At 71.6% G+C, this 57,671-nt stretch carries 27 protein-coding genes and 5 pseudogenes (1 of these 32 cut by a window edge); 12 read left to right on the forward strand and 20 right to left on the reverse strand.

What is annotated here, in order from left to right; translation table 11 throughout:
* The 4 genes from HYQ63_RS43450 to HYQ63_RS43465 form a co-directional block, all read left to right on the forward strand.
* Nucleotides 1-25,376: the 3' portion of a lonely Cys domain-containing protein gene (locus HYQ63_RS43450; protein WP_179939530.1), read on the forward strand. The gene continues 24,748 nt to the left of window position 1, outside the view; the window shows 25,376 of its 50,124 coding nt (coding positions 24,749-50,124); its start codon lies off the left edge, out of view; it ends in the stop codon at nt 25,374-25,376.
* A 499-nt stretch (nt 25,377-25,875) separates the two neighbouring features.
* Nucleotides 25,876-26,676, forward strand: coding sequence for a type VII secretion system-associated protein (locus HYQ63_RS43455; RefSeq protein WP_179939531.1), 801 nt, complete (start codon nt 25,876-25,878; stop codon nt 26,674-26,676).
* 349 nt (nt 26,677-27,025) lie between these two features.
* Nucleotides 27,026-30,532 carry a hypothetical protein gene (locus HYQ63_RS43460; RefSeq protein WP_179939532.1) on the forward strand — a complete coding sequence of 1,169 codons (3,507 nt, stop codon included), beginning with the start codon at nt 27,026-27,028 and terminating at the stop codon, nt 30,530-30,532.
* Between the two features lie 27 nt (nt 30,533-30,559).
* A complete protein-coding gene (locus HYQ63_RS43465; protein ID WP_179939533.1) occupies nt 30,560-31,822 on the forward strand; it encodes an RICIN domain-containing protein in 1,263 nt (420 codons plus the stop codon).
* Between the two features lie 96 nt (nt 31,823-31,918).
* On the opposite strand, the gene HYQ63_RS43470 is transcribed toward HYQ63_RS43465, so the two are convergent.
* The 7 genes from HYQ63_RS43470 to HYQ63_RS43500 form a co-directional block, all read right to left on the reverse strand.
* Complete coding sequence (locus HYQ63_RS43470) at nt 31,919-32,731, reverse strand: serine protease (protein ID WP_257232542.1); 813 nt, start codon at nt 32,729-32,731, stop codon at nt 31,919-31,921.
* Between the two features lie 280 nt (nt 32,732-33,011).
* A complete protein-coding gene (locus HYQ63_RS43475) occupies nt 33,012-33,389 on the reverse strand; it encodes a nuclear transport factor 2 family protein (protein WP_257232543.1) in 378 nt (125 codons plus the stop codon).
* Complete coding sequence (locus HYQ63_RS43480; protein WP_179939535.1) at nt 33,386-34,807, reverse strand: NAD(P)/FAD-dependent oxidoreductase; 1,422 nt, start codon at nt 34,805-34,807, stop codon at nt 33,386-33,388. The genes HYQ63_RS43475 and HYQ63_RS43480 overlap by 4 nt, the downstream gene beginning before the upstream one ends.
* 8 nt (nt 34,808-34,815) lie before the next feature.
* Nucleotides 34,816-35,478, reverse strand: a complete 663-nt coding sequence (locus HYQ63_RS43485; RefSeq protein WP_179939536.1) for a hypothetical protein — start codon at nt 35,476-35,478, stop codon at nt 34,816-34,818.
* Nucleotides 35,475-36,362, reverse strand: coding sequence for a 4-hydroxybenzoate octaprenyltransferase (gene ubiA / locus HYQ63_RS43490; protein ID WP_179939537.1), 888 nt, complete (start codon nt 36,360-36,362; stop codon nt 35,475-35,477). Before ubiA ends, HYQ63_RS43485 begins: the two co-directional genes overlap by 4 nt.
* A gap of 203 nt (nt 36,363-36,565) precedes the next feature.
* Nucleotides 36,566-38,068, reverse strand: coding sequence for a class I adenylate-forming enzyme family protein (locus HYQ63_RS43495; RefSeq protein ID WP_179939538.1), 1,503 nt, complete (start codon nt 38,066-38,068; stop codon nt 36,566-36,568).
* A 129-nt stretch (nt 38,069-38,197) separates the two neighbouring features.
* Nucleotides 38,198-39,103, reverse strand: coding sequence for an alpha/beta hydrolase (locus HYQ63_RS43500; protein ID WP_179939539.1), 906 nt, complete (start codon nt 39,101-39,103; stop codon nt 38,198-38,200).
* Nucleotides 39,104-39,192: 89 nt separating this feature from the next.
* Between HYQ63_RS43500 and HYQ63_RS43505 the strand changes: the two genes are divergently transcribed.
* Entirely contained in the window at nt 39,193-40,023 is an 831-nt protein-coding gene (locus HYQ63_RS43505) for a helix-turn-helix domain-containing protein (protein WP_179939540.1), read from the forward strand.
* A 419-nt stretch (nt 40,024-40,442) separates the two neighbouring features.
* Here HYQ63_RS43505 and HYQ63_RS43510 read toward each other — a convergent pair whose 3' ends face one another.
* Complete coding sequence (locus tag HYQ63_RS43510) at nt 40,443-41,174, reverse strand: SDR family NAD(P)-dependent oxidoreductase (protein WP_179939541.1); 732 nt, start codon at nt 41,172-41,174, stop codon at nt 40,443-40,445.
* 88 nt (nt 41,175-41,262) lie between these two features.
* Here HYQ63_RS43510 and HYQ63_RS43515 point away from each other — a divergent pair, with 88 nt between their 5' ends.
* From HYQ63_RS43515 to HYQ63_RS43525, 3 genes and pseudogenes are all read left to right on the forward strand, one after another.
* Nucleotides 41,263-41,859, forward strand: coding sequence for a TetR/AcrR family transcriptional regulator (locus HYQ63_RS43515; protein ID WP_179939542.1), 597 nt, complete (start codon nt 41,263-41,265; stop codon nt 41,857-41,859).
* A 143-nt stretch (nt 41,860-42,002) separates the two neighbouring features.
* Nucleotides 42,003-42,151: pseudogene (locus HYQ63_RS43520) on the forward strand (IS5/IS1182 family transposase); the annotation flags it as partial.
* Between the two features lie 65 nt (nt 42,152-42,216).
* Nucleotides 42,217-42,759, forward strand: a complete 543-nt coding sequence (locus tag HYQ63_RS43525; protein WP_179939543.1) for a hypothetical protein — start codon at nt 42,217-42,219, stop codon at nt 42,757-42,759.
* A gap of 385 nt (nt 42,760-43,144) precedes the next feature.
* Here HYQ63_RS43525 and HYQ63_RS43530 read toward each other — a convergent pair whose 3' ends face one another.
* The 6 genes from HYQ63_RS43530 to HYQ63_RS46250 all read right to left on the reverse strand — a co-directional run bounded on the left by HYQ63_RS43530 (nt 43,145) and on the right by HYQ63_RS46250 (nt 49,021).
* Nucleotides 43,145-43,663 (reverse strand): pyridoxamine 5'-phosphate oxidase family protein, encoded by a 519-nt coding sequence (locus HYQ63_RS43530; RefSeq protein ID WP_060943813.1) that lies wholly within the window; start codon nt 43,661-43,663, stop codon nt 43,145-43,147.
* Nucleotides 43,664-44,436: 773 nt separating this feature from the next.
* Nucleotides 44,437-45,456, reverse strand: coding sequence for an NACHT domain-containing NTPase (locus HYQ63_RS43535; RefSeq protein WP_179939544.1), 1,020 nt, complete (start codon nt 45,454-45,456; stop codon nt 44,437-44,439).
* Nucleotides 45,417-45,905, reverse strand: coding sequence for a hypothetical protein (locus tag HYQ63_RS43540; protein ID WP_179939545.1), 489 nt, complete (start codon nt 45,903-45,905; stop codon nt 45,417-45,419). Before HYQ63_RS43540 ends, HYQ63_RS43535 begins: the two co-directional genes overlap by 40 nt.
* Before the next feature lie 383 nt (nt 45,906-46,288).
* A complete protein-coding gene (locus tag HYQ63_RS43545) occupies nt 46,289-46,567 on the reverse strand; it encodes a hypothetical protein (protein ID WP_179939546.1) in 279 nt (92 codons plus the stop codon).
* A gap of 156 nt (nt 46,568-46,723) precedes the next feature.
* Nucleotides 46,724-48,001, reverse strand: a complete 1,278-nt coding sequence (locus tag HYQ63_RS43550) for a 4-hydroxybenzoate 3-monooxygenase (protein ID WP_257232544.1) — start codon at nt 47,999-48,001, stop codon at nt 46,724-46,726.
* A 654-nt stretch (nt 48,002-48,655) separates the two neighbouring features.
* A complete protein-coding gene (locus tag HYQ63_RS46250) occupies nt 48,656-49,021 on the reverse strand; it encodes a hypothetical protein (protein ID WP_179941153.1) in 366 nt (121 codons plus the stop codon).
* A 476-nt stretch (nt 49,022-49,497) separates the two neighbouring features.
* Between HYQ63_RS46250 and HYQ63_RS43560 the strand changes: the two genes are divergently transcribed.
* Both HYQ63_RS43560 and HYQ63_RS43565 read left to right on the forward strand, forming a co-directional pair.
* Complete coding sequence (locus HYQ63_RS43560) at nt 49,498-49,647, forward strand: hypothetical protein (RefSeq protein ID WP_179939547.1); 150 nt, start codon at nt 49,498-49,500, stop codon at nt 49,645-49,647.
* A 435-nt stretch (nt 49,648-50,082) separates the two neighbouring features.
* Nucleotides 50,083-50,289 (forward strand): annotated as a pseudogene (locus HYQ63_RS43565) (IS5/IS1182 family transposase); the annotation flags it as partial.
* A gap of 74 nt (nt 50,290-50,363) precedes the next feature.
* Here the strand turns inward: HYQ63_RS43565 and HYQ63_RS43570 are convergent.
* Nucleotides 50,364-51,110, reverse strand: a complete 747-nt coding sequence (locus HYQ63_RS43570; RefSeq protein WP_179939549.1) for a phosphotransferase family protein — start codon at nt 51,108-51,110, stop codon at nt 50,364-50,366.
* 262 nt (nt 51,111-51,372) lie between these two features.
* Complete coding sequence (locus tag HYQ63_RS43575; protein ID WP_179939550.1) at nt 51,373-52,278, reverse strand: NADP-dependent oxidoreductase; 906 nt, start codon at nt 52,276-52,278, stop codon at nt 51,373-51,375.
* A gap of 146 nt (nt 52,279-52,424) precedes the next feature.
* On the opposite strand from HYQ63_RS43575, the pseudogene HYQ63_RS46255 reads away from it, so the two are divergent.
* Nucleotides 52,425-52,790: pseudogene (locus tag HYQ63_RS46255) on the forward strand (MerR family transcriptional regulator).
* Between the two features lie 3 nt (nt 52,791-52,793).
* On the opposite strand, the pseudogene HYQ63_RS43585 reads toward HYQ63_RS46255, so the two are convergent.
* From HYQ63_RS43585 to HYQ63_RS43595, 3 genes and pseudogenes are all read right to left on the reverse strand, one after another.
* A pseudogene (locus HYQ63_RS43585) lies at nt 52,794-53,179 on the reverse strand (transposase); the annotation flags it as partial.
* Between the two features lie 211 nt (nt 53,180-53,390).
* Nucleotides 53,391-54,233 carry a MerR family transcriptional regulator gene (locus HYQ63_RS43590; RefSeq protein WP_179931990.1) on the reverse strand — a complete coding sequence of 281 codons (843 nt, stop codon included), beginning with the start codon at nt 54,231-54,233 and terminating at the stop codon, nt 53,391-53,393.
* 218 nt (nt 54,234-54,451) lie between these two features.
* Nucleotides 54,452-54,879, reverse strand: a pseudogene (locus HYQ63_RS43595) (IS5 family transposase); the annotation flags it as partial.
* 400 nt (nt 54,880-55,279) lie between these two features.
* On the opposite strand from HYQ63_RS43595, the gene HYQ63_RS43600 reads away from it, so the two are divergent.
* Nucleotides 55,280-55,894: a dihydrofolate reductase family protein gene (locus HYQ63_RS43600; RefSeq protein WP_179939552.1), complete on the forward strand. Its 615-nt coding sequence runs from the start codon at nt 55,280-55,282 to the stop codon at nt 55,892-55,894.
* A gap of 425 nt (nt 55,895-56,319) precedes the next feature.
* On the opposite strand, the gene HYQ63_RS43605 is transcribed toward HYQ63_RS43600, so the two are convergent.
* Nucleotides 56,320-57,573, reverse strand: coding sequence for a glycosyltransferase (locus HYQ63_RS43605; protein ID WP_179939553.1), 1,254 nt, complete (start codon nt 57,571-57,573; stop codon nt 56,320-56,322).
* Nucleotides 57,574-57,671: the final 98 nt, after the last annotated feature.

The raw sequence follows: 57,671 nt of genomic DNA on the forward strand, positions 1-57,671 counted from the left end.
CCTGGCCGACGCCGCCCGGCTGGGTGCGGGAGCGCCTGATCCGCGCCCATCTGCGGAACTCCCGCCGCTGGAGCCGGGGGACGGCCCTGCTCGCCGCCCAGCTGGTGGCGGAGCACAGGGACCTGCACGTGACCTACGTGCACGAGAACGGCACGATCGACACCTTCGGCACCGCGTCCGCCGACGCGGACAACGCCATCGTCCTGTACGAGCGCGGCGGCGACTTCCTCGCGGCGACGCCCCGCGGCGCCCGTAACCCGCGGGGCCCCTGGGACTTCCGCACCACCGACCCGGCCCCGCAGCCGACCCCGCCGAAGCCCACCCGGCCCGCGCCGCCCCCGCCGGTGGTCGGCCTGCCCCCGACCGGACCGCCCGGCGGCAAGGGCGCGCCGAAGCCCCCGCCCACCGGCCGGGGACGGCGGCGACCCGTCAACGACGGCCTGCCGTTCGGCCTGGACACGCCCCCGCCCAGCACCGGGAGCCGGTCCGGCACCGAGAACCGGTCGCTGGTCCGCCCCGGCGACCTGCGGGACGCCCTGGAGCGGCTGGACACCCTGCGGGCGGACATCCCCGAACTCGCCGACGGCCCGCTGGACATGGACGCGGTCGCCCGCCATGTGCTGCTGCTGGACCCCGACACGCCCGTGACCGGGGCGCACCACGACGAGCTGCTGCGCATCGCCATGGCCCCGGAGACGGCCGCCGCGCCCAGCCTGGCGGTGCTGGCCGGGTTCGGCCTGGCGGAGCGCGGGGTGACCGCTGTCCGGGACTTCGGCCACGACGTGGACGCCTTCGCCGCCCGCGTCCTGCACCTGGCCGCCCCCGACCCGGCCCGGCGCCGGGACCTGGTCCGGCTGGTGGAACGGGCCACCGATGTCGGGATCGACGTGGGCCAGAGCACGCGGCTGGCCACGTTCAACCTGGCGACCCAGGGCCTGTTCACCCCGGAGCGGGTCATCCGGCGCCCCGACGGCTCGAAGGTGGGCCGCGACGGGGACCAGCCCCTCGACCCCCTGGACCTCGAACTGAGCGAGGTCACCCTGGTCGGGGTCGGGCCCGACGGGAAGTTCACCTTCGACACCACCGAAACGGCGCGCTGGGAGCGGCCGGAGGGCCCGGTGCCCTGGGTGGTCCGGGTCACCGGCCCGCTGGGCGAGGGGCTGCTGTCCGGGCGGGTCCCGGCGGAGGACTTCGCCCACCTGCTCCACATCGACCCCGAACGCCCCGCGGGCAGGGAGATCATCCTGCTGCTCCCGCGCACCGACCCCGCCACGGCGGGGCCCGCCGTCGAAGAGCTGCTGGACGCGGCCACGCGGAGCACGGGCGTGAAGGTGTACACCGCGTACGGCGTGGCGGACTTCTTCACCGACAGGGACGGCCGGACCACCGTCGCCCTGGGACCCGACGGGGACGGGCGACAGCGCACCGCCGCCGACTTCGTCTCCGCCGGCCGGAGCGCCGACGACAAGACCGCCACCCGCCCGGCGACCGGCCGCAGGCGGCCCCGCCCGCGGGCCGGGGTCAAGCGGCACGCCCGTGGGTTCGGCGTGGCGCGGCCCCCCGCCAAGCGGCCGCGCAGGGTGCCGCCGCCCACGATGCCCGCGGCTCCGGCGCTGCCGCCGAAGGGGACACCGCCGAAGGGGACGCCGTCGGACGGGTCGACCTCCGAGGCGCCGCCGCCCCGGACGCCGATCACGACGTCCCCGGTGGGCGGCACCACCGGCTGGGCCCGGGGGCGGCCGCTGCCGGTGGCCCGTGACGGCAACTGCCTGCTGCACGCCTTCATGGCGAGCGCCCCGCTGCTTGTCCGCGATGCCCTGCCCGGCCTGGCCGCGGACGCCCGGTCCGCCGCCGACCGGTACGCGTACGCCTGGCTGTCGGACCCCGCGCGGGTCCGCGCCGAACTGGCGCGCGGCCGCGAGCCCGGCCGCTCGGACCACCATGTCCTCGACGCCATGCAGCAATTCATCGCCGACTACCTGACCGCGAACCGGGAGCGGCTGCCGGTCGAGATCGTCCTGCCCTACCGCCGCTCGGTGCCCGGCGGACCGGCCGCCGCGGTGGAGGCGATGGACGAGCTCGCGCTGGTGATCCGGCTGACCGAGCTGCGCGTCCCCGTACCGGACCAGCGCCAGTTCCCGAGCGCGGTGCAACTGCGCGACGAGCTGCGCGACCTGGTCCTCCGGCACACCCCCCTGGACAACCGGGAGCTGTCCGGACTGCGCGCCGCGGTCCTGGATTGGGGCAACCGCTGGAACTCCGACATCGGCGATATCTTCCCCGGCCTGCTGGCTCATGCCTTCGACACCCGGATCGACATCGCCCGGTCCAGCCGGCGGGCCGACGGGCGGACGGTCCAGCGCAGCATGATGCGCGGGATCGGCCCGGAGAGTGCCGTATGGGAGGTCGAGCTCTTCTTCAGCAACCAGGTCGGCCCAACCGGACACCCCGTGAACGAGCACTACGAGGGCAGCACCGCCGCGCCCTGGTTCGCCTCCACCACGGCTCCCGTCGGCGGTACTACCGGCGGACCGTCCACGGACCCCGGCTCCTCCACCGGCGGACCGTCCACGGACCCCGGCCCCACCTACAGCGGGCGCCCCGCACCCGGCGGGTCCGCACCCCGCGGGACGCGCCGGTCCGGCGCGGGCCGGTCGGACCGCTACCGGCCCGGGACGAACCGGTCCGGGGCGCGGTGGGGTTCTCCGGGGCGGCCCGGCAGCGGGCGGCAGCGGCACGACCGCGCCGTCGGCCGCCCCTCCGCGCCCAGGACCCCGGTCCTGTTCACACCCGAGGAACTGGCCGCCCGCACCGAACTCAACCGGCTGCGGAAGACCGACCCCGAGCTGCGCCGCGGCCCGCTGGACATGACCCGGCTCGCCCGCCGCGTGCTGCTGCTCACCCCCGAGGAGCGGGTGACCGGCGAGCGGATCGCCGAGCTGATCCGGCTGGCGTCCTCGCCCGAGGCCCGGAACGCGACGAGCCTGGCGGGTCTGAGCGCGCGGTACCTCGTGGACCGGGGCGTGTTCGACGACCGCTTCCGCATCACCGACACCCAGGGCCGCCCGATGGGGATCAACTGGACCGAGAGCAGGATCCCGGCCGACCTCGATCTGAGCACCACCGCCGTGACGGTCCGCCGGGACGGGGGCAGCACCGTCGTCGACGTCCGGCCGGCGCTGTGGGCCTCCGCGCCGGGCCGCCCCGGCCCGTATCTCCTCGCCACCACCGGCGGGCACCAGTTCCTGGTGCGGGGCCGCGCGGGATTCGAGCGCCATGTGCCGTTCGAGGTGCTCAACGAGCTGATGGACCTCGACCCGGTGCTGACCTCCCTCCCGTGGGACGTCATGGCGGCCCTGATGATCCCCGGCTTCGACCGCGTCCCCGCCAGGTCCCGGATGTTCGCCACCCGGCACCACCGCAATGTGGTGGCCACCAGCGGCTTCCCGGCCGTGATGGAGCTTCCGGACCGGCCGGGTCACCGGGCGTTCGGCCTGATGGACGACGAGGGGCGGCCCCGGGGCGACTTCTTCATGTCCCACCCCGGGCCGGTGCCCGCTGACGCCGGGGCGGACGACTGGGTGCGGGACGCGGATGTCTTCCCCATCGCCGACGCCGAGGGCTGGATGACGGGCTTCGTCTCGGTCGACCTCGGCGCCGACGCCGACGGCGGCCGGGACCGGCTGCTGCACGCCGCACGGCTGCCGGCGGTGACCTCGTTCGTGATCTACAACACCCAGCTCGGTGAGTACGGCGAGAAGCGGGACGTTCCCTGGCCGCCCGGCTGGACGGACTTCACCGGCCTGCACGGCTTCCCGGGCACCGTCGCCTGGGCCACGAGGGACGGGCTCCGGTACAAGGGCAGCCGTGACCACGCCCGCGCCGTGGCCCACTTGTTCGGCCTGGTCCGGCCGTCGCGGCACCGGGACGGGGCGCAGATCATCTGCTTCTCCGCGGTGCGGCCGGGCGTCGGCGGCGTCTTCGCGGGCGGACAGTACGACGGTCCGCTGCCGTTCGTCCCCGACCCGCTCGCCGTGGTCGGCGTCGGGCAGGAGCAGGCCAACGAGACCGGGGCGACGGTGTACGGCCCCCGCCATCGCATCTCCGTGGAGACGATGGCGGACGGCACCACGGTCGTCGTGGCGCACACCAATGCCCGTGGTGAGGGCGCCTTCCTGCTGAAGTTCCGCCCGGAGCCGAAGGGTGTCGCGCTCGACGGCCGGGCCCGGACGGCCGAGCTCCACACCGGCCCCGGCCCCGCGTCCGAGGCGCTGCGCTACCAGGCGCTGCGGCTGGTGCGCGCGCTGCGCGAGTCCTTCGGCGACCCCGACGTGGACGACCGGCCGGACTACCCGGACCTGCTCCGGGGCATCGGCGCGCTGGACCGCATGCGCGAGCGCGATCCGGCCCTCGACCGCGACGGCGTCCGCGAGTTCACCCTGGACCTGCTCCACCGGGTGGTGCGCGCGTTCCGGCCGAGCCGCCCCGGCATGCGGCCCGGTGGGGCCGAGCACATCCAGGAGGTGCTGGCCCGGGCCGACGCCGCGTGGCAGGCCAGGCCCGGGCGTCCCCTCGGCAGTTTCGTCGTGCTGCCCTACCTGGCCACCGCGCTGAACCGGCTGCCCGCGTCGGGCACGCCGGGCGCGGAGGCCATGGCCCGGGAGGTCCTGGGGACCGAGGACGGGCAGCCGGTGGGCGAGGCGGAGCTGTCCAGGCTGCTGTGGACCGAGGTCAAGCTGCTGGAACTGCTGGACACCATCGTCGACGGCGGGGAGTTCGCCGCCGGAATCCTGCACCTCGACCGCCCCGACCCGGCGCGGTTCGACGAGGCGGTCGCGCTGGTGCGCAAGGCACTGGCCGTGGGCCGCCTCTCCCTCCCCGAGGTGGCCGCCTACCACTTGGAGAGCCGGGGGGCCCTGTCGGACCATACGCTCGGGAAGAACCCGGCGGGCCTGACCAACGGCCGGGACATGGTCCACGGCTCCGCCGCGCTCGACGGTGACTTCGAGGCCAGTGTCGTGACCCTGGTGGACTACGCGCCCGACGGGTCGCTCGTCGAGGTCGCCACGGTCCCCGCCCCCTGGTACGCACCGGACCGCCCGGCCCCGTTCCCGTACGTCTTCGACGGCAGCTTCCTGGGCGCGCCGGTGCCGCCGGGGGAGTTCGGCGAACTGGTCTTCCGCGACCGCGAGCTGCACGGCGCGCCCTCGAACGCCGCCATCCTCCTGATCGCGGACGGCGCCCGGCCCCCGGCCGGGGCGCCCCTCGCCGGGTCCCTCCCCGGACAGGGTGCCCGGAACTCCGCCCGCGGGGTCTGGGCCACCTACGGCCGGACCGGGATCTACCGCCGGCCGGGGTCCCGGACGTTCACCGTCTACATGGCGCCGGACGCGTCGGGGCGCCGGCCACTGGCGTCCGACTGGGGCCTCATCAGGCCGCGCGACCTCACGCCGCCCACCCCGCGCCCCGCCTTGGCACTGCCGCCCGCGGGCGGCCACGGGCCCACCTACGGGACCGGCGGCCCCACTCCGCAGGCCGTGGAGCCCGCCGACCCCCCGGCCGCGTCGCCCCAGGGCGACGGTCAGCGAGATGACGGCAGCCAGGCCGCCGAGACCGTCGCGCTCGCCTGGGACGAGCACACCCAGGCGCGGGAACTCCTGGCCGAGGCCGTGGAGGCCGCCGCGGCCACCGGCCCGGACGCCGCGGAGCGCGCCGCCGCCGCGGAGCGGCTGGAGGACGCCCTGGCGCGGCTGGAGGACTCCGGCACTCGGCTGTACGACCTCGGCGTCCCGCCGGCCGAGTTGGCCGCCGCCACCGCGCCCGGGAACACCGCCGCCCTCCCGGCCCCGGTCCTGCGCGACGACCTGCGGGGGTGGCTCGCCGCCCAGGTGTCGGCCGAGGACCTGCGCCAGGGCGCGCCGACCCTGGACCCGGCCGAGTTCGTCACCACCGACGACCTGCGCGCCGCCGGTGGCGAACTGTCGCTCGGTCAGGAGATCGAGGCCAAGGTGAACGGCGGCCGGCTCCAGGCGCGAGGCGTGTCCCCGCTGGTCCAGGTGCGGCTGCTGCTGGACCGCCCCGGCCCGGGGCCGGACGGGCTCGACGCGGTCGCGGCCGAGGTGTCGCGGCGGCTGTGGCGGTCGGCGTACGAGGCGTTCGCGGCGGCGGCCACGACGCGCGAGAGCGCGCCCGCGCAGGAAGGCGCGCAAGCGCGGGACGGCGCGGCCCCGGCGGACGGCGCGCGGCCGCAGGACGGCACCGAGCCGCGGGACGACGGCGCGGCGCCGGACCCCGCCCGGGCCTGGGAGCTCGCCGCCTTCCTGGTGCTGCCCGCCCCGGCACATGCGGCGCAGGCCGACGCCCGCTACGCCGGGGACGCGTACCGCGCCGCCGTACGGGACGTCGCCGAGCACCTGCTCGACCACGGGCCCGACGCCCGGTCGGCCGTCGAACTGGCCGACACGCGGTGGCGGGAGCTGGGCCTGCGGCCCCGCTGGACCGAGGCCGCCCCGCCCGCCCCCGAGCCTCGTCCCCGGCCGGTGGTGTCGTCGGCCGCCGCGATGCCCGACCTGGACATGCCGGACCTGGACACCTCGGACGTCGACATGTTCGAGGCCATCGAGGTGTCGGAGTCGTCGTCCGACGAGAGCGTGTTCTCGGAGGGCTCCGCGTCCGACTCCGACACGTCCGTGTACAGCGACTCGTCGGACGAGGACGCCCCCGCTCCCGACCCCGGTCCGAAGCCCGCCTCCCGTACCGCGCTCCCGTCGCAGGCCGAGGTGCGCTTCGCAAAGGCCACGGTCGGGCTGTCCGACGACGAGGTCACGAAACTGCGGGGGCTGGCCCGCCACCTGGCGCTGGCCGGGCTGCGGAACCGGCGGGCCGGGTTGCCGCTGCCGGAGATCCTCATCACCGGTTACGGCAACGACCTGCGGTCCAACGACGAGCTGTTGGCCCGGCAGACCGCGGCCCAGGACCGCGGCAATCGGCGCGCCCGGACCGTGTCCATGACGCTGACGTACGAGCTGGGTCGCGCGCTGAGGGCGCTCCAGCGGAACCGGCCGGACGGTGAGCAACTGTCGTCCGGTCACTTCTCCGTGGGCAGCCGCGGCGTGCCCCTCGTCCCCGCCAACAAGAGGGTCGCGCAGTCCCCCCTGCCGACGCGGATCGACATCTCCACCGCGCCCCGCGCGAAGGCGGCCGAGACCCTGGACGGGCTGCGCCGCCAGGAGAAGCGGCTGCGCCACGGGCCGATGGACGTGTCCTCGCTCGCCCGGAGCATCCTCCACCTGCCCGAGGGCACGGCCGTGGACCAGGCCGTGCGCGACGAGCTGTTCGACCTGGTGCTGGAAGCGGACAAGGCGGGCCGGGCGACCAGCCTGGCGGCGCTGGGCGCGTTCCACGCCCAGCGGCAGGGCGTACTGGACGCCCGCCACCGGTTCAACGGCGCCCAGGGCGACACGGGCCTGAACTGGACGGGTACGGGCTCGGTAGAGGTGGACACCGCCACGGTCGAGCTGGCCGAGAAGAACAGGCAGGGCGTGATCACGCGCCTGCGGGTGGACGATGCCCAGCCGTGGGAGGGGAACGAGTCCGCCTTCGTCGTGGCCGCCAAGGGGGACCGGAACAAGGTCGTGTTGCCGTGGCCGGACAACACCACCCGGGATCTGGGTATCGAGGAGTTCGCCGAGTTGCTGGCGCACGACCCGGTGCTGTCGGGGCTGCCGGAGGACGTGCCGATCGTGCTGGCCGTCCCGCAGGCGGGCTACGGCCTCCGCTACTTGCCGAGGCTTCTCGCGCACCTCACCGGTCGCACGGTGTACGTGCACAGCGGCGATGTACAGGTCGTGGTCCGGCCGGGGCAGTCCGCGAAGATCCGGGTGACCCGCCACAAGGGGAAGCGCCAGGGCGACTGGGTGCCCAACTTCCCCGGCCGGCACCCCGGTTCCTACGACGACGTGCCCCTCTGGTACCACGACGTGGAGACCTCGGCCATCGTCAGCAAGCTGACCAAGAAGGTGACCGGGCAATCCGCGTTCGCTCCCGACGATCTGGCCGACTTCCGTGAGGAATACCTCCGCCGTATCGACCAGATGAAGCGGTTCGCCCACTTCAACCCCGCCACGGGCACCCGTTCCTCCACCTTCTTCACCCCGGCGGACCCGGACGAGGCGGCCCCGGCGGTCTACCAGAGCGCCCACGGGTATCCGGGGGGCATCAGCGTGACGATGGAGAACGGCGATACGCGGAGACTGGACGGTCCCGAGACGGAGAAGTGGGCCCGCGCGCAGCGCGTACTCCTGTCCGCCTTCCCGAAGGGGCACTGGGGCGACCTGGACATCTGTTGGGCGGGCTCGCACCGGGACGGCCGGGTGCCCCAGCGCGACCACGCCGGTTTGGGCTTCCCGGGGCCGTACGTCGCCGACCCGCTGGAGGACGTGCCCGTCGGGCAGCTCTACGCCAACGGCCTGCGGCGCAAGATTCGCTGCAACATCCGGGTCTCCGGGATGGCACACGAGGACGACCCGAACCGCATCTACTTCCGCATGCTGTACACCGATCCCCGGGGGCGGTGGTCCGTGCGTGCGAAGTTCTTCCCCGAGCCCCGGACCGGTGAACTGGTCCGCCGGGCGCGGGCGATCGGTTTCGTCGGCCCGGACGGGAAGGTGTCCAAGCGGGACCGGAAGCGGACGCTGCGGTTGGTGCGGGCGCTGAAGCTGGCGCTGGGCAACGAGGTGGACGACGGCGTACGCATCGAGGAGGAGCCCGGCTACGCCGAGCTGCTGTGCGGGGCGGCCGCGCTGGACCGGATGTGGCACGCGGACGGGCGGTTCGGCGCGGCGGGCCCGTTCACGATGGAGCTGTTCCACCGGATCGTGGCGGCGAAGCTCCCCGCGGGGCGGACGGAGGCGCGCCGGGCGGACTACCACCGGGTGCTCCTGGAAGCGGCGAACGCGGCGGGCGACACGCGTCTGGGCGACTTTGTCACGCTGCCGCCCGCCGTGGACGCGGCGAGTGTTTGGAAGGACGGCCACGCTGACCCGGCGGACTTCGACCGCGTGGTGGCGTCCATGCTGGGTGTCCCGGTCTCCGATGTGAACGACGGCCACCGCATGCGGGCGTTCTGGGCCCGGGTCAAGGCCCATGAGCTGCTGGACCGGCCCGGTCTGGACGTGGACGGGCTCGCCCGGAAGGCCCTGCACCTGGCGGCGGCCGACTCGGTGGGCGACGCGCGCAGGAAGGACCTGTGGAGGCTGGTCGGCATGGCGTTCGCCCGTGGTCGCGACGCCACCGACCCCGATGCCCTGGCCGCGTTCCACCTGGAGACGGCGGGGGTCTTCTCCAACCCGCTGACGAACCCGCTGGTGAGCGGAGACGGTATCGGCCACGACTGGACCGCCGGGACGAAGATCCAGACCCTCGACACCTCACGGATTCTGACGCCGGGCGGAATGGTCCCGGCTCCGTGGTTCGGCAAGGACCCGAAGGACAGGGTCCGGGCGGCGCCCTCTGTGGTCCGTGGCTCCTACATCCCGTCGGAGCCGGGGATCCTGCACCTGCGCTTCGGCAGCAACCCACGGGTCTTCCGGGTGCCGTTCGCGGAGTTCGTCGAGCTGATGGCCTATCACCCCATGCTTGTGGATCGGGACCTCACCAGTGTCCTGGTGCTGGACATCGCCGGTCTCCACGACGACTCCCTGGCGGACACGCTGAAGAAGCGGCTGGGCCGTCCCGTGACGTTCACCCGTGCCACCACGGGAACCGCCCAGCCGGAAGGGCTGCCGCACCCCGTCCTGTCCCTCATGCCCTCGGCGCAGGACCCGCAGCCGACCGCGCAGAGCTGGGGCATCCGGCAACCGGTCGCCCCCGCCACCCTGGAGACCGCCCCGGTCCCGGTTCAGCCCGTGCCCAGCTCAGCCCGGCCCAACCTGACCGTTCCCGAGACGCGCCCGCAGGCGCTTCCTCCGAGCGGGGCACCCGCGGACGGCGGACAGGGCGGGCTGGACCCGGCCGGTGTGGAGGGCGCCGACTCCATCGGCCTGAACACGCTGCCGCCCGCGGCCGTCGTCACGGCGGGAATCCCGGCGACCGCCTCGGCCGTCCTCACAGCCGCCGATCAGAATCCGGACTCGGACCCGGACTCCGACCCGGATTCCGGCTCGGACTCCGACTCTGCCCCCGAGCCGGACCCCGAGTCGGATTCGGAGTCCGACTCCGAGCTCGAGTCGGACTCCGACTCCGACTCCTCCGACGACCCCGACGACGAGACCCCCGCCAACCAGGGGCTCTCCGCCCTCGTCACCCGCTTCGGCCGGGGCCACCGCGGGCTCCAGGGGTCGGTGCACGTCATGCCGTTCCCGGAGGACACCCTCACCTGGCTGCACGCACACCTGAGCCGGACCGTCCGGGCCGAGGCCGCGGCCCAGCTCCAGCCGGGCGAGCTGGAGGCGCAGAACCCGGCGGACACCGCCGCACTGGAGCAGGACATCGCCGCCCAGTACTCCGCCGACGAGGTGCTGGACGCTCTGCCGCACGTGCTGAGTGGCAAGGGAATGTCCCGCACGGTGACCTACCGGGGCCGGAAGTACCAGGTATCGGCGCGGTTGGAGCTCTTCGGCCACCAGCCCGCCCCCACGATGGCCGACGACACGCCCGAGGGCCGCCGGGTACACATCGAGGAGCGCAACCGGACCGCGATTGACACCAGCGACACCAGCAGCACCGGGAACGTCCGGAGCCTGCCGCTCTCCTACGGCCGCACCTGGCTGGTCCACGACTCCAGGAACCCGGCGGTGGCCTCGCAGACGTTCACCCCGAAGCTGACGCTGACCCACAACCAGCAGGTCGTCACCATGACGGTCCCGGAGAACTACACCGCGATGTCCGCGCTCGCGTTCTCCTCGGAGCCCTCGCACGCCTACGACTACGGGATGAGCTGGCAGTTCACGGCCGTACTTGCCCCGAGCGCCACGGCGCCCACGCCGCACACCGAGGACGACTGGAGCGACGCCGAGATCTCGCCCGCCCGGCTCGCCGCGTGGTTCCCCCACTACCTCACCCAGACCATGCCGCCGCGCCCGTACGGCCCGGTGTCCCCGCACGACCTCCCCGCGGACCCGCGGACCCTCACCGACGAGCTGCCGCTGTACCGCATGGACACCATCCACGACCCGTCCGAGCTGCTCGACGTGTTCCTCGCCGCCCCGCAGCTGCGTCCGCATCTGCGCCGTATGTCGGACGAGTCGGCCACCGCGCTCCGGGCGTTCCTGGACGAGAACAACCGGCGCTCGGGCCTGCCGCTGATGCTGGCCGGGGCGTACCCCTCGCCGATCCTCCTGGACAGCGCCGGTGAGCCGCTGGGCTATCTGGAGACCTCGGCGCGGATCAACTCCTTCAGTGCCGACGCGCTGGCCAGGAGCAGCAAGAAGCTGGTCCTGGAGAGCGACCTGCTGCACCTGGTCGGTGCCAAGACGGCGCTGACGGTCTCCAACGCCGAGAAGGCGGAATTCACCGTCACCACCACCTTCCAGGGCGCCCCCAGCCCGGACGGCAACTTCGTCTTCGGCGGCGGCTACAAGCACCAGCGGTCCCGCACCCTCAACTCCGGCGGCACGGCGTACGACTGGTACAGCCTGGTCAGCGAGAACCCGCATCTGCTGACGGACGCGGACATCACGTACACAGCCACCCTCGTGCTCCCCAAGGGCGGCCGGACCGCGCCCTTCACGCTGCCGAGCCCCCAGGGGCAGTCCATGCGGGTGCCGACCCTGGCCGATGTGACCGGCACCCCCGTGGAGCCTGGCCAGGAGCGCCACCTCCCACCGGAGCTGGCATCGCTGCGCGCCCTCGGGGTCAACACCACCCCGCTGAAGATCACCGGCACCGGGCCGCTGTTCGACCAACTGGAGACCCTGCTGCGCACGATGGGGTTCCTGGCACCCTCCACGCCGCAACGCCTGGACTGGCTGCACGACAGCGCGATCCTGATGGCGTGGCTCGCCAACGCCCGCAAGCTCACCATCGCGCGCTCCCAGATCGGTCTGCGCGGGGCGCTCGGCGCGATCATGGACGGTGGCCACCCGCTCTACTTCGACCTGCCCCTGGAACACGGCGTCTGGCGGGTCAGCGCCGACCTGTCCGTGGCGCCGACGACCGGCACGTCCCCCGACCACCGCAAGAACCTGCCGGGCTGGTCGCTGATGAACGCCAACGGCATGGGCGTCGCGGGCAGCGAGTCCAGCAGCTCCAGCCAGTCGCTGTTCGGCAACGTCTCCGCCGAGATCAGCGGCCCGGCCCCGCACCACTGGACGGTGGCGGGCGGCATCCCCTCCAGCGCCTCCGCCACCCGCCAGATCACCGGCGACACCTCCGGGTCCGCCGCCGGGTACAGCCTCGACATGCTCACCTACGCCCAGTCCGGGCTCGGGGTCTTCGACATCCCCGGCACCTTCACCATGAGGGTGTTCTCGGAGAACGGCGATACCCCGCTGGCGACGTTCACCCCGGAGGACGGCATCGTCTCCGTCGCCGTCCCGCTCAGCCGTACCCTCGACGCCCCGGCCGCCCCGCTGGGCCCGGTCACCATCCGCCGGGCGAAGGCCGACGACTTCCGCAAGGCGCGGATGACACCGGGCGCCGACGGCACCCGCCCCCAGGACGTGGTGCTGCTTCCCGGCCAGGCCCATGTCAACCTCGCCATGGGCAGCGGCGCGCTGACCACGGCGTTCCGGCAACTGCTGGGCGGCATCGACCCGGAGGCCGAGGAGCCCGGCGAGCCCGGCGCGCTCGCCCGGATCCTCCAGTGGGCTTCCTCCCACGGCTCCGACCTCATCGGCCAACTGCCCTCGGCCATCACCGCATTCGCCGAACCAGCCCGCTGGCTCATGGACATGACCGTCGGCAAGTCCATGACGGACGCCGAGAGCCCGGTCCAGGAGGCGTTGCGGGCCGCGTCGTCCTCGACCAGCCTGATCTCCCGCTCGCCGCAGATCTTCCGTGGCGGCTACGTCGTCGACGCCGACACCTCGGGCACGCTGGTGGGCACCGAGGTCCAGGGCGAGATCCGCGGCTTCCTGCACAACGCGGTCTACGAGGGAACGGGCCACCCCGGCGACAACCCCGACGCCGCCACCTACGCGGAGAACGACCTCACCAGCACCGACTCCTCCTGGCGCGGCACCACCTCCGGCCGCTCCGAGCAGATCGCCACCAGCCTGACCGGCTCGCACACCGGCGAGCGCCCCGGCAGCGTCTCCGGCAGCGGCGGCCGGAACACCGCGGTGGCGCGGAGCCGGACGGACACCGACGCCGCGTTCACCGACCGGATCACCGCCGAGGCCCACGCCAAGGACCGGTTCCACGGCTTCCGGGTGGACGCCACGTACCTCGTCCTGCTGCGCAAGGGCCACCGCAACGCGGTCGCGAACGCCGTCGGCGTGGGCCCGCACAGCTCGGTGGCGTACGCCGTGACCGTCCCGGGCGGCGTGGTCTTCTGGGTCACCGAAACCCTGGTCCGGCAGGATCCGCAGCTCACGCGGCTGGCCGGTCTCGAACCACTGCACCTGCCCATGGACCGGCTGCTGCCGCGGTACTTCGCCCGTGCCGGAGGCCGCTCCCTGGGCTTCGCCACCGTGCCCGAGGCGCTGCCCACCGGCTCGCTGGACGAGTTCACCGAGGCGATCCGCGACGCCGTCGAGCGCGAGGCGCCCGACTCTCTCACCCCGGGAAGCGGCCGCTTCGTCCGTGGACTCGACGCCCGGATCACGGAGGCCGGAGCCGTGACCGGTATGCGGTCGCTGGCGTCCGCGGGCGCCCGCCACTGGCGGCGCTTCCACTTCCCCTACCGGGGGCGCACCGGCCTGCACCTGGTGGAGGTGTCGCTGAACGCCCGCCCGGCGCCGGGCACCGACCTGGCGGCGCTGAGCGGCGCGCTGCTGGCCTACTCGGGCCTGGAGAACATCAACTCCGCGTCGGCGAGCGCCATCACCTCCACCGCCTCCCGGAGCACCGGGTTCACCCTCACCCTCAGCGGCACGGGCGGCTTCACCCTCACGCCGGGCACGGACCGGACCGGCAGCGCCGCGTCCACGGCCTCCTTCACCTCTGCCGGCACCCGCGGCACCTCCCGCACCATCACCAGGAACCACCAGGAGTGGCCGCGTACCTTCCGGCCCGCCGCGCAGTTCCAGGTGCCGTACGAGTACCGGGTGGAGGTCACCTCGGCCCGGCTGAACGACTCGGCGCTCGGCTTCCTGACCAACCGGGTCGTCTCCATGGGCCAGTTGGTGGAGCGGCTGCTGGACGGCGCCCTGTCGGCGGCCGACACCGCCGGGCTGACCCACTGGATGGACGGGGCCCTCGGCCGCGACACGGCCGTCCGTACGCAGAACACCCCGGCGCCTGCCACCGTGACCCTCCGCTTCCCCGGCAGCGAGGCCCCGCCGCGGCGCGAGGACGGGACACCGGAATTGCCCGCCCCGCCGCCGGTCCTGATCACGCCCCATGTCCACCGGGCCGACCCCCGCCCCGCCGCCACCCCGGCGGGCACTCCGGACCGGGACCCGCTGTCCGGCACCGCGCGCTGGACCCCGAACCAGCCGATCACCGTCTATGACTTCGACGCGACGGACGAACTCGCCGACGCGCTGCGCGAGGTCGACCCGGAGCTGCGCGGCGAGGGCCTGCCGAAGACCTCCACCTCCGCCGAGAACACCATGCGCCGCCTCGGCGACCTCATCCGCCGGGGCAAGATCGAGCTGACACCGGCTCAGGCGTCCCGGTACACCGGCAAGCAGCCCTCCGGCGGCTCCGCGCGGATCGCGCTCGCGCTGTACCGGCCGCAAGTGGAGACCTCCAGCCGGGACGTGCTGTCCCAGGGGCTGCGCACCACCGTGGCCGCCCATGCGACCACCGGCAGCCGGACCATCAGCCCGTCGGTGACCGCACCGGTCAAGGGCGGCCTGACCGACGACAACACCGACACCCTCGCCGGGACCGTCCCGGTGGCGGGGGAGAACACGGCCCTGGGCCAGGCCGCCGGGGGCACCGGTTTCCGCCGCGAAGTCCTCAAGTACGGCACGCCGACCTCGGAGAACACCGAGGGCGAGCCCGACGACAGCGGTGTGCTCGGCTACACCCTCACCGCCCACACCGTCCTGGAGGTCAGCGGCCCGCGGGGCACCCGCTGGGTCACCGGCAACGTGGTGCTGCGCCCCACCCTGGAGGACGTCCTCGGCCTCGGCATCACCCCGGCCCGCCCGTCCCCGGCGGTCTACGACGCCCCGGCCGTCCTCGCCGAGCGGGGCATCGACGACTGGCGGACGCTGCGTCCCGAGGCGTTCGGATTCCAGCTCTCCGAGGGCTTCGACGGCCAGGACGCGCGGCCGCAGGTGTGGCTGGACGCGGGCGAGGTCACGGCCGACGTCCGGCGGACGCTGATCGCCGTGCGCCGTGCGCTGCTGGACGGCACCGCGCCCGACGATGCCCTGGACATCCAGGGCGTCACGCTCCCCGCCGACCTCCGGCTCGCCCTGGAGGGCGCGGCCCGTGCTGCCGACGCCGCACAGCGGCCCGTCGAACTCGTCCTGCGCACGGTCGGCGGCCCGGTCCACCTGCCCTTCACCCCCGGCCCGCTGCACGGCTGGGCCTCCGAGATGCCGGTGCCTTCGATCGGCGTGACCGAGCCGGTGCCGGAGATCGTGGTGACGCCCGCGCGGAACGAGCCCGCGCCGGACCGTACGGCGGCCACCAGGCTGACCACCCCCGTCGTGGCTCGTCCGGTGCTGACCCGCCACCAGCTGGAAGGGGTGACGAACCGTCTGGCGAACATCATTCCGCCCGGGGCGATGTCCGCGCAGCGGTGTCTGCGGCTGGCGGAGGCCCTGCGGGACGCGGTGTTCCCGGGCGGGGTGCGCATCGCGGGCACGGTCGACGACTCGGTGACCCTCGCGGGCCCGGACGCGGCGGCGACGGGCCTGGTGGCCGGGCCGGGCTGGCGTCCGGTGCGATCCTGGCGCGAGGTGGCGCGCGCGGTGGCGGACGCCGGGCCGGGCGCGCTGGCGATCGTGCTGGCGCGGCGCCAGGGCGGCGAGCCGGGGCACGTGTGGGCCGCGTACAACATGGGCGGGCGGAACAACCGTGTGGTGGCGCTGGACCCGTCGGCCCGCGAGGGCCGCCGCGTATCGGCGGCCCCGCCGGACATGGCACCTCTTGAGGCCCAGGCCGTGGTGATCGACCGGGCGGGGCGGGTCCTGGAGAACGCGCTGCCCGGCTTCACGGAGTCGGCCTCCCTGGGCCACGCGCTGGTTGACCGGTCCGTCGAGCGCGAATACGGCGCCCTCGGCCTGGAGGTCGAAGATCGCCACATCCTCGACATCCGGGCCCCGGAAGAGCCCAGGACGCTGGCTGTCGGCCCCGGCGTCCGGTTCGTGACCGAACCCGGTGGGTTCTGGCGCGACCCCGCCACCGGGCAGAGCTATCAGACGAAGCCCGAGGTGGCCCCGGGGGAGTCGGCGCCGGAGTACTGCTTCTTCGGGAGGGTCGTCGCCGACCCGGCGGCCGCTCCCGCCGAGGCGTCGGCGCAGTCCCCGGAGGAGGTGCTGGCGCGGCTCCAGTCGGCCCAGTACAACCAGCTCACCGGTCATCCCGACGGCCTGATACCGCTCATGGACCTCTTGGCGGACTTCGAGGGCTGGGAGGTCACCGATTCCGGCCTGGTGATGAGCGTCACCCCCGGTCTTACGGACCGTGCCCATTCCGGGCGTCTCGTACTCAAGGAGGACGAAGGGGAGAAGCTTCTGGCCAGGGGCCCCGGGATCGACCTCTACACCGACATCGGCGTGTTCTGGCGTGACCCCGCCACCGGGCGTCTCACGGAGTTGGAACCCGAGGTCGCACCGGGGGCACCGCGGCCCGTCCGCGTGCTGCGCTACATCGTCGAGTTCGTCATCGACCCGATGGCCGTGCTCCAGGGAGAGGACAGGCAGCTCCCCGAGAACGCACTGGACCAGCTCGAACTGGCCCGGCGAGCGCTGGACACCACGGACGAGCGCGACGCCGTCATACCGCTCGCGGACCTTCTCGAAGACCTCGAAGGGTGGGAGGTCACCGAAGTCGGCCGGCGGACCCACGTCGCCCCCCACTTGCCGGATCACAACCATCGCGCGTACACCCAGCCCACCCCGGGCATCCCCGCCATCGGTCTCAGGGCGCTCCAGGAGGTCGCCGCGAGGAGGCTGTCGAAGGCGGAATACGGGCGACTGTTCACCGAGGGGAGGGAATTCGGGGCGTTGATCGCCAAGGATTTCCTGCTTGACGTCATGGGCGGCGACCTTCCACCGGACTCCCTCCCGCTCCTTCCGTTCCTCTCGGTCATCCCGGATGTCGACGAGGTCTGGGGATACGAGTGGTTGTCGTTCAACCATGTCGCCGCGACGCCGGTCTCCCTGCTGTTGCCGGGACGGCTGGTCAAGAACCTGCTGCCGGTGGCGGGCCGTCATCCGTTCGACCGCACGCTGCGGGCCCTGCGCCCTCGCACGCGGGAATTCCTCGACGGCCGCTACGACGAGATAGCCCGGGAATTCGCCGAGAGGCTGAGGTCGCTCCTGGAGATCTACCGGAGGGTTTTCGGAGGGGAGATCGCTGCCGGGTTCTTCGACGCCCCGAGCGGTGACGGCCCCGCTCCCCGCGAGCACCTGACCGCCACCTTGACCGGGCGCACGTCCTCCGGGGACACCGTCGGCCAGTACCAGACCATCGGCATGACCGACTACCCCGCGCTGGACACGGACGACGGCCGGCTCGCGGTCGCGCTGCTGCTGAAGGAGCTGCGGCACTTCGGATTCGACGATCGGATGATGACCCGGGAGCAGATACGGCAATCCGTCGCCGAACTGTCGGTGCTGAGCCGGAGGGCCTATGAGCGCGCGCTGAGGCACAGGGCTCCGCTGCCCCTCGACGTGCTGCGCCTTGCCATCACGCGCATCCGGAACAATCCGGTGGTGAGGGCCTTCAGCCCCTTCCTGGGGCTGGCCCAGCTAGGGGTGCCGCAGGCCAATGGCCCGGCCCGGAAGCTGTTGACCTGGTTCGAGTTCCAGACCATCGCGGAGGATCTCGGCTCCTACGCCCTGGGAAGCCCACTGCCGACCGACGCACAGCGCCGGCTGCGGGAGGCGGTCCGCACGGCGGCCGACCTCCTCGCCCAGGTGCCTCCGGGGCAGCAGGCGCGGATCCGGCAAGCCATTGAGGGCGCATGGCGGGCGCTGGGTGTCCTCGCCGATCCGTCCCAGTTGCCCCCGGTGGTGTCCATGGCCCCGGAGGTCGTCGCGGTGGACGGGACCCGGGTGCCGGTGGAGCGGTTGTCGGCGGTGAAGTACCAGGATCCGCAGGGGAAGCCGGTGGCCTTCTCTTCGCGTCCGGCCCGCGACCGGGACGGCCGGGAGAGCTCCTACGGCCTGCTGCCCCAGGTGCGTCAGTTCACGTTCCTGCTCGCGTCCCAGGCGTATCAGGGACCGAGCGGGGTGGTGGTTCCGGAGAGCGACCCGATGGAGCTGCCGTTCGGCAAGGCGTATCTCGTGGACATCGGCGGTGACGGTGCGCTGGCCGAACTCGGGATGCGGGACGGTTCCGGGAAGGTGTTCGACTATGGCCGGGTCGTGGACTTCCTCTATGCCGCCGACCCCGATCTGATCGCCCTGGACGCGGAGACGGCGGTTCTCGTGACGGGTGCGGACGTGGCGGGGCCGCCGCCGTACGATCCGCTGGAGCGGCCGATCGCGGCCGAGGTGCTGGCCAACTGGGCGGGCGAGCTGTGGACCACGGGCAGTGGGCGCCGCCCGGGCATCGTTCCCGGTGACGGGCGTTCCGGACCGCGGTTCCAGCTGGCCGAGGGCGATTGGTGGGTGGGGTTCCGTCCCAAGCCGTCGTCCGCGGAGCTCGCCCGGCTCGCCGAGCGGGTGACGGGCGACCGGAAGCGCGCCGGGGACGTGCTGCGCTGGGTGCGGGCGATCCGCCTGGTCTACGGGCCGATGCTGGAGGACGACACCGCGGCGTTCGAGGCGTTGCTGCACGGATTCCGGGCGCTGGACGAGGCGCGGGCGGTGCGCGGCGACCGGTCCCCGCTGACGTGGCGGGGGCTGCGGCACGAGGTCGGGGCGTACGTCGACGCGACCGGGGCGGAGCCGCTGCCGCTCAATCTTGCGCTGCCGCTCGTCCTGCTCTCGGCAGCCGGTTCGCTCGGGAGGGAGCTGAAGCTGTCCGGGCTCGACCTGAGCCAGCGCTGCGCCCCCGTGCGGGCCTGGGAGCAGGCCACCGCCCCGTACGGTGCGCAGGTGTCCGCCCAGGGCTTCGCGGTGTCCGCCCAGGGCCCCGGCGGCTCGACGGCGCGGGGATTTGTGAGCCCCGGACCCGCCTCCTTCGCCCCCACCGCCTCCACCACCCCGGCACCGCAGAGCGGCGCGGCCGCCGCGCCCACCACCCCGTACGACGCGGAGGCGCACGTCGACCAGATCCTGCGGGGTCTCGTCGGGCAGCAGCCGGCGCCGACGGCCGCGCGGGAGGCGTTGCGGCGGCTGAACGTGCTGCGGGCGGGCGTTCCCACGCTGCGCGGCGGGCCGCTGGACTTTGACGCGCTCGTCCGGCACGTGCTCATGCTGGACCCGGGCACGGCCGTGACCCGGGTGAACCGTGCCGAGCTGATGCGGGTCGCGATGGACCCGACCACGGGGAACGTCCGCAGCCTGGCACAGCTCTCCGCCCACTACCTGAAGCTGAACGGCGCTCTCGCCGCCGAGTTCCGCTGGAGGTCGTCCGACGGCCGCGCCCGGGGCATCGACTGGACCGGCGGACCCCGGCGGGACATCGACGTGGACCACATCTGGGACTACACGACGCAGCCCGACGGCACCGGCACCGGCACCGCCGGCAACAAGCGCACCGCCCCATGGCACCGGGTGGGCGCCCCGGCGCCGTACCTGCTGATGGGCTCCGAATCCGGCGACGGGCGGCAGGTCCGGGTGCGGGGCCGGCAGGGCTTCTCCCGGATGGCGCCGTACGAGGTCGTCATGGAGCTGATGGCCCTCGACGACGAACTGTCCGCACTGCCCTCCGACGTCCCCCTGCTGTCGCTGACCTCCTGGTCGGTCACGTACGGGCTCAAGACGGTGCGCGACGGCTCCGCGCTGCTCGGCCGCGACCTGTGGAACGGCAGCGGGTTCGTGGCCATCGTGCCGCTGCCGAACCAGCCCGGCCTGCACGGCATCGGCCTCGTGGAATCCCCGGGAGCGATGCCCGTGGGCGGCTGGCTGCTCACGGAGCACGGCATGCCGCGCTCCCACGACGACGGGGCCGAGGAATGGGAGCAGAACATCATCACCTTCCCCGTCATCGGCCGCGACCACCGGTCGACGGGGCACCTGTCCGTCAACCTCGCCGACAGGTCCGACGGCAGCTGGGGCAAGACCCGGCTGATGGCCGACCTGCCGACGATGACCCACTACGTCCACTACGACGCGGCGACCGACACCATCAGCGAGCCGATGCCAGTGCCGTGGCTGGAGGACGACCCCGACGCCGACCCGTACTTCGAGGCCAAACACGGCCTCCCCGGCCAGACCCAGTGGGCCGTGACGGGCGGCACGGAGAACACCAGCGGTCCGCGGTCGACCGCACCGCTGAAGCGGCGGCCGAGCCTGCGGATGAAGCCGCCGGGGGAGCCCATTGTGAAGATCGTCTGCCACAACGCGCTGCCCCCGGGCATCGGATACGTCGGCCCCAACGGTCCGCATCCGTTCGTCCCCGACCCGCTGGCCGTCATCTCCGAGGCCCAGCAGACGGCCAACGACGAGCGCCGCTCGGTGTACGGGACCCGGCATATGGTCACCGAACCCCTCCGGACCAGTAAGGGGCTCGTGGTCGGAACGGACACCGATGTCCGGGGCAGGAAGTACGGCCTGGAGCGGGTGCCGCCCGAGCCGACGGAGTCCGAGCTGGACGACCTCGCCCGTCAAGTCGAGCTGCACAAGGGGCCGGGGCCCGCGACGGACGCCGTCCGGGAGCGGATGCGGCGTCTGGTCCGGCTGCTCCGCCGGCAGTTCGGGCCCCGGGTGGAGAAGGCTGCCTCGTACCCCGTCCTGCTGGCGGGCGCCGCCGCGCTGGATGTGATGCTGCGCAACGACCCCGAGCTGACCCGCGTCCCGCTGTTCACCATCGAGCTGCTCCAGCGTGTGGCGCTGGCGGACCACAGGCGGCAGCCAGGCGGCGCCCAGCAGCCGTTCGGCCCGAAGTCCCTGGCGGACGTGCTGCGGCGGGCCGCCGAACGGCGTGCCCAGGACCCGGACATCGCCCTCACCACGTATGTCGGCCTGCCGATGCTCGTCCAGGTCGTGCGGGCCATGCTGCCCCCCGCGCAGTTCGACGCCTTCGCCGCGCAGATCCTGACCCTGCCGGGCCCCGGCCACGTGGGCGACGCGGAGCGGTCGCAGGCCCTGTGGACCGAGGTCAGGGCCCGGGAGCTGCTGGCCACCCTCCGGCGGGCCGGCGGCGAGCAGGCGGTGGACGCGTACGCCGCGAGGGTCCTGCACCTGGATGCCCCCGACCCGGGGAAGCGCCCGAATCTGGACCATCTGCTGCGGGTCGCCCTTGCCGCCGGCCGCGACGCCAACGTGACCAGGGAAGTGGCCACGACCCACCTGGAGTTCCTCGGCGCGTACTCCGACGACACCCTGATCCGGCACACGGACGGCTCGACGCTCGGCCGCGACGTCAGCGGAAGCAAGACCGGCACCGTCGACTTCGACCCGACCACGCTCACCCTGCTCCGGCGCGGGCCCGACGGGAAGCTCGTGGCCGACTCCACGGTCCAGGCACCCTGGTACGACCCGAAGAAGCCGAACGCCCCCCGGCCCATGCTGTACCGGGCGGGCCGCAAGGGCGACCGGGCCGAGGTGGCCGGTGCGGCGGTGCCCGACGAGGACGTCGGCGAGCTGATCTACCGCGATTACACCGCGGGCATCCGGCCCCTGGAGGCCCCCTGCGTCATGCTCATCCCGGGGGCCCGGCCGCGCTCCGGCGAGCCGGTCGAGGCGAGCCTGCCGGGCCAGGGCGCCCTGCTGGCGGGCCGGTCCATGTGGGCCGCGTACGGCACCCCGACGCTCCACACCGACCCGGTGACGGGAAAGACCACGGTCGCCCTGGAGCCGGATGCCTCGGGACGGCCGCTCACCGCGGCCGACTTCGAGGTCGTGCGCACGATCGACGTACGGAAGCCGGGCCAGGGCTTCACACCCGCCTCGTCCGTCACCACCGCGACCGGCACGTTCGTGCCGACGGCGCCGGTGCAGGCCCCGGCCACGCCGGACCCCGCCCCGGCCGGGCCGGCTCCCGCCCTCGGCCCCGTCGCCCCCGTCGTCCTGGCGCCGCAGGACGACACGACGGCCCCGCCTGCGGCTCCGTCCACCACCCCGTACGACGCCGAGGCGCACTTCGGCCAGATCCTGCGGGGTCTCTTCGGGCAGCAGCCGGCGCCGACGGGGGCGCGGGAGGCGTTGCGGCGGCTGAACGCGCTGCGGGCGGGAGTCCCCGCGCTGCGCGGTGGGCCGATGGACCTGGACGCGGTCGCGCGGCATGTGCTCATGCTGGCCGAGAACGCGCCGGTGACCTGGGACGACCGTGGTGATCTGTTGCGGGTGGCGATGGACCCGGCCATGGAGAACGCCCCGAGCCTGAGGCGGCTTTCCGCCTTCTACCTGAAGCTCAAGGGTTCGCTGTCCAACGAGTTCCGCTTCACCTCGGCGAATGGTGTGCGGGGTCTCAACTGGACGGACCTGGACGCGAAGACGCGCAACGTCGACATCGATAGCGCCTATCGGTTCGTCCAACGGCCCGACGGCGCTTTCGCCGTCGTGGGGACGCCGGAGCCCGCCGGGTGGCGATCCGGGCCCCATTCCCCGGCACCGTACCTGGTGATCACCGACGCGAAAATGAGCGTGGTCAAGGTGCTGGGCCGGAACGGTTTCCAGCGCGCGGCGCCGAAGGAGGTCGTGTTCGAGCTGCTGGCCCTCGACGAGGTGCTGAGTGGTCTGCCGGGCGACGTTCACGTGCTGATGGTGATTTCCCACCTGAACGCCCTGAGCCCCGAGCCGGTGCGCATCGGTGCCGAACTGCTCGGCCGGCCGGTGTGGTCCTCGAGCGGGCGGACACTTCTCCTGCCCCTGAGCGTGTTCCCCTGGATGGGGATCGGCCTCGACATGTCCGAGGACCAGGCGTTCCTGGCGGACTGGCTGCTCACCGATCCGGGCATGGCGCGCCGGGACGACGACGGAAGCGAGGAGTGGGAGCAGCGGGTTCTCTCCTTCCCGGTCGTCGGCCCGGACCACCGGTCGATCGGGCACCTGTCCCTCGCCCTCTCCGAGCCGTCCGCATTCTGGCGGAAGAACACACTGATGGCGCTGGACCTGCCGGCGATGACGCACTTCGTCCATCTGGACCCGGCGACCGGTGAGGTCAGTCCGCCGCAGCCGCTGCCGTGGGTGGAGGCGGGGGAGCCCATGCCGTATTTCGAGGTCAAGCACGGAGACCCCGGCGTGACCTATTGGGCTCTGCATGATGGTGAGCGGCTGACCACCAGCGGGTCGCGGACGTCCGGTGCCCTGAAGCGGCGGCGGAGCCTGGACCGGCTGCCCAAGGAACACCCCGTCGCGCGGATCGCGTGCCACAGCGCGGCACTCCCGGGTATCCGGACCACGGGGGTTTACGGCCCACCACCGTTCGTCCCTGATCCGCTGGCGGTTGTTTCCGAAGCCCAGCAACAGGCCAACGACGAGCGCCGTGTGCGGTACGGCTTCCTGAGCTCGACGAGTCCGCGTATCTCACGGCAGAACGGCGACTTCATCGGTGCGTTCACCGATCCCCGGGGCCGTGTCTACCGCCCGGTGGCGGCGGTGCCGGAGCCGGGGCCGGCCGAACTGGACGATCTGGCCCGTGATGCCGGGATGTACACCGGGCCGGGTCCGGTGCCGGAGGAGGTCCGGGACCGGGCGCGACGCCTGGTGCGGCTGCTGCGCCGGGCGACCAACCCCCGGATCGGGACGTCGGCGGAGTTCCCGGAGCTGTGGCGGGGGATCGGCGCGCTGGATGTGATGCTGCGCAACGATCCCGAGCTGGCCGGTGTCCCCCTGTTCACCGTGGACCTGTTCGTGCGCGTGGTGTTGGCCTATCAGGCGCAGCAGCCTGCCGGTTCGCAGCTCACCGGACCGGACGCCGCGACGGCCGTGCTGAAGCGCGCGGGGGAGCGGCGGGCCCAGGAACCGCGGCTGGCACTCACCGACTTCGTCCGGCTGCCGGTCGTCGCGGAGGTGGCGGCCATGGTGGCGCGGCCCGACTTCGACAACCTCACCGTCAGCGCCCTTCAGCTGTCGGGTACGGATCAGGTGGGCGACGCGGAGCGGTCGCGGATGCTGTGGGCCGAGGTCGCGGTCCGGGAACTGCTGTACGGGATCAGGCAGGAGGACCCGCAGAACGCCCAACAGCGAATCGACTCGGCCGGAGCCAGGATGCTCCACCTGAGTGCCCCCGATCCGGCGCGGCGCACGGAAATGTTCCAGCTGCTGCGGCGGGCGGCGGCTTTCGGCCGTGACCTCGGCAATCCGGCGGAAGTGGGCGCCCTCCACCTCCAGACTCGCGGCGCGTTGAAGAACGCCACGCTCATGGCCACCACGGGCGGCGCGGGGATCGGCCGTGACTACGGCGCCCACCGGACCGGGCCCATCGACTTCGACGGCACCAAGGTGACCTTGCTGCGCCGTGCGGCCGACGGGTCGCTCGTGCCCGATTCCACGGTCCAGGCACCCTGGTACTCCCCGAACAAGCCGCACGCCCCGGTGCCCTGGCTGTTCCGGGCCGACCAGCAGGGTGGCCTGGCCGTCATCGATGGCCCGGTGCCGCATGCCGAGGTCGGCGAGCTGTTCTACCGCGACCCGGTGCTGACCCATCACCGCGAGAACGTCCACGTCATCCTGCTCGTGGAGGGGGCCCGGCCCCGTCCCGGTGAGTCCATCGTGGACAGCATGCCGGGCCAGGGAGCCCTGCTGTCGGGCCGGTACACCTGGTCCGCGTTCGGCAAGCCGACGCTCTACACCGATCCGCAGACGGGGAAGACCACGGTCGCCCTGGAGCCGGACGCCTCCGGCCGGCCGCGCCCCATCACCGACCTCGGGCTGGTGCGCCCACGTGACATCCGCGGGAGTTTCGGTGCCCCCGCGCCCGCGCCCAAGGTGCTCACCGTTGCGACGGCCCAGGCTCCCGCGCCCACCGCGCCCCTGGCTCTCGCCGACCGGGCCCGTGCCCGCGGTGCGGACGGGCGGATGACGCATGGCTGGTGAGCTCCGACCCGGCACCCCACGCCGACGCCGCCCACATCACCCCACGGCCGCGGCCACTTCGGCCGCCCCGCACGCACCGGTCCCTGAAGAGAACGGACTGGGGCTCCCCGACGCGCCCTCCGACGACACTCCATCGGCCGAGGCGCACCGTGACGCGCGAGCCGATGCGTGCGGCCCCCGACAGCGATCCGGCGGTGGCCGTAACCTCAAGAACCCCTCAGTTGGTGGACGAGCGGCTGCCCGCGCATGTGATGATGCGGACACCCGATCTTCTCGATCACTTGCCCGGGGACGGGGAACTGGCGTTCCTCAACTCCTCCGCCCCGGTGGCCCAGCTCGTACCGGTGAGCGAGTCGCGGGTGAGCCGCGCGGGATGCGCACGACGCGCCCCGGGAAACGAAGCGGGCACACCGGGCAACCCCGCAGGGGTGTGCCCACATCATCGACTATGCCGAGCAATTCCAGCAGTGAGCCAGCCGGCCCAGTAAGCGAGGACAGCATGAGCGACAACGGCGCTTCCGCCGCGGTCACCCCATCCGAATCGGCCGAGCCGTCGACCGGCTTCGCGGAGTTCGAGCCGGCCGCCGGATCCCCGGAACCCGGGACGTCCGACGACACCGAAGTGCCGGAGCCACCAGAGGAGTTCGTCAAGGCCGCCAAGCTGGCGCCGAACCACTGGCTCTACCTGACCGACCCCGCGTGGCGGGGCGAGGGCCCGCCGCCGGACTGGGCCGTGGTGGGACAGTGGCGCTCCGACGACGACGGCGAGATCGTGGAGTGGCAGGACAACGAGAACTACCAGCCCTCCCCGGAAGCGCTCGGCTGGCCCGAGCCCGAGGACGACGTGGACGCCGCCATCCAGCTCGCCACCACCGGCTACGGCCCGGCCGAGGACGTCACCGCCGCCCTCGCCAAGGCCGAGGTCGCGGTGCTCGTCACGGCCGACGGCGAACCGGTGAGCGCGTCGGCGCCGGACGGCACGGCGGTGGTCCCCATCTACACCTCGCCCCGCTATCTGCACGCGGCCGGACGCCTGGGGTTCGAGCGGGTGCGGGTGCCCGCGTTCCTGGAGCGGCTTCCGGAGGGCCACAGCCTCTGCATCAACAGCTCCGCCCCCGTCAGCATGGTGATGACCACGGACGGCCTGGCGGACATCATGGCCGCCGCGGCCGAGGCCCCCGCGGAGGAGGCCGGGGCGGAGGAGCCCGAGGTCGAGTGGCCGACGACGGTGACCCGCGAGGGCACCGCACAGGGAGCCGATGAACCGGCCCAAGGGCGACAGCCGTTGACCGAGGCGTAAGTGGCCGCCGACCGGACGGCTGCCGGTGGCGACCACGAGGGGAATTGCTAGTTCTGCGGCCCGTGGCTGGACAGGGGCACCTGCTCGCCATATTCACTGCGTACAGTCCAATTCCCTTGGCATCACAGGGCACTTCAACCCCATGGACGACGACCAGGTGACAACGGCATGAGCGAGATCCCCCGCCGGTGCGCTGCTCCGGCCGAGCCGGAGCACGAAGGAGAGACGACGTGACCCGTTCCGGCGGTGGCCGGCCGCGCTGGTTCGGCGGTCGTGGCAAGGCGGGACGCGGTGACCGGCGGTCCACCGCGCCCGCCGCCGCGCCCTCGGGGCGGAGCCGGACGAGGCGATGCTCGCCGAGGAGTACGGCGCGCTGATCCTCCTCCGCTCCGCCCTGGACACCACGATCAGCCAGACGCATGTCGACGAACTGGTCGATCTGCTGGGCTCCGAGGCGGGCATCGCCACCGTCGTGACCGGCGTCGCGCCCGCCTCCGGCGCCCCGGTGGAGGAGTTCTGGCAGCGCCTGGGGGAGGTGTTCGACTCGCTGCGCGAGGCGGGCACCGGCACCGTACGGCTCGTCATGTCCGGCGCGGGGGAGGAGCGGCCGGACCGCCCGTCCGTGGCCCGGCGGGTAGCCGACGCGTGGGAGCTGGAGGTGATCGCCCCGGACGGCGACGTCCAGATGGTCCCCGGCGGATCGCTTTTCGTACAGCCCGATCCGCCGCGCCGCCGGGGCTGGTGGAGTTTCTCCCCGGGCGTGCAGCCGGTCGCTCTCGGCGCCCGTCAGCCCGCCCCCGCCTGGCAGTCCGGGGTCGAGCAGGTGCCGGCGCGCACCGACAGTGGCTGTGTCATCGAACAGATCCCGGCGGGGCTGCTGGCCCGCTCCCCGCACGCGACCGCCCCTCAGCGCGGCGACCTGTGCTACTCGGTGCCCGTGGACCCCCGAGGGCCCACTGTGCTGGTCGGTGTCCCCGAGGGCGGGGACGTCTCGGCCTCCGACGTCGGTGAGGTGTTGTCGGCCCTGCCGCAGGCGCTGTGGTCCAGGATCCGGCTCGCCCCCGGCAGCCCCCGCGACATCCTGCGCACGGGGCAGTTGGCCGCCGAAATGCTCGACACCGAGATCGTGGTCTATACGGGTCTGCCGCTGCTCGCCCCCAGCGCCCCCACGGAGCGCGGTGTGGCCCGAGCCGTACTCGTCGGCGCCGACGGCAACCCGCGGTGGCGGCCCTTCGTGGACGCCGTGGTGTGCGCCCCCGCGACGGAGGACGAACCCGCCCCGAGCCCGCGCCTGCTGCGCTGGAGCCCGCCGTTGCCGGGCCCCGGCAACCTCGAGCATGGCATCGTCCGGCTCTCCGACCGCTGGCAGGCCACGGTGACCCGGGCGGGCCTGTGGATCACCGAACGCGACGGCCAGGCGCCCTCCGCCTCGACCCGTGCGGTGGACGCCGAGGGCCCCGCAATCGAGGTCGGCCGCCCCGGTGAAGAGCTGGACCCGTCGCTCTGGCCCGAACTCACCCGGCTCTTCGAGAGGCTGGGGGCCGATGTGCGCAACCGGGCGCGGCTGTACGTACACGGCACGGCCACGGACGGCGGCCGCGCACTGCGCGCGATCGCGGCGCGGCACGGCGTCCGAACCCTCCGCTTCACCCCCCGCCCGGCCCCGGCCCTCGCCACCCGCCCGACATCGCGCACCGCCCCACCCCCGGTCGCCCACCCCACAACAGGCGCCCGCCCAACCCCTGCCGCCCGTCCGGCCGCCGACGTGCCCTCGCTCCCCGGCTCCCGCCCGGCCGCCGCGCCCGGCTCGACCACCGCGGCCTCCGCAACCGGTCCGACCGCCAAGGCCGCGGCAACGGGCTCGGCCGCCGCCGCAGGCTCAGCGCCCGGCCCTCGCCCGAGCCGCAGCACACCCCCACAGCCCGGCAGGGGCCCAGCCCCGACTCCGGGCTACGGCCCCGCCCGACGCCCCACATCAGGAACCCCATCGGCCCCCGGCACCGGCCCGCAACCCAGTGCACGCCGACCCCCCGCCCCGCACCCGGCAGGCGGTACGCCTCCCCCTTCCGGCCCCGTCCCGTCCGGACACTTACACCCGACCCCCGGCGACCGCCCGGCGCCGGGCAAGCCGTTGCCGCCGCGTGCGGACCTGAGCCCGGGCCCGCGGTTGGGGGCAGGGCCGTGGTCAGCAGGTGGTCCGTCTCCGGTGTCCGGTCGCTCATTTCCGTCGGCTGACGGGTCCTCGGAGCCGGGCCCGCCCCGGCCACCGCGCCCCGGTCCGGAGGGGGCCGCTCCGGCCCCCGAGCCCGGCACGACTCCGTCGCATGGCGACGTACCGTCGGCCCCCGGCGTGTCCCCGGCATCCGGGACGCGCCCGACGGATGGCGAGCGGTCCACAACCGATCCGGTTCCGGCACCCGGCACGTCCGCGGCGCCCCGTACGCGACCGGAATCCGCCCCCTCCGTGACCGGTGGAGGGAAGCCCGCGCCCGGGCGGCCTCCGTCCACCGGTGCGACCCCGGGACCGGGCCCACGGTTCGGGCGCGACTACTGGGCCGCAGCCGGTCCGTTCCCGGTGCCTGACACGTCGTCGGCGTCCGACGCCGCCCCGTCGCCTGACGGGGACGCGGGGTCCGGTGCGGACACCGAGGCCCCTACGTCCCCGGCCGCCGGGGAACGGCACGTGACGCCCGGTCCGCCGCCCGGCGGTGAACCACTGCGGTCCGCCGCGCCCACGCCGACCCCCACGCAGCCGGCACCCGCCGAGAGGGCCGGGGCGGAGGAGGCCGTGTACGTGCCGCCGCCCCCTCCGGCGCGGCCGCCGATGATGAGCGTGTCCTCGGGCTCGGGGGATCCGGACGAGAAGCGGCCCGAGCCCGCGGAGACGGAGCCCGCCACCGCCCCAGAGGAGACCGTCGAACCGGCCGAACCCCAACAGCCCGCCGAGCCCGAGCTCGCCGAGTCCAACCCGGGCCCGGACCCGGAGCCGGACCTGGACTCGGAGCCGGAGCCGGAGCCGGTACTGGTCCCGACGCCACCGGTGCGGCGGGTGGCGGCTCCGTTGCCGCCGGTGCCGTTTCAGCCCGGACACGTCAGCACCGAGGCCGAACGCACCGCGTTCCGGGCGCTCGCGGAGAGGGTGTGGGACCGGCACGGGACCGCCGTGGGCCGTATGCTCACCCGGTTGCCCGCACTGCGCGGGCAAGAGCAGGATGCGGCGCGCGCCGATCTGATCGCGCTGCATCTGTATCTGCACACCTCCGAAGGCGCGTTGAGCCACGACGAGTTGGCCCGTGCGCTCCGCCACGGCGACAAGCCGCTGCTGCCGTACGCCGCCTGCCTCGCCTCGGGGCTGCGTCGGCTGCCGTCGTACCGCGGTGTGGCGTTCCGCGGCGCCGGGGCGGAGGACATCGACGACGGGTTGGCACCCGGGGACCTGCTGCGGGATCCGGCGCCGGTGTGCGCGCTGCCGCTCGCGGCCGGCGCGCCGCGACCGCGCGGTGCGCAGTACGCCATCTCCTCGGTCACCGGGCGCCGGGTGCGCCAGCTGACCGACCGGCCCGGGGCGGGTGCCGCCCGGGACGAGGTGGTGTTCCCGCCGGGCACCCTGATGCGGGTGCTCGATGTACGTGAGGAGGGCGACGCGCCGCTGATCCTGCTGCGCGAGGTCCCTCTCACCACGCCGAACGCACAGCCCGAGCCCGGCGCCGCGGAGCTTGATGCCGCGGACCGCGCGGCGCTCGACCGGATGGACGAGGTGCTGCGCGGCCACGCGGTGGCGCCGGGCCCGTTCAGCTGGCCCGAGTTGTGCGACGGCCCGCTCGGACAGACCGCGAACCGGCCGGTGTCCGACTGAACCAGGCACTACCGAAACGGAGACTTGATGCCACAAAAGGACAACGAGGGCCACTCCGGCCCCACGGTGCGGCGTACCGTCACCATGCGTGGAACGATCGCCGAACCGGATTCCGGGCTGCGTCCCCGGGCGGGTCGCAAGGAGGCGAAGGAATCCGGGGCGAAGGAGCCGGAGGCGACGCCCGAGCCCGTCCACGGGCCGACGGTGGAGACGCCGCCGAGCACCGCCGCCACGTCGGAGGGGTCCTCGACCCCGTCCACCGACAACGCGTCCACCGACAACGCGTCCACCGACACGTCGTCCGCCGACCAGACCACGGACGAGGCGACCTCGGCTCGCAAGAGCGACGACCAGCACGACGCCGGCGTCGGCTCCCTGGTCGCCACCGAGGGTGGAAGCCCCCCGAGCGCGTCCAAGGGAGACGGTGCGTCGGACGACGGGGACGAGCCGCCGTCCGGCCGCCCGACCAAGGCCCTGCTGGCCGCGGCGGGCATCGGTGGCGCGCTGCTGATCGCCATACCGTTCCTGGTCGCCGGTACCAACAACGAGGACGACAGCGAACCGGCGGCGCAGGCCCGCCAGACGTCGGCCCACACCATGCCGACGAACGACGAGGACGACGCCCCTGGCGTCTACGCCCCGAAGTCGCCGTCGGCCGACAAGCCGAGTTCGAAGGCCAAGGCCAAGGTGAAGTCCAAGGCCCCCGAGAGCCCGGCCAGGCCGAGCCAGAGCCCCACGAAGGAGGTGCAGGAGGCGTCCCGCACCGTCCCCAAGGAGGGCATAAAGGCGTCGCCGAAGCGGGCCGTGGCCCCGGTCGACTACTCCAACAAGAAGAACGTCCTGCTCAAGAACGTGCCCACCGGCAAGTGCGCCGACATCCCTTACTACGGCAAGGGAAAGGTGGACGGTCCGGTCCGGCAGTACGACTGCGACGGCACGGACGCCGACAACCAGATCTGGAACTTCGAGGTGCGGTACAAGGGCAAGGGGCCCGGCTCCGCCAACCTCTTCCAGATCCGTAACGGCAAGGACGGCCTGTGCATGGACCTGCCGTATTACGGCGGTGCCGACCACGGCCAGGAGGTCACGGAGTTCCACTGCGACGGCACCACCAAGGACAACCAGTTGTGGTGGCTGGAGAAGCGGGGCGACAAGAAGTTCTGGATCCACAACTACGCCAGCAATCAGCAGTGCCTGGCGGTGAAGGGCGCCCGGGGCACGGGTGACCCTCGCGCCTCGCTGGCCATCGGGCCGTGCAGGTCGAACGCCAACCACGAGTGGACGTTCTGAGAAACGGCCACCCGCGGGCACCAGCGGGCCCCTTCCGCCCCACGGCGGAGGGGCCCGCGTCCCGGCCCGTCGCTCGGCCCGGCCGGAGTCCGGCGCTCAGCCGCGTTGGGCGGCGTCGTAGGCGGCTCGCGCGGTCTTGTCGAGCGTCGGGCCGTACATCGGGGTGCCGCCGTCGCCCTCGCCGTGGCTGTTGACCGAGACCACGGTGCCCTTGCCGGTGGCGGAGTCGAAACCGGCGAGCCAGGGGCCGCCGCTCGCGCCGCCGCCGAGGTCGCAGGGGACGCGTTGCTCGTTCTCGGGAGCGCGCTGAGAGGTACCGGCGCAGTACAGCAGTTCCTCGCCGCGCTGGGGAGTGGTCCCCGGATAGCCGAAGGTGGTGATCCGCTCACCGGCCGGGCGGCCGAAGGCGATGTTCTGTGCCCCTACCGCGTCGGTGAGCCGCTTCCCATTGGCCGGGGTGGCGACGACCATCGCGGCTACGTCGTTGACGGTGTCCTCGGCCCAGGAGCGCGGTGTCATGGTCGCCTTGACGGCATAGCGGCCGTACGGCGCCTTGCCCTTGGCGTAGCCGGGGGCGAAGACGATGTCGCTGTAGGTGTTGGCGGGCGAGGAGCCGAGGCGTGCGCAGTGGGCGGCGGTCATGATCACTGAGCGGTTGCCGCTGGTGACGGCGCTGGCCGTGCACCAGGTGTCCTTGCCCCGTGAGTCGGAGAAGAAGAGTCGGCCGATGCTGGGGATGCCCTTGCCGGTCCAGGGCTTGCTGAGCGGTCCGGTCGGCCCCAGGTCGATGTCGCGGCCGACCTGCTTCATGCGCGCGGGCGTCCAGTACGAGAGGGCGGCAGCCTGCTCCGCCGCCGTGTAGGTGACCGTGCTGACCTGCCCCGTTCCAGCGGCGGCGGCCGGGGCCACCAGGGGCCGGACAGGGCCAGCAGGGCGGTGGCGAGACCGGAGACGGCGCGGCGCGCGCCTCGGGACGGGCTGGGCGACATGGGGGTGTCCTCTCGGATGATCGGGATCGGTCGGGATCGGGGCCGGGATCGGGCGAACATTCGGAAGGATGCGATTCCGGCGAGTGAGGTGCATCCGCCGTGTGATCTTTCGTCGCCACGGTCGGAGCGGGCGAGGTCAAGGCGTACGGGCAGGATCCGCTCCACGGGCGCATCGGCAAAGGCCCGCCCGCCGGGCCTGGTCAGCCCGGCGGACGGATGTACCGGTTGCGCAGGTTCGTGATCAACCCGTCGGTGTCGACGGTCGCGTGCTCGACCCCGGCCGCGGTCATCAGGCTGCCGTCGACCCGGCGCGCCGCGACGACCCAGTGCGACTCGATCGTGCCGTCCTCAAGAATCGTGGTGGTCCAGTAGTGCTTGCTCTCGGCCACCGCTGCTACGAACACCCGGTAGAACTCCATGATCGCGGCGATGCCGGTCACCGGCTCGTCGCGCAGCCTCACGGTGGCGTCCGGCGTGAAGATCGTGGGGAGCTCCTCCAGCGCCGACGGGTCCCGCACCGCGCGGTCGGCGAGCTCCATGTAGCGGTCGAGTGCTGTCCGCGTCGTCCGGCCCGTCACATCGTCTCCGTCATCGCGTACTCCTGCCGGATCTGCTCCTCCGGCACACCGTTGACCCGCGCCGCGCGAAGCACCAACTCCGGTGCCAGCAGCGACGCGGGATGGGCGGTCATGAACCCCACCGCCCGCAGGGCCGTGCCGACCTGCTCGTCCCGGCCCGCCGCCTCCCGCACCTGTCGCACGGCCCACGCCTGCCGCCGCTCCTGCTCGGTGTCCGGTGGCGCTGCCAGGCCCAGCCGGATGGCGTCGCCGGCCGTGGACGTCTGCCAGGCGGCTTCGACGACGACCTTTTCCAGCTCGAGGAAGTGCCGGGCGGGGGCGTCCAGGTCGGGGCCGGAGCACAGGTACTCCGACAGGCAGGAGGCGTGGATCGCGGCGGAGGACATACCTTGCCCGTACAGGGGGTTGAACGAGGCGACGGCGTCACCGACGACCGCCAGGCGGGCGGGGAAGCGGTCGAGCGCCTCGAAGTGGCGCCACCTGCTGTCGGGGTGGCGGTACGGGACGACCTCGCCGACGAGTTCGCCCTTGACGGCTTCCTGGAAGATCGGTGGCAGCTCACGGCACCGGGCAACGAACTCGTCGGACGTGCGGCCCTCCGCGCCGTTGCCGAAGTAGGAGAGCATCACCGCCCACTGCTGGTTCTCGACCGGGCTGACCGCCGCCCCGGCGATGTCCTTCGGGAAGTGCGGGCTGTAGCGGGAGATGCCGCTGAGGGGACCGTCCCAGTCGGTCGAGCGTGTGAAGCGGGCGGACAGATAGCGGATGTCGGCCGGGAGCCGTTCCGCCTCCGGTCGAGGCCAGCCGCCCCGCTCCAGCCAGTCGGTCAGCCTGCTGCCGCGACCGGAGGCGTCGACGACGAAGTCGGCCGGGACGACGACGTGGTCGCCGCCGACCGCGTAGCGCACCGACCTGACCGCGCCGCGCGCGTAACCCAGCCCGGTGACGCGTCCACTCACCAGCTCGACGCCCGGCAGTGCAAGCGTGCGCCGCCGGATCAGCGACTCCAGGAAGGGGCGGCTGCTCCCCACGAACTGCGCGTTGGGGGTGGCGATCTGCTCGACGTCGTCGAGGTAGGTGGCGGTGCGCTCCGGACCGCACGAGACAGCACCCTCGCCGAGAGCCTGTGCCACGACACCGGGGAAGAAGCGTTCGAGCTGCGCGCGCCCGCCGGGCAGCAGGAGGTGCACCTGGGGGCCCTGCGGGACGCCGGGACGAGCCGCGCCGCTCAGCGCGGCTTCCGGGCGGTCGGGCTCGATGATCACGACACGGTTGGCGTGGTCCGCGAGCACCCGGGCCGCGACCAGGCCCGCGACGCCGCCGCCGAGCACGCAGGCGGTGCCGAGACGAACCTCGGTGGGGACCGGTGTGACGGTGGTGGTGAGCCGCTCGAAGACCGCGGCGGGAGAGTTCGGCATGTGCTCCCTCATGCGTCGTGGACGTCGTCCCAATCGAGGAGACTTCGCAGGAATGTTTCCCGTACGAGACCGACGGGCACGGTCCCACGGCACAGCAGCGCGGTGACGGTCAGCACGGGAGCGTCGGCGTCGCCGGGCGGTCGCACGGCGGGTTCGAGGCGGGTCGGTTCAAAGGACGTGACCATCACGCGCCGCACACCACCACCTGCGGCCAGCGCGGGCCCCAGCGGTGTGTTGGTGGTGCTGAGGACGGCGCGTTCCTCGGGGCTTATGCGATCGAGCGCCACGACGGCGCTCGCGGTGACGACCTTGTCGGTCCCGGCGCGCAGATGAACGGTGCGGAACTGCACACGGGCACCCGTCGAGAGCCACATCAGTTCGGCCACCCGCTCCGGCGGTAAGAAGGCGTCTCCCTCCGCCTGCGCCGAACCCCGGCTGAATGTCCGCTCGGCCGCCGGGATGAGCAACCGGCCATCCGCGCGGTGGCGGACCTCCACGGTGACCGGAGCACCACACCACTCCTCCAGCACCTCGGTGGCCAACCTCTCCGGCTCCCGCAGGAGCGACACGAACCGGGCCAGGCTGCGCGACTCCGTGCGCCCGGACGACGGACCTGCATGCATGTGCTTGCTGCGCCGCCCCTCCGGTGCGACCGCGTGGCCGCGCCTCACAAGACTCTCCCCGTAACAATGGCGACGAGCGCGAGCCACCCGAAGAAGCGATTCGACACGAACTTTTCCCGGCAGTCGGCGGGGTTGTCGATATCCACCGTCACCACCTGCCAGAACAGCTGCGCCACGCCCGGCAGAAACAGCGCGTAGAACGTCCAGTGCACACCGGCGACCGCTCCGGCGGCCACGATCCCGACCACGGTGGCCCCGTAAAACCCGGCGACCCAGGGCCGGGTCGCCCTGCCGAGGTGCAGCGCGAGGGACTTCACCCCCACCTGCACGTCATCCGCCTTGTCCTGGTGGGCGTAGATCGTGTCGTACCCCAGCGTCCAGAAGAAACCGGCGACGTAGAGCAGGAGCGCGGGAGTCTCGATCCTCCCGGCCACCGCGAGCCAACCCGCGAGGATGTAGAGGCCGAAGACCATCCCCAGCCAGGCCTGCGGCCAGTAGGTGATCCGCTTCATGAACGGGTACGCGACCACCAGCGGATAGGAGGCGGCCACGAGCACCGCCGCCGGAACGCTGGCCACAGCCAGCACGAGCAGCGCCGCCACCGCCTGCACCACGGCGAAGACGAGCGCTCCCGCGACCGTGACCGTACCGGCCGGGATCGGCCTCGCGACGGTACGTGCCACCCGGGCGTCGACCTCGCGGTCGGCGAGGTCGTTGACGGTGCAGCCGAAGCCGCGCACCAGCACCGCACCGACCGCGAACAGCAGCACATGCCGCCAGTCGGGCAGCCCCGCCGAGGCGAGCGCGATCCCCCACAGACCGGGGAGGAGGTACAGCCAACTGCCTATGGGCGCGTGCATACGCGCCAGCTGGAGATACGGGAGGACGGCCTTCGGCGCACGCGGCACGACCGACGCCGCGACGCTCGGCACGACAAACCGGTACCGCCCGCTCTGCTGCGAGGGTTGAGCGGAAATATCGATCACCTGACCGTGCGAGAACGATTTTCGTGACTCTCGCAGAAAGGTCTCCTCAAATACCCTAGTTTCCCCGTGGTCCTGGACACGTCCGTGTCGCGCCGCGTCTTGCCCCGCTGAGTTCGAGGCACATCCGATGCCGGACGCTGAAGATGGAGCTAGACGAACTGGTCGCCCTGTGCGCGAAGCACCCTGCGCAAGACCTTGCCGTTGGCGTTGCGGGGCAGTGCGTCCAGCCATACGACGTCCTGCGGAACCTTGTACCAGGACAGGGTGGATCGGGCGAGCTCGACCAACTCGGCAGCAAGTGCGTCGTCACCCCGCACCGGCCCTTCCTCGGGCGAGCCTGGTGCCGCAGTGGCGACGACGTAGGCGCGTAGGCCCGTGTCTCCGTCCGTGCGCCGCACGGAGCTGACCGCCGCCTCCAGTACGCGGGGGTGGCTCTCCAGCAGGCGTTCGACCTCGTTCGGTACCACGTTCTGTCCGCCGATCACCTCGACGTCGTCGAGTCGGCCGTGCGCGTGTATGACACCGTTCTCGTCGATCGAGGCGAGGTCGCCGGTCGGCCACCACATGTCGGTCTGGATGTCGGGTCCGAGGCTGCCGCGGGCGACGCCGAGGGTGGCGACGGGGACGCGGATGTGTAACTCGCCCTTGCTGCCGATGGGTAGCTCCCGTCCGTCGGTGTCGACGACACGTACCGGCTTGCCGGGTAGGGGCAGGCCGACCGCCGACGGCACGTCGTAGTCCGCGGGCAGCCCGAGGGCAACGCCACCGGCCTCCGTCGTGCCGTAGGTATTGAGCAGCCGGTCGCCCAGGATCGGTATCAGCTGCTCGCGTAGTCGCGCGGTGAGTACCTCCCCGGCACAGAAGGCCTGACGGATGTTGCCCAGCACTTCGGCGTGGCCGGGTTCGAGCAGCAGCCGGGCCAGGAAGCTCGGCTGCGCGAACAGGACGGTGACGTTGTGCCGGCGCATGAGCTCGACTGCGGCGGCCGGGGACGCGCGGGGCCGCGACAGTACGGCCGTCTGCCCGGTTTCGAGGGTGGTGAACACCGATGCACTCAGCCCGCCCACGAAATACATGCGCGACACCGAGAACCCGACGGTGTCGGGGCCGCTCACCAGGCCGGGCCCGCGGGGGGCGCCGAGGTCGCGGTGGCGGAAGAAGCACAACTTCGGCGCCCCGGTGGTGCCGGAGGTGAACACGGCCAGCGCGGCGGCGTCCCCGCCCGTGGCGAACACCTCGTCGGGCTCTGCCGCGAGGAGCGGACCGACTTCGGTGGTGGGAGTCAGCCCGGTGTCCCCGAGCCATCCGGCGGTCTCCGGGTCGACCACGGCAAGCGCCGGTTCGGCCGTGGCCACGTCGCGCGTCAGATCGTCCCGGCTCATCTGGACGTTCACCGGCACCGCGACGAGACCGGCCTGCCACGCACCGAGCAGACACCACACCATCTGCACACTGTCGGGTAAGGCGAGCAGCACCCGGTCACCGGCGCGCAGGCCGTGCGACCGGTATCCGGCCGCCACCCTCGCCGCCCCGTCGAGCACCTCCGCGAAGGTCCACGCCCGGCCGTCGGCGTGGAACGCGGTCCGTTCGCTCCACCCCTCCACGCGCACATGCTTCGCCCAGCGACGCGTCAAGTTCTCGGACTTGTCCACCCGATGTTCCTTTCTCGATCCGGGAAACGTCGCCCCATCATGTCCACCGTCACGGCAGGAGGACGGCCACCCAGCGAGTAGTCCTGGTCAACGAGCTGTCGGCTCAGCATCGTCGACGGAAAGTCACACTCACTGCCTTTCACGGCAGATGGCGGCAAGGTGGGTGGCGTAGAAGGCGGTGAGCTTGGCGACGGCCGGGGTGACGTGCTCGTCCTTGTCGTAGAGGGAGATGTGGGTGCCGCCGTCGATGACGAAGAGTTCCTTGGGCTCGGCTGCCCTTTCGATGGCTTCGTGGCTGATGTACGCCGTGTTCGCGTCGGATCCGGTGATCATCAACAGAGGGCGGGGCGAGATGAGGTGGATCAAGGCATACGAGTCGTACTGGATGATCTGGTCGAGGCTGCGGACAGGCCAGGGCTGGACCGCGCGTGGGTGGTAACCGCGTGGCGTGCGGTAGTACTCGTAGGTCTCGGCGTCCACGGCCTCGGTGATCCATTCCTGCCGGGGGACGGCGTCGCCGCGGGCCTCCGCGGTACGTGCGGCCCCGGCGAGCTCGAGCATGGAGCGCATGGTCTGCGGGTCCTGGGTGCGGCCGAGGCCGTCGCGCATCACCGTGCCCAGGTCTCCCGCGCTGACCGTGGCGACGGCCTTGATGCGCAGATCGGTCTGGGCGGCGTAGGGGACGTAACCGCCGGAGGCGCAGATACCCAGAGCGCCGATCCGGTCTGGATCGATCTCGTCTCGGGTGGCCAGGAAGCTCACGGCGGACTTGATGTCCTCGGCGCGCTGGAATGGGTCCTCCAGACCACGCGGCTCGCCCTCGCTCTCGCCTTGGTAGGCGGCGTCGAAGACCAGCGCGGCGAAGCCCTCGCGGGCCAGGCGCTCGGCGTAGATGCTCGCGGTCTGCTCCTTCACGCCGCCGCCCGGGTGGGAGACGACGATGGCCGCAAGCCGATCGGAGATGGGCATATCGGGCAGGAAGAGGGTGCCGGCGAGCTTGAGATTGCTGCTGAGGAAGGTGACGTCCGGCTTCATGCCCTCGACCCTGGCAGGCGCCCCACGCTGGGATAAGGGGACAGAACTGGCCCCCTCACCGGCTGTCCCTCGATGCGAGACTTGATCGCATGAGCAGCGAACTGGGTGACTTCCTCAAGGCCCGGCGCAGGGAGCTGAGCCCCGCGACGGCCGGGCTCCCCGACGACGGGCGGCGGCGGGTCCCGGGCCTGCGCCGGGAGGAGATCGCCCTGCTGGCGTCGATCAGCCCCGACTACTACACCCGTCTGGAACAGGGGCGTCGCCGGGCCTCCGAGCCGGTGCTGGACGCCCTTGCACGCGCGCTGCGGCTCAGCAAGGACGAGCGTGCCTACCTCTTCGAGCTCTCGGGCAAGGATGCCGGCCGACCGCGCCGACGGCCCACCCAACGGGTCCAGCCGCAGCTGCGGCGCCTGCTCGACGATCTCACCAACACCCCGGCCCTCGTCCTTGGCCGGTGCACCGACATCCTGGCGTGGAATCCGCTGGCTGCCGCGCTGTTCACCGACTTCGCGCTCCTTCCGGAGCACAGACGCAACTTCGTACGCCTGGTGTTCTGCGACCCGACGGTACGGGCCCTGTATAGCGACTGGGACTACGTGGCGCGATCCTGCGTGGCGCAGCTGCGGATGGAGGCAGCCCGGGACCCGGAGAATCCGCGCCTGACGACGCTGGTGGGAGAGCTGTCGGTGCAGGACCCGCACTTCCGGACATGGTGGGGCGACCACCGCGTGGCCGTGCGGACCGCGGGCTCCAAGGTCCTGCGCCACCCGGTTGTCGGCGAACTCGCCCTTGACTGGTCCACACTGACTGACGCGGCCGACCCGGACCAGCAGCTCATTGCCCTGACCGCCGCGCCCGGCACGCCCTCTCACGACGGCCTGCGTCTCCTGGGCGCCGTCACCGCGAACGATCGCAAATGACCGGATTTTGAATGAAGTTGAACTCAGGATGCGTTTGCGATGCGGTCACTGTGCCCGCTCGCCGAACGTTCCTTCCGGCTCCCCCGGCCCTCACTACACACCGGCGCGAGCAATACACGGCGTTCGACCGCCGGTCAAAACCTGCCACCCACCGAGTCCCGCGCTCGGGACACTTCACCTCGCCCGCACCGACCAACGCGGCAGCCGTGAGCTTGCGCAACCGGCGTTCCGTAGCCCCTGCCTGGCACGACACGCCGCAGAACAGAACACAGCGTCAGGCCACGGGCGGGTTGGCGGGCACAAGGTGCTGCCCCCTCCCGCCTGGTCACTACGGGGACGTAGGCAAGCAGTCAGGCTCCACGGACAAGGCCGTCCAGTGAACCAGGGTGCCCGGTATGCCCACCGTATGAGGGGCGCGGTCAGACCTGCGCCTGGCCTCCGTCGACGAACCAGTCGACGCCGTTGACGAAGCTGGAAGCGTCCGAGGCCAGGAACGTCGCCACGGCGGCGATCTCATCCGGGCGGCCGATCCTGCCGAGCGGCACCGCCGAGGCGAGCTGGTGGTCCGGGCCTACGGCGCCGACCAGGCCCGGGGTCTCGGTCGGGCCGGGACTCAGCACGTTCACCCGGAACTTCCGTTCCTGCGCGCTGAGCGCCCAGCTGCGCACCAGGTTGCGCACCGCTGCCTTCGATGCGCCGTAGATTTCCAGGCTCGGTCCGGGGCGGAGGGCGTTGGTCGATCCTGTCACTACGATCGAGGCGCCGTCCGACAGCAGGGGCAGCGCCTTCTGTACGGTGAAGATCGTGCCCTTCACGTTCGTACCGAAGGTGGCGTCGATGGCTTCCTCTGTGATCTCACCGAGACGCTGAGGGACAGCGCTGCCGGCGTTGGCGACAAGCACGTCGATGCGGCCCGCCTCCTCGCGCACGACCGAGTAGAGGTCATCGAGGTCCGTCTGTACCGAAACGTCGGTCCTCACACCGGTGGCCGCCGGGCCGATCTCAGCGACGGCCGCGTCGAGCGGCTCCTGACGGCGACCGGCCAGGAACACCCGTGCCCCCTCCGCGGCGAACCGCCTGGCGATGGCAAGCCCAATGCCGCTGCTGGCTCCGGTGACCACCGCCACCTTGCCTGCGAGTACTTCCGTCATAACGCACCCACTCCTCAATTCTTGACTGGTTCGTCCATAATGCTAAACCGTTATGGACGAACCAGTCAAGAATGGGTAGGCTGTCCCCATGGCACGACCTAGGAAGTTCGACGAGCAGCAGGTACTGGACACTGCCCGGGAGCGGTTCTGGTCGGGTGGGTACGCCGCCACGCGCATGGAAGACATTGCCGAGGCAACGGGGCTCGGCAAAGGCAGCCTGTACGGCGCGTTCGGCGGGAAGCAGGAACTGTTCCACCGCGTGTTCGACGATTACTGCGGCTCCGTCGTCGATGCTGTGAGCCGGCAGCTGCGCGGCAACGACGCGGACGCCTACGCGCGGCTGTCCGCCCACGTGTACGCGATGGCGGCGGCGACTGCCGCAGACACCGCCCACCGCGGATGCCTGTTGGCCAAGGGCGCCGCCGAGCTGGCCGAACACGACGAGACGGTGGCCAAGCGGGCGCGCGCGGCCATCGAGGCGCTGCAGGCGCTACTGGAGGACGACATCGCAGCCTGTCAGCGCAATGGCGATATTGCCGCGGACGCGGATCCGGGAAAGCTGGCTGCGCTAGTGCTCGCCGTACTGCGCGGCATTGAAGCGCTGGGCAAGGCCGGAGCGAGCGAGGAGACGCTGACCGACATAGCCTCGACAGCCCTTGCTGTACTGCCCCGCCCCGCTCACTGAGCTTCTTCAGTCCGGCCACCGATCGGGGGATGGCCGAGGGTGCGTGACAGGCGAGGCCCCCGGGTTGCTGGTGGAGATGTCTGACGTCTCAACCAAGCAGCCCAGGGGCCTCGTTGATCATCCATCCTGCGGCACTCGAGTCCACTGCTCACGCCTCCACCACAGCGGTCACCGACCTGCTACCGAGCGCGCACCGGGCCTGCTCAAGGCCCTGCGCGAAGCCGACCCGGACTTCGTCCTGCTGGACGGCACCCTCGCCGGGTGCGACGCGACCGCGTCGGTGACGGTCGATGTCCCTCAGCCCCAACTCCCTCACCCGGATGCACCACCGTGCTTCCCACTGCCACCATCAGGACCGTGACGGAGACACAGGCAGCGCTGTACGCCGCAGCGGTTGGCGCACTCTCTGCGCTCGTAGTCGGGTGCATAGCCGGTTGGGCAGCGCTCCGGCAGGTAGCGAAGACCGCGGAAGCTCAACGAAGACAAGCCGACTGGCAGCTTCGCAGCGAGGACTACGCCAACTTCGTCCGTGCCATGTTTCGCTTCCGCGCTTCCGTAGGACATGCTGCGAAGGCATCGCAGCTCTCTGCGGATCTCGCGAACGAGGTGCGTGCTCTATACGGGGATCTCGCCAACATCGCAGCAACGCTCAGTATGCGCATCGCAGCAGATCCCGTAATGGACGCCATGATGGGCCTGGTGAACTGCGCCTATGCTCTGCACTCGCGGGTCACCGACCGCAGACAGCTTTACCTTCCCTCACATGATGCCGCGATGGATCGATTGCTCGAACAATTCGAGGACGCGGAATTGGCTGTACGCAATGCCTTTCGCGACGATCTGTGGGGAGGGAAGTCGCTGCGGCACAGCAGGCCCGCGGGAACTTCGACCGATCCTTAGCGCCGTTTTTCGTTCCGATGTTCCTCGCTCCCCTGAGTCCCGTAAGTTCACGCAAACTGAAGGGTTCTCGGTGGGAACTCAAGGGTCCGTCGTCGTGCTCTGCGGAGTTGCTTCCGTGGGTTCGGGGCCAACTCGCGACCTTGCCGTTCCTGGTCCCCTGGACCGGCAAGACGCCGAGCGGCCCCCTGCTCGAACGCAGCGAAGCGGAGTTGAGAGCTTGGGGAAGGAGTTGAGAGCTTGGGGGCGGGGCAGCCTCGGGTCGCTGCTGTACCGGCGGGCGCTGGGCGAGGCCGTCGCCACGGCGCTGGCGGTACGCGACGGCGCGCCGTCGACCGGCCCGCACCCACGTACGCGCAGGTGCAGGCCCTCGTCGACGGGCCCGGCGTCACGTGCCGGTGAGCTTGTCGAGGTCGGGGGCGTAGACGGTCATCCAGTGCGGGTTCAGCCGGTAGTAGACGACCTCGCGGTTCCAGTCGAAGGCGTCGTCGCCGTAGAAGTCCTTCAAGTAGGCGAGGAGTTCCTGCCAGTCGGCCGTGGTCTCGGCGTCCTCGGGGTTCAGCTCCTCCACCGTGCCGTGGGTGAACACGCCGAGGTCCTCGCCGCGCATGTGCGCGACGCTGGCGGCCGGACGGGCCGCGAGATGACGGGCCTTGGCGGCGTTGCGCGCCGTGCCGAAGTGCCACCGGCCGTGCAGGAAGTGCCCGTCGGCGCCGCTGATCCGCGGTTCGCCCTTTGCGGTCACCGTGGAGAGGGCGAGCGTGCACATGCCGGTGAGGACCCCGGTGAGCTGCGCCGCCGTGATGGTGCGGCCCTCGACGATCGAGCGGAGGTGTGCGGTCGAGCCGGAGAGGGAGGAGTCGAGGAGGGACTGGAGCTTGTTGAGTTCTTCTGGGGTTTCGCGCATACGTCCATCGTCGGCCGTAAACCCGACATCCTCTGTCGTCATTGATGAAGCAGCGGTGAGGTTGCTCCGCGCGGGTTGCGCTCGGTGCTGCGTGGATGGCAACAGGTGGGGGAGGAACGCCGGGACATATTCATGTATTCGCGGTTGATTGACGAGCTGTGATGCCGTTGGTCCTGCTGTCAGGCCGCACGAGGCGGTGTTCCCTTGAACTGATTGAGCAGCCATGATGTGCCGCCTTGACGGATTTCGTGGTTCCTCTCGCCATCGCAGTGATCGGGTTAGTGGCAACCGGCTTGGGAGCGGTTGTTGGGGCGCGGGCAGCTAAGTTCGGCGCGGAAAAGAACGCCGAAGCCGTCCGGCGGCAAGTACAGGACCAAGGTGCCGTCGAGCACGGTCACTGGATGCGCCAAGAACGCCTCAACACCTACGAGAGCTTTCTTGAAGCCTGGGATGAGTGCCTGCGCCTCTCCCAAGGATCTGCTGACGCCGACTCCAAGTCGCGTCAATCCGGGCCAAGTTTTCTCTTCCTGAGGGCGATGCCGAGTGCTCGGCTGCCTGTTCCAGTAGTGCCCGTGCGGAGTCCGCGTAGCGCATCGCAGTCTTCTCGTCGAGCCCGAACACCTCGGCGAGGTGAAGCGGATCGGGCCCGTGGGTCAGCGCCTCTTCCGCCAACCCGACCTGCAGTCGGACCTCGAACGCATCGAGTCTGAACGATGAAAGTCGAAGCCGGACGCCTGGCGTGCCGCCGTTCGTGATCTCGTCCATCAGCGCGATCAAGAGCCCGGAAATAAACCCGAATCCGACCCCGAATGCGGCCCCGGACACGAACCCGTACCGGAACCCGACCACGCGAGCACGAATGGGAGTGCGAACGGGAACTGGAGGTCCTGCGGGATGGCTTTGGGGAGTTCCCACCAGGCGATGTCGGGGCTGCCTGCTCGCTGGTCCTGCTGGAACTGTGCGAGGAAGCCGAAGGTTTGGTGGGCCTGTTCAGCGGTCCAGCGGGGTGGGTGGGGCTGGTGGGGGGTGTAGACGGCGGGGATGAAGGCCTGGAAGAGGTGGTTGTTGATGGCGGCGTGGTCGGGGTAAGCGGCTGCGTTACACAGTTCGTCCGGGTGCGGTGCCGGCGGGGATGTGGGGGATGTGCCGGGGCGGGGGTTGTAGATGGTGCGGGCCAGGAACAGGCCCAGCGGTGTGGCCAGGGCTTGCCCGACGGGGCTGGTGGTGCCCAGGTGGGTAATCACGGTGTTCCACCGGTCGGCCGTGGGGGTGTGCGGGCCGCCGGCGTCGCGGCGCAGATAGTCGGCGGCATCATCGGCCTTGAGAGGCAGGAGCTGAATGGCGGCGGCACCGTTGAGACGGACGCTGGTATCCGGCCGGGTCAGGGCTGTGCGGTAAGGGTCGGTGCGACTGGCCAGGACCAGGGGCTGTCGGGCGGGCAGCGCGCGGTTGAGCCTGTCGAGTGCCGTGGCGTGCCGGGTGGGCGGTAGTTCGTCGAAGCCGTCGAACAGAGACAGGACGTGTCCGGCCCTCAGCAGGTATAGGGCCAGATCACTGGGGCCGGTGTCGGTGGCGTACGTCAGGGCGACCGGGAGCGGAGCCACCGTGGCCAGGCTGGGGTAGGTACGGCGCAGCTGGTCGGCCATCCATGTCTTCAGCGGCTGGTCAGGGTCCCAGGAGGCCAAGGAAAACAGCACCGGAACCGGGTCTCCGGCAGCGCGGCGTGCGATGAGATCGTGCAGCAGCCGGAGCATCAGCACGCTCTTCCCGGCGCCGGGTTCGCCCAGGACCACCAGGCGCCTGGTGGGTACCCGTTCGGAGAAGATCTGTCCGATCTCCGCATCCTGGCCCGCCAGCCCGGCGGCATCCGTCGGCCACAGGGCGGGGTCGCCCGGGGCCCACCGGGCCAGGTGCGGGCCAGACCGGTCAGCAGCGGCCAGTCCTCGGCTAGGCCCTCACCGACGGATTCCCAGGCGACCGGCAGCGGGTAAGGGTCGTTGACCCGGCGCACAGCCGCCTCGTTGTCCCACTGGGTCCTGACCGCCACCGCCAACTGCTCCAGGATCTTGTCCTCATCCAGCGGCTCGACCTTGGCGCGCTGCGTGTGGAAAGCCGCCCAGGCAAGGTAGCTCGGAGCCAGGGTGGGAAGCGCAGCCGCAGCGGTCTGGGCCACTCCGAGATCAAAGCGCCAGGCCAGAACCAGCGCTGTGATCAGCCCGATCACCGACAGCAGCAGATACACCCAGCCCACATACGCCGGCGCCCGGCCTCGCCCCCCGCGTCCCATAACAGGACATCATCACCTAACTCCTGCTGGACAAGAAGCCGTTTGGCGATACGACCACACACGGTCGGCAGTGGTCGGGGGCAAGGGCGCCTTCTCAGCCCTTGCGGGTGGGGAACTGGGCAGAGTGCCCTCCTCCGGGGAGCCGCCGGGCGCGTTGTGTTCGGTGTGGATGCGCTGCAGGATCTCGTACAGGCGCGCGGCGGTCCGACTGGTGCCGAAGTCCTCGTGCGGGGCATCCAGGAGGAGCGCGAGGTCCTTGGGTGCCACACGGCCGGGCTGCCCGGCGCTACGGATGGCGCGGCACAGCTTTGTTCGGTAGCTCTTGGGGTCCAGTCGGGTCAGGTGCCCACGGCGCAGGTCGATCCGCTGCGCCGAGACGCACAGCAGCGTGCGGAAGCCTTCGGGCAGCGTCCACACCGGGCCGTCGGCGGGCGGGCATCGTGGGCGCGCGGGGTGAGGGTGCCGACCGCCGTCCCGTCGGCAAGGACGAGGTAGCCGCCGGGGTTGTCCGGGTCCGGCTCCATCGTCCAGGTCCGGCCCTCGACCTCGCCCAGGTCGACCCGCTCTCCCTCCGGGCCGGGCTCGGAGGTCTGTCCCGCGTCCAGGGCGGTGTCCAAGGCGGCTCGCAGCTGCTTGGCCTCCTTACAGCGCCCCAGGTGGTGGTCGCGGGCCAGGCGCAGGCCCTGGCGTAGGCACGCGACGAGGAGGGTCCGGCTGGGGGAGAGGGCGCTGGCGTCCTGCCACTGCTGGCCGAGGGTGGCGAGGGCGCTCGGTCACCAATCGCCGGCCGACGCACTGCCGCGCGCCGCCGGGTCCGGGCTGTCCTGGGTCCCGGCGTCCGGGGCGGGGTTCAGCCCCGTCAGGAGTTCCGCGAAGGTGCGGGCGGCGTTGGGGGAGGTGAAGAGGCGGTCGAGTCTGGCGCGGGCCAGGCCTCGTTGGAAGGGGCCGGATTGGGTGTCGTCACCGGCGTCGTGGAGGGTCCTGGTCAGCCAGTGGGAGAACTCCTGGTCGTTCCAGACACGGCGGAGGCAGCGCTGTGAGTAGGTGTGCAGGCCGGTGTCGTCGTGGTCGTGGACAAAGTCCCGGACGGCGCGGGCGAAGAGGTCCGCGTCGTAGAGGGCGAGGTTCATGCCCTTGCCTCCCAGGGGGGAGACGATGTGGGCGGCGTCGCCGACGAGGAAGAGGCGGCCGTACTGCATGGGGTCGTGGACGAGGCTGCGGAGTCGGAAGATCTCGCGGTCGGTGATCGGGCCGGGGGTGAGGGCGGGGTCGGCGAGCCGGGTGCGCAGGGCGTCCCAGACGCGGCTGTCGGGCCAGGCGTCGGGGTGGTCGTCGGGCGGGCATTGAAGGTAGTAGCGGCTGGTGTGCGGGCCGCGGGGGAAGTGGGCGGCGAAGCCGTGCGGACTGACGGCGAGGAGGGGGCGGGCCGGGGGAGGGGCGTCGGCGAGGACGGTGAGCCAGCCGATGCCGTGATCGAAGGTGTGGGCGGTGAGAACACCGTCGGGGACGGAGGCGCGGCTGATGCCATGGTCACCGTCGCAGCCGGCGACGAAGGCGCACGTGATGGCGCGGCCAGTGCCGTCGGCGGTGCGGTAGCGGACGGTCGGGCGGTCGCCGGCCAGGTCGTGCAGGGAGATGTCGGCGGCCTCGAAGCGCAGGTCGCCGCCATCGGCGAGGTACGCGGCGGTGAGGTTCTGGACCAGCACCTGCTGCGGGCAGAGGCGGGCCCGGGGGCCTTCGGAGCCGTCGTCATCGGACACCAGGTGGCTCTCACCATCCACCCGGAACTCCATGAGGCCGTCGGACGGAGGGCCACCGAGGACTTGGCCGGCCAGCCCCCAGGAGTCGAACATCCGGACGGCGCGGGTTTCGACAATGCCGGCCCGCTGGCGCTGTGCCACGCGCTCGCGGATCCGGCGTTCCAGGATTACGCAGTCGATACCGCTGCGCCGCAGCAGGTTGGCGACGGTCAGACCGGCCGGGCCCGCACCGATCACCACGACGGTCGTGGACTCCGACGACTCCGGCAACTCCGCAGGCTCTTGCGCCACTTGACCACCTCCTATGCCAGCCTAGCCAAGCATCCGACGTCCGAGCTGCTGAACTGGCATGCGGTCAGCACACGCCGCGGTCTGATCGCCTCCGGCCCGGTCGGCATGGGTAAGGCCACCGCGAGCCGCCGGGACCGATCCGGTGCATCAGTACGCAACTGCCAACCACCTGGAAGCCGCCCGGAGCGACGAGGCGGGCCCGGAGCTTCAGCAGCTTGCGCTCCAGCTGCTCGCGGACGCCGAGAGGTAGCGGGGTGGCCGGGAACCGCAGCATCTCCGCGTCCGACTGCAACTCCTTCGAGGCCCGTCTCCACACCGGGGCCATTCGTCAGGAGGTTGAGGGGCGGGCTGCGGAAGGCTCGAAAGCGCGGGAGGCGATGGGGGAGCAGCCGGTGAAGCCGCCCCCTGTCGCGGTGAGTGGCATCGTCGTTCTGCTGACGTGTGCGATGACGTTCCTGGTGGCTGACCTGGCATGTCGCGCACCGTCCTGGGACGGACGCCACCGGCTTCGGGCTGGCGGCGGTGCTGTCCCCGGTCGCCGGGAAACCGGTCGACCAGGTGGGGCCCCGGCGCTGCATGGTGGGGTTGCTGCTGGGAACAACCGGTGCAGCGAACCGACCGACATGTGGTGGGCAGCCGCTATCCCACCCGCGGTCAGGGTGGGGTCGGCCGAGTGTTGCTGAATGAACGAGGATCGGCAGGAACAGGACCTGCTGACGAGATTCCGGCGGCAGGTCGCGGCTCCGATCGAGATGGTGGGCCAGCGTGGCCTCGCGCCTCCCGCTCACGGAGCGTCAGCAGCCTCTTGGGAAGTTGCAGCACCAAGGACGTAGCCCTCAGCCGGGACACGGGCACCATCGCATCGAAGGGACGTGAGCTGTCATACAGCGTGAGATCGCCGGCCTCGATCAGGCTGCCTCGACGGACCTGGTCGAGGCCCTGCTGCCCAGCCCTGATCAGACAAATCTGGTAGCACTCGGGATCGGACTGCCTGATGGGGGAGGGGGTGCGGCGCGCCAGTTGCTATGGCGACAAGCTGTGCCGCCCCCAGATCCGTGGTCTGTAACCGCGCGCGGAAGGCGGTCGGTTCGGGAAACGTGATGTGGCACGGGGTCGGCGACGCTGCCACGGCCTCGGTCCACGCCTCGGTGCGCTCGTTCACGGACAGTCCATCGCTGTCGAGCACAGTCTCCATGTCAGCCGCCCCATGGCAGGTACATGCATACGCAGGGTGAGCATGCCGCCAGGCGTGTGAGCGCGACAGCGCGCACTGAGCCAACTCAAGGGCGATCTGGCCTGTAGATCAGCGTGGACGAGGCCGGACTCGGCGGCGGCCTGGTGGCGCCAAGCGCCTCGTGTACCACCCTGCCGAGGCCGGTGGCTCAAGCAGCCCAGCGGGGCCTTGGGCCCGTGATCGGCTGAAATGCGCTCCTTGTTCTGTGAAGTTGCCGTCGTCACCCTCGGGTCAAGGGAGGACTCAACGGGAGGGGTGGGCCATGGCGAAGCACTGGAGGGGTGAGCACAGGCGTAAGGACGGCACGTTTGTGAAGGGCGCCTGGGTGAAGGGCAAGAACCCGAAGTCGGGCTGTTCGTTCTGGCTGCTGGGGTTGTTTCTGGCTGTTTCAGCGATGTGGTTGGCAGGGTGATCGTGCGCCGCTCGACGAGCGACCACGGCCACCTTTTGGTAAAGCTGTTTCGTGGAGTGCGCCGTGCCCGGTACCGCCGCCGGATACGAGCGGCCACAGCTGGCGGCCGCCCTGCTTGTCCGGTGAACGCCTGGCCGGAGGTGTCCAGGACGTCATGCACCGCCGAGCCCTGCACCGCCGGTCCATGGCCGCAGTCCGCGCCGTGGACGTGCCGCTCCTCCTCGATCATCCTGCTCGCCGCGGCGTTGCCCACCGAGAGCTGGAGGGCGAGGGCCCGCTCCGGTGTGATGGGGCCGCCGGACGCCGTGTGCGCGGCCTGTGCCGCGCCGGTACGGGCCGCCGTGGGGCGGACCAGGGGCCGGGCGGGGTCGGGGGCCCGTTCGTTGTGCCGTGTTCGTCGCGCGCGTATCAGTCTTCGCCGGTTCCAGATCACCCCCGCACATCGCCGGGCGCGGCACCGTGCACGGCTCCGGCCTGGGCGTGTACCGCTGGGTCGTGGAAGGAGCGATCGCGTTGCTGCACTGGTTCCGCCGCCTGCGCATCCGCTGGGAGATCCGCGACGACATCCACCATGCGTTCGTCACCCTCGGCTGCGCCGTCATCTGCTGGCGACGACTCCGCACCGCACTTTGTAGGGCGTAAGGGCAGGCAATGCGCCTACGAGATGGCCTGCTGACGCGTCAGAACGCGTTTGCAGCAGTCGGGCCCGCGCAGCCTCACATCTGGGATCTCAGCACGTCGACTTCACAGCCCGGCGCGAACGGGTCAAAGCCATGCTCGACCAGCCAGCGAACCCCCAGCAGGCCTCGCAATGACCACCACGCGCGGATCACGTCGGGGTCAACGTCGGTGCCATAGCCGGCAACGACGTCGCCGAGGTGCTCCTCGTGTCCGAGCGTCAACGTGGCGAGGTCGAACAGGGCATCACCCTGGCCCGCCTCGGACCAGTCGATGACGCCCGTGATCTCGTCGCCGTCGACGAACACGTGAGTGATCTGCAGGTCGCCGTGCGTGAATACCGGAGTCCACGGCCGGAGCGCGGCCTCGGCGACCTGGCGGTTGCGGGTGACCAGGTCGGCAGGCAGGACGCCGTTCGTCACGAGCCACTCGCACTCGCCGTCGAGATCCGCGGCCAACTCGTCGAGGCCCTGGCCCGCCCGGCCGGGCCAGGGCGGCAACGGCGCGTCGTGCAACTTCCGGATGGCGGCACCCGCCGCAGCCCACGCCGCCGGGGACGCGGTCGACGGCTCGCCGAGGCGGCCGAGCGCCGTCCCCGGGACCGCCGCGATCGCGAGCACGGGCGGCTTGCGCCACAGGACCTTCGGGGTCGGGACCGGCGCCAGGGCCATCGCCTCGACCTCGACGTCGATGCGTGCCTGATCTGCGTCCACCTTCAGGAACACGTCGTCGACGCGCAGGGTCGCACGCTCGGAATGGGCAACGACGACTTTGACCTCATTCATGGGCGACCAGTATCCCGGGGATGACCGTCGACGTCGCCGGGTTTATCGCGTGCGATGGCGCGGCTGACCGCATCCCGCTACCCGGCTGCCTCCTGCGCGACGCCAACCGCTGATCAGGTCAAGTCCACCACTTTTGTTAGGAGCCCTTAGAACTGCTGACGAAATGATCTCCGAGGTGGTTGGATCGCTCCAGGACCGGTGTTCCGGAGGTGCGGGCTTCCCGCGGTCGAAGCTGCGGGAAGCCCTGAACGGTGGGGCAGACTCAGATGCAGATCACGATCTTCCCCCGCGTGTGTCCGCGCTCGGCGTATGCGTGTGCTTCCGCGATCCGTTCGAGCGGATAGGTCCGTTCGATGCGTGGTGTGTAGCGGCCTTGCCGGCCGAGTTCGGCCGCTGCGGCGAGGAGCGTGGAGTCGTTCTCCGCGTTGGCCAGATGTACGCCCAGGCGATGCGCGTTGGTGTGGTCGGCGATCGTCGACACGCGAGCGGGGTCGCCCACGATCGCGACGAGATCGGCCAGGGACCCGGAGGCCGCGGTGTCGAGCACGATGTCGACGCCGTCGGGAGCCAGGGTGGCGAGGCGCTCGGCGAGGCCGGTGCCGTAGGTGGTGGGAACGGCTCCGAGAGAGGTGAGGAACTCGTGGTTGCGCTCGCTGGCCGTCCCGATCACGGTGGCGCCCTGAGCCACCGCGATCTCGACCGCGGCACTGCCCACGCCTCCGGCAGCTCCCTCGACGAGAAGGGTGCGCCCCCGCAGGGAACCGAGCGCCTTCAGCCCGCCCATCGCGGTCACGGATGCCAGACCGGCGCCAGCGGCCTCCTCGTCGGTCCATGTGGTGGGCGCGTGGGCCCAGGCCGAGAGCACGGCCAGCTCCGCTGTCGCGCCGGTGACGCCGCCCAGCCCGAAGACACGGTCGCCGATGCTCACCCCCTGCACCCCCTTACCGGTCTCGTCGACCACGCCGACGGCCTCACGCCCGGGAATCGCGGGCAGGTCCACGGGGAGCACCTCGTGCACCGCACCGGAACGCACCTTCCAGTCGACGGGATTGACGCCGGCCGCCGCGACGCGGATGCGGATCTCGCCGGGCCCGGGATGTGGGTCCGGCACCAGCTCGACCACAAGGGTCTCCACACCGCCGTACTCGTGATAGCGGACTGCGCGCATGACGTTCTGCCTTTCCACGCGGCCTGAACCGGCCGTTTCATGGGATCAATGGGGTGAATGTTCGGCGAGCGCCGACGCCCGCTACGCTAGAACCTGACGTTCACGTCAGGTGCAAGTCGGGCGGGCCGCCCGACAGAGGAGGACCGGTGCGCATCGGTGAGGTCGCCGACAAGGCGGGAGTGAGCGTCCGGGCGCTGCGCTACTACGAGGAACAGGATCTGCTCCATGCTTGCCGCAGCCCCGGCGGCCAGCGGCATTACCCCGACACCGCCGTCGGCCGAGTCCGGCTGATCCAACAGCTGTATGCCGCGGGCCCCCCCGAGCAGAGTGGTCCGCCAAGTGCTGCCGTGCGTGGACTCGGGTGAAGCGCCCCGGAACTCCTGGACCAGCTGGAGACCGAGCGTGTCCGCATCGACCAGCGGATCACCGACCTGCTCGCTGTGCGCGACCGACGCGACGACGTGATCGCCATCACGCGGGACCCTGATCCCGACTGCTCTCACATGCAGTGAAAACTACTCCCGCAACGACTTCAGACGTCGCCAGCAGATGAGTGCGTACCGAGGGTGAGGAAGGCTTGGTGGATGTCGTCGCGTATCTCCCAGCGGATGCGCAGGCGGCGGAACCAGTGCAGGTGGGCGAAGGCGCGCTCCACGACCCAGCGCTGGGTGCCCAGGCCGGAGCCGTGCTCGGTTCCGCGGCGGGCGATCAGCGGCTTCACACCGAGATCCCGGACCAGGCGGCGGTACTTGTCGTGGTCGTAGCCGCGGTCACCCAGCACAACGTCCGGTCGGCGCCGGGGCCGGCCGCGCTTGCCCCGCACGGGCGGCACGGCTTGGAGCAGTGGGATCAGCTGGGCGACATCGTTGCGGTTGCCGCCGGTCACAGTGGCAGCGAGCGGGATGCTGATGGGGATTCTTGAAAACGGCCAGGGATGCTCCTCGCATCACTCGCTCTGGTGTTCAACGAAGTGGGGAGTTTCAAAGGAGCGTGGCCCGGGTCGTCGGCTTGGGTCTCCCGCTCGTGGAGTGTGCGGGACGTGTCGAGACGTCGAGACACTGGCTTCGTGTCGGTGGCCAATCCGGGATCCTCACGCGCGGCCACACCAGCGATCAGCTGCCTGCGGAGAGGTCCCCGTCAAGGAGCTGTGCCGTGAGTTCCATGCACCGCGTCCGGGCCGCGGAGAAGCCGTAGGGCATCTTGGTGACCGCTTCGAAGGCGCTCATCTGGGCGTCCTCCTCGCCGCTTGCCTCGGCGTCGTCGATCTCGAAGAGCTTCTCCTCGGCCGCGTCCAGTCCGGCCGCTTCAATGGCCTGGAGCAGGGCCTTGTGGTGGGCGCAGTGCTGCGCGGCGAGTTCCTCGACCTGCGGGTCGTGGGGGTCGACGGTGTCATCGAGGGCGGCGTCGGCCGCGTCGAGGCGGTCTGCCTCGGCCCGTAGGTCGGGGTGGGTGGCCAGGGTGATGAACACGCTGGCCTGAATTGCGGCTCCCAGCGGCCCGAAGATCCGTTCCGTGACCAGCAGGGCGTCCAGGTCGGAGGGGCGCAGTGCGCCAGAAGGCAGGTGGCTGAGCCGGTCCGTGACCAATGGGGAGAGCAAGCCCAGTGGGCTGCCCACGACCCGCAGGCGCTGGACTGCCGCGCGCTGACGTTTGATGGCCGCCTCCTGGGCGGCCAGGGTCTCCTCCAGCCGGCCCAGGACGTCCTCCATGTCCCGGGCTTCGTCGAAGGCGGCCCGCATGTCGTCCAGGCTGATGCCGGCCTCGGACATCTTGCGGATCCACAGCAGGCGGATCATGTCGTCGTAGCCGTAGCGGCGGCGTCCGTCTCCGCCTCGCTCGGGCTCCGGCAGCAGACCGATCTGGTGGTAGTGGCGAATGGCGCGCGGGGTGGTCCCGGCGAAGGCGGCGGCATCACCGATCTTGACCTCGCGGGGAGGCGTGACGGAGGGGTACATCGCAGACAGGGCCTTTCGTGCTGTGGTGCCCTCGACGACACCACATGCCGCTACGGCATATGCAACTACACACCACCCAGATCCTGACGGACTATCGGGCGGTCCCTCGCTATGGGTGTCCCGTACCAGGACAGGCCCGGAATGGGTGGGGAGATCCGTCGAGCAGGTCTGATGGCACCCCGAGCAGGGGTTGGGGATTTTCAAGGAGCCCCATCAATGCCACTGGCATCGGTGATCACGGGATGCTTGCTGCCCGTCCTGCCCCGGTCGACAGGGCTTCGTCCAGTCTTGGCTCCCCCTTCAACGCCCGGATGTGGGAGCCGTCGACCGCGGCCCGGGAGAAGTCCAGGGCGTTCGCACCACGAAGTTCGGCGAGCAGGACCTCGTGCAACCGTGGCCACACCCCGGCCTCGGTCCACTCGGCCAGGCGGCGCCAGCAGGTCATGCCCGAGCCGAAGCCGAGTTCCTGTGGCAGGTGTTCCCAGGCGATCCCGGTGTGCAGCACGAACAAGATGCCCTGGAACACCAGTTGGTCCGGATGCCGCTTGCGTCCCGGATGCCGGGTCCGACGCTCGACCTTCGGCAGCAGAGGCTCGATCAACGCCCACAACTCGTCATCGACTTCCCACGGCTTCGGCCGCCCCACTCCATACCTCCGGATCAGCAGTCCGGGACCGATCCAACCACCTCGAAGATCATTTCGTTAGGAGTTCTAAGTGCCAGGGTGGCCTCCGGAAGGGAGATTGCGCGCTATCCGGGTCGAGTTCAGGTATTTTCGCTAAAGATTCCCTCCAACGAGTTACCACACGATCCTTATCGATCAAGGTCGAGGTTAAGGGTCAAGATCACCACCGCCGGCTGGGGCGAGTGCGCACCGGCCCGAACTAGATCCGACATCGACCCGCTGGCCTACCTCCGCTTCCGGCCACCGCACGGCTCCGGTCGACGACCCTCCGGTGGGCTCTATGGGTGCTATCGGGTTCACATCCGGCACACGCTTCATGTGTGAGCGATGAGTTTGGGCGGAGGATCGGGTCTGCCCTGGCATGACTCGAATCATCGCTGACATCTCGGTCTCCCTCGACGGCTTCGTCACCGGGCCCGACCCCGGCCCGGACAACGGTCTGGGCACCGGCGGCGAGGCCCTGCACACCTGGGCGTTTTCCGACGACCCCGACGACAAGCGGGTCCTGCGCGAGGCGACCGCCCGCTCGGGCGCCGTCGTCCTCGGCCGCCGGCTCTACGACGTGGTCGACGGGCCGAACGGCTGGGACGACAAAACCGGCTACGGCGCCGGCGAGGTCGGCAAGCCCGCGTTCGTCGTCGTGACGAGCTCGCCGCCGGAGTCGGTGCGGCTCACTGACCTCGACTGGACGTTCGTCACCACCGGCCTGCCCGACGCCGTCACCGCCGCACGCGAGCGCGCCGAGGCGGCGTCGTCGGACAGCGGCAAGGACCTCGACGTCGTCCTCATGGGCGGCGGCGCCACAATCGGCTCGGCGCTCGACGCCGGGCTGGTCGACGCGCTGACCCTGCACCTCGCGCCCGTCGTGTTCGGTGCCGGGACGCCACTGTTCACTGGCGGCGCGCCGCACACGCTGGTACAGCGGAGCGTGACCTCGACATCGACCGCGACACACTTGACCTACGACCTCCTGTGACCAGGTCGTTGCGGAACTTCACAGCAGCCACCCGCCCCTCGGCCTGCGCGAGTAGCCCGGCGGCTGCGCGCCCCCGCCGGGGAGGGCTTGCCTGCTGGTCAAGGGGGGAACCTGCTCGAACCGCCCTTCCTTGGCCAGGCCCGGTGCCTGACCACGATCCCGTACAAGGCGACTGGTCAAGGGGCCCAACGCGGTCAAGGGGCACTCGGCCGCGGGCGGCCGAGCCGCCCGCATCCTGGGCGGCCGACTGGCACGCCGCCGACCCCGATCGCTTCACCGGATGATCTTGCAGTGACTCGCAGCCAGGGTCCATGGTCACCGGCACCTACAGGTGGCTACAGACCTCGGACGGGCCTGTGTCCGCCGGCGACTGAAGCCCGGCAGGTGGATGCTGCCGAGTCTCGCAGGACCGGCCGCCGGACAGGTCACCCAGGGATGGCTGGGCTCTGCCGCTCGTGCCAGCGCCGTACCCACTCCTCCAGCGCGTCGACCGCCGCTCCGGTGCCGTCCTCATTGCGCACGGTTTCGCCGATGCTCGCGGCCTTGGCGCGCAGGTGCTGATCGGTGAGGGCGTGTCCCAGCGCCTCATCGAGGGCTTCTGCGCTGAACTTGGCATACGGAACAGGTTTGGCCGCAACCCCCAGCGCATGGACCTGGGCGGCCCAGAACGGACTGTCGAGGAAGGTCGGAACGACGACCTGAGGGGTGCCGGACCGCAGCGCCTCTCCTGTGGTGTTGCAGCCTCCGTGGTGGATCACCACCGAGGCGCGCGGGAAGAGCCACGGGTAGTGGGCGTCGGTGAGGTGGAAGACATCGTCCGGCAGGGCGCCGGGGTCACCCCCGACCAGTACCGTGCGGCGGCCGTGGGAGCGGACGACGTCCAGGACCTTGTCCAGGGTCTTGGCTGACTGGTGCACCGGCCAGATGCTGCCGAACGTGAGGGCCACGGGCGCGGTTCCGTCCGCCATGAACGTCTCCAGCTCCCGGGGCGGGCTCCACTTGCGGTCCCAGAACCAGTAGCCGGTGATGTGCGACAGGTCCGGCCAGTCGGGGGGTTCGGTGAACAGCGTCCGGCTCACCGGGCAGAAGAGAGGTACCTCACGGCCCAGGTCGTCGAATGGCTTGCCGAAGGGGAACGGGGGCAGCCCCGCGTCCTTGCGGAATCTGTTCGCGGTGAGCGAGTCGGTCATGCCCGCCAGCCGGTGGGTGAGACGGTTGTACAACGGTCCCAGCTTGGCTTGGGGAGCCATCATGGCCGGCCACCTCGAGGTCGGGTTGAGGGGCCACCAGCTCAGTGAGCACCACGGAGTGGTGTCGTCGGCCTCGAAGGTGATCCGGCTCAGGATGCTGGTGACGACGAGATCGGCGCTTGCGGCCACCTCCGCGATCCGGGCGACGAGCCGACGGGTGTTCTCGGGGCTCTGACGCGGGACCTTGCGGGCAGCACGGAACAGTGAAGCCCCCTGCTGCAGGGCCTCGGCGAGGGCCGGATGGGCCAGGAAATCGCGCGTACTGCCCGGAAGTGAGGCGAAGTCCAGTCCGGCCTCCCTGACGAACGTCTCGAACTCGTCATGGGTGGCGAGGGTTACCTCGTGGCCCCGGGAGTCCAGTGCCCTGCCCAGCGCGATGAACGGTTGCACATCCCCACGTGTCCCCGTGATCACTAGTGCGACGTGCATGACTCCTCCGTACGAGAGTGGCTGATGTGACGTCTCCTGCCGGACGTGCTCAGGAGCGGCCGATGGCGTTGCTGCCGACGGTCTTCATCAGGTCCGCT

The organism is Streptomyces sp. Rer75, from assembly GCF_013414305.1.
Classification (GTDB): domain Bacteria; phylum Actinomycetota; class Actinomycetes; order Streptomycetales; family Streptomycetaceae; genus Streptomyces; species Streptomyces himastatinicus.

Excerpts from the sequence above, each read along its gene's own strand:
- HYQ63_RS43455 (WP_179939531.1), top strand. The coding sequence starts at position 25,876 with ATGAGCGACAACGGCGCTTCCGCCGCGGTCACCCCATCCGAATCGGCC.
- HYQ63_RS43460 (WP_179939532.1), top strand. The coding sequence starts at position 27,026 with ATGCTCGCCGAGGAGTACGGCGCGCTGATCCTCCTCCGCTCCGCCCTG.
- HYQ63_RS43465 (WP_179939533.1), top strand. The coding sequence starts at position 30,560 with ATGCCACAAAAGGACAACGAGGGCCACTCCGGCCCCACGGTGCGGCGT.
- HYQ63_RS43480 (WP_179939535.1), bottom strand. The coding sequence starts at position 34,807 with ATGCCGAACTCTCCCGCCGCGGTCTTCGAGCGGCTCACCACCACCGTC.
- HYQ63_RS43500 (WP_179939539.1), bottom strand. The coding sequence starts at position 39,103 with ATGAAGCCGGACGTCACCTTCCTCAGCAGCAATCTCAAGCTCGCCGGC.
- HYQ63_RS43505 (WP_179939540.1), top strand. The coding sequence starts at position 39,193 with ATGAGCAGCGAACTGGGTGACTTCCTCAAGGCCCGGCGCAGGGAGCTG.
- HYQ63_RS43510 (WP_179939541.1), bottom strand. The coding sequence starts at position 41,174 with ATGACGGAAGTACTCGCAGGCAAGGTGGCGGTGGTCACCGGAGCCAGC.
- HYQ63_RS43515 (WP_179939542.1), top strand. The coding sequence starts at position 41,263 with ATGGCACGACCTAGGAAGTTCGACGAGCAGCAGGTACTGGACACTGCC.
- HYQ63_RS43530 (WP_060943813.1), bottom strand. The coding sequence starts at position 43,663 with ATGCGCGAAACCCCAGAAGAACTCAACAAGCTCCAGTCCCTCCTCGAC.
- HYQ63_RS43560 (WP_179939547.1), top strand. The coding sequence starts at position 49,498 with ATGGCGAAGCACTGGAGGGGTGAGCACAGGCGTAAGGACGGCACGTTT.
- HYQ63_RS43570 (WP_179939549.1), bottom strand. The coding sequence starts at position 51,110 with ATGAATGAGGTCAAAGTCGTCGTTGCCCATTCCGAGCGTGCGACCCTG.
- HYQ63_RS43575 (WP_179939550.1), bottom strand. The coding sequence starts at position 52,278 with ATGCGCGCAGTCCGCTATCACGAGTACGGCGGTGTGGAGACCCTTGTG.
- HYQ63_RS43590 (WP_179931990.1), bottom strand. The coding sequence starts at position 54,233 with ATGTACCCCTCCGTCACGCCTCCCCGCGAGGTCAAGATCGGTGATGCC.
- HYQ63_RS43600 (WP_179939552.1), top strand. The coding sequence starts at position 55,280 with ATGACTCGAATCATCGCTGACATCTCGGTCTCCCTCGACGGCTTCGTC.
- HYQ63_RS43605 (WP_179939553.1), bottom strand. The coding sequence starts at position 57,573 with ATGCACGTCGCACTAGTGATCACGGGGACACGTGGGGATGTGCAACCG.